The organism is Lysobacter sp. Root983, from assembly GCF_001429345.1.
Classification (GTDB): Bacteria; Pseudomonadota; Gammaproteobacteria; order Xanthomonadales; family Xanthomonadaceae; genus Lysobacter.
The window spans coordinates 1-57,671 of the sequence record NZ_LMJO01000016.1 but is presented as its reverse complement, the minus strand read 5'-3'; the positions used below and the strand labels follow the sequence as shown (position 1 = coordinate 57,671).

The window sequence follows — 57,671 nt, the reverse complement described above, 5'->3', positions numbered from 1 at the left end:
CTCGTAGGCCGAGTCGAAGCTGTTGGCGAAGGCCTGCGCCGAGAACGGCGGATTCTTGTCGAAGACGTTGTTCACGCCGATGGTGACCTTGGAATTCCAGGGCGTGTTCCAGTACACGCTGGCGTCGTGGTAGGTGGTGGCGCCGATCTTGTTCTCGGCCTCGGCTACCGCCTGCAGGGCGTCGCCGCCGGCCGGGCCGTCCCAGACGCCGTTGTTGTTGAGGTCCACCGGCACCGAGATCATGCGGTCCGGGTCGCTGCACAGGTCGTTGAAGCCGTTGTCGACCAGCACCTGGCAGCGTTCGTCCTGATGCGAGAAGTAGCGCAGGTTCCAGGTCGCGCCGAAATCGCCCTTCTCCCAGCGCACCATCAGATTGGAACGGATGCGCCAGCTGTTGCTGCCGGTGATGTATTCGCCGGGTTCGTTGGCGGCCTCGTCGATCGGCCAGTCCTCGATGCGCTGGCCGATCCGCGGCACGCCTTCCAGGCGTTCGCCGAACACGCCGTCGTCGTCGAAATCCACCTCTGCCTTGGCCACGTAGCTGCTGTCCCAGTTGAAGCTGAAGCGGCCCCAGCGGGTCTCGGGCAACTTGTAGTTCACGGTCAGGTCGTAGCCCTGGGTGCGCAGGCCGCCGATGTTGGTCGGTTGCGAGAGCAGGTTGGAGATCGCGCCGCCGGGCGCGCGGGTGTAATTGCAGAAGCGCTGCACGTTGCCGACGATGCATTCGTCGAGGATGAACTGGCCGGTCGGCGCGACCAGGGCGTTGTCGATGTCGATCTTCCACCAGTCCAGGGTCACGTCGAAGCCTTCCAGCCAGGACGGGCTGTAGACGAAGCCCAGGGTGGTGGATTCGCTGCTCTCCGGCTCCAGCAACGGGTTGCCGCTGACGTTGATGCGGATCTGCGGATTGCCCTGGTCGTAGCCGCCGTTGGGCACGCCCTGGCCGATGCAGCGCGCCTGCGCGGCGGCCGAAAGGTTGGGGAAGCGCGACAGGTCGCAGGGGTCGCTGATGGTCGGGAAAGCGTCGGCGGTGCCGGCGAACAGTTCGACGATGGCCGGGGCGCGGAAGCCTTCGGACCAGTTGCCGCGGATCATCAGGTCGTCGAACGGCTTCCAGCGGAAACCGAACTTGCTGTTGAGGGTGTCGCCGACGTTGCTGTAGTCCGAATAGCGCGTGGCGATCGAGAAATCCAGCAGCTTGGCGAACGGCATGTCGGCCAGCACCGGCACCGCCAGTTCCAGGTAGGCCTCGTCCAGCGAATAGCCGCCGGAGATCGGCGCGGCCGCGTTGCCGGTGGTGTTGCCGGAGGCGATCAGCGCATCGGGCTGGAAGTAGCCGCTTTCGGCGCGGTGTTCCAGGCCGAACGAGAACGCCAGCGGGCCGGCCGGCAGATCGAACAGGTCGCCGCCGATGTTGGCGTAGTAGGTCTTCTGCTTGAAGCCGACCGAGTCGTGGGCGACGAAGCTGGAGTAGGCCAGCATCTCGGGCGTGATCGAGCCGGCCGCGCCGAGCAGGTTCAAGGGCACGCAGCCCAGGATGATCGAGGTCGGATCGCCGGGGTTGCTCACGCAGATCGGCCGGCCGGTGGTGGAGCGTCCGGCGACGGTGTCGATCATCGACGGGCCCAGCGCGTTGCGCAGCGCGAGCAGGTTGAACAGGCCGTCGGTGACGGTGTTCTGCTTGTTCTCGCCGTAGTAGTAGCCGGCTTCCCAGTCGTAGGGCTTGTCGGCGAAGTTCAGCGTGCCCTCGAAGCCGAGATTGGCCGCGAAGGTGTCGATGTCCTGACGGAACGAGCGACCGCCGGTCTCGACCGCGCGGCGCTGGATGCGCGAGACGGTGGTGCCGAACGGGTTGTACATGCTGTCCGGGCTGATGGTGACGGTCTTGGGCTGCAGACCCGCGCCCGGGCCGCTGCCCAGCACGATCGGCATGGCCGCCAGCAACTGCTCCGAGCGGCGGTTGTTGTAGGTCATGGTGGTGCGGAAACGCAGGTTCTCGCTGATGTCGAGCGAGCCGGAGGCGAACACCGAACGCCGTTCCTGCGGCGTGAGCAGGTAGTTGTCGGGGGCGAAGTTGTAGACGTCGTTGCCGGTGCGGTTGCGCCAGTTCGCGCCGGATTGGCCGTCGTTGTAGGTGAATTGGCCCACCGAACCGTCGGGACGGGTCTCGGCCACCGAGCAGGTGCCGAAGATCGGGTCGAAGGTGCCGTTGCACAGGGCGAAGCGGCCGTTGGGCACGGTCGAGCTGCCGAAGAAATTGCCGGTGCCGGCGACCGGCTCCTTGGAGATCTTGCGGTTGCCGGCCAGCACCGGCTCTTCCTTGACGTAGGCCAGGCCGAACATCGCGGTCCAGCGGTCGGACGCGGCGCCGATGGTGAAATCGACCGCTTCGCGGAATCCGTCGCCATCGGAGTAGGTGCCGACATAGGCGTTGGCTTCGGCGCCTTCGTAGTTCTGGCGCAGGATCACATTGACCACGCCGGCGATCGCGTCCGAACCGTAGATGGTCGAGGCGCCGTCCTTCAGCACTTCGATGCGTTCGACCGCGGCGGTCGGGATGGTGTTCAGATCGACCACGCCGCCCAGGCCGGCGCCGCCGACCCAGCGCCGCCCGTTGACCAGCACCAGGGTGCGGTTGGGGCCCAGGTTGCGCAGGTCGACCTGGGTCTGGCCGTCGCCGCCGTTGTTGACGGTGCTGTTGGGGGCGGAACCGTTGGCGGTGATGTTCTGGATCACGTCGCCGACCGAGGTCAGGCCCTGCGAGCTGATGTCGTCGCGGCTGAGGGTGAAGATCGGCTGCGAGGTTTCGATGTCGGTGCGCTTGATGCGCGAACCGGTCACTTCGATGCGATCCAGCGTGGTGGGCTGGGATTCTTCCGCCGCCTGGGCGTGCGCCACGATCGGCAGCGCCGCGGTGGACGCCGCGGCGGTGGCGAACAGCGCTCGTCGGATGGCATGACTGAGGGTGTGCGAGGGCATTGCGTAACTCCGCTGGGTTAGGGCCATGCGTTGGCCGGCTCAGTGAAATTACGAATCCTTAACGATCGGAGTTGCGCGGGCGGCGACTGAAAAGCTATGCCGGACTCGTGCGGTGACTGCGCGGAAGTGACGATTTGTGTTGACGCGCCCATTGGTCATGTTGTGCCGGCATCCTCCGGCCCGATAGATTGGCCGTCGGGCGGATCGCCTACGTCCGCGCACTGGAGCCTTTCGGAAACCCCCATGCATCTGGAGCTAGACGGCCGCGGCCCGCTGCAGACCCAGTTGGTGCGCGCGCTCAAGGACGCCGTGCTGTCGGGCCGGGTAGCGCAGGGTGTGCGCTTTCCGCCCACGCGCGCGTTGGCCCAGCAACTGGCGGTGTCGCGCAATACCGTGCTGGCCGCCTACGAACAACTGCGCGCCGAAGGCTTCATGCAGGGCCGGGTCGGTTCCGGCAGTTATGTCGCCACCCCGATCACGCCGGCCGCGCCGGTGCCGCGCCCCGCGCAGCGCGGGTTGCCGGAAACCGACTACGTGCGCCGCCTGCGCGCGTGCCACGATCACCCGCGCATGCCCGGGCGCCGCGTCGAGGGCGCGCGCTACAGCTTCCAGTACGGCGTGCCGTTCACCAATCCGCTGCTGACCTCGGCCTGGTCGCGCGCGCTCGCGCATGCGGCGCTGTACACGCCGCCGACCTATCCCACCGCGCACGGCTCGCCGGCGCTGCGCGCCGCCGCCAGCGAATACATCGCCCATCGCCGCGGCGTGATCTGCTCGCCCGAGGACATCATCATCGTCGCCGGCACCCAGCAGGCGATCAGCCTGACCGCGCGCGTGTTGTTGGATCCGGGCGACGCGGCGGTGATCGAGGAGCCGCAGTACTTCGCCTCGCGCGAGGCGCTGTACACGCATGGCGCGCGCCTGGTTCCGGTCGCGATCGATCGCGAAGGCCTGCGCACCGACGATCTGCCGACCGCGCCGCCGCGCCTGATCTGCGTGACGCCCTCGCACCAGTTCCCGACCGGCGCGCTGATGTCGCTGCCGCGCCGCCTGGCCTTGCTGGATTACGCCAACCGCCACGACTGCTGGATCTTCGAGGACGACTACGACGGCGAGTTCCGCTACGACGCCCAGCCGCACGCGGCGCTGCGTTCGCTGGACGAGTCCGGTCGCGTGGTCTACGTCGGCAGCTTCTCCAAGGTGCTATTCCCCTCGTTGCGTCTGGGCTACGTGGTGGTGCCGCCGTGCCTGCGCGACGATTTCATCTCGGCCAAATGGGTCGACGATTTCGGATCGCCGGGCATCGAGCAGGCCGCGCTGGCCCAGTTCATGGCCGACGGCAGTTTCGAGCGCCACCTGCGCCGCACCGGCAAGACGCTCAAGCAGCGCCGCGAAGCCCTGCTCGAAGGCTTGCGCACGCATGGCGGCGAATTCCTCGAGATCGACGACTCGCACGCGGGCATGCACTTGCTGGTGTGGCTGCGCGGCCGCGATGCGGCCCAGGGCGAGGCCTTGATCGCGCATGCGGCGACGCGCGCGCTGGGCCTGTATTCGATCGCGCCGTATTACTTGAACGCGCCGGACCGCGCCGGCCTGCTGATGGGCTTCGGCGCGATGTCGGTGGCGGAGATCGGCGAGGCCACCAAGCTGTTCGGCGAGTGCCTGCGCGAGACCGCGCCCTGAGCCAGCGGGCAGGGCGCGGGACGGGTGCGGTTCAATCCAGGCCGGTGCGCGCGTCGCCGAGATGCTGCAGGCACAGTAGCGCGTAGTCCGCGCGCCACTGCGTCGGCGAGAACGCGTGGCGTGCCTGGAAAGCGGTGGTTTCCGCATGCATCGCGTAGGCGTAGTTGTGCGACAGCCGCAGCGCGTGCAGGGCCTGGCCGCGTTCGAAGTAGGCGTCGATGCACGCGCGCAGCACGGCGTAGTCCGGGTTGTGCTTGCTGCCGCCGAACGCGAACGTGAGTTCGGCGCTGGCGCGCACCAGCGGGTCGTCGCGCAAGGCGCTGCCCGCGCCCAGGGTTTGCAGCATGCGCAATGCGCCGTCGGCCACCCGACCGAACGACCAGTTGGCCAATACGGCGTTCAAGGCCGCCTCGACCGCGGCATCGGTCTGGCCGAGTCTGCGCCGCTGCCCGGCCAGGGCGAACCAATAGACGCTGACGTCGGGCACCGACGTGCAGGCGGCTTCGAGCTCCAGGATCGCGGCGTCCACGCGGCCCGCCGCCATCGCCACGCGAGCACGCGCGTAGCATTGCGGGCCGAAGCCCGGGTCTTCGACCTCGTGGTCGCCGCGTTCGCCGTTATTGAGGGCCAGCCATTCGACGAACCGGGCGGTGGAGGAGTAGGACGGCTGCAAGGTCCCTTCGTCGTGGTACATCTCGCAGACGATGGGTTCGGCCTGTTCGCGTCCCAGCGGCCAGTAGCAACCGAAGTAGTCGCCGTTGCCCAGCGCCGCGTCCCAGACCGCCATGAAGCCCTGCGCGGGATAGGGGCCGGGCGCGATGTCCCGGTCGGCGGCGACGTGTTCGAACGCGGTCGGTGTTCTCATCGATGGCCCAGGCTCCGGCGGCGGATGCGCTGCGCCGGCGTCGCGGACGAGTCTAATCTGCTCAGCGCGAGGCGAAGAACGCCACCACCAGCCCCAGTGCCAGCCAGGCCCAGTCGGCCGGGCCGTTGGCCAGTTGGGTCAGCAGCCAGGCGTGGTGCACGCCCAGCTTGGGCAGCGAGTCCAGCAGGCCGACGCCCAGCGACAGGCCGATCTGGGTGGAGGCGATGCTCCAGCTGTAGATCAGCACGATCGCGGCCGTGCCCAGCATGCCCATCGCGGCCCGTCCCCATCCGCGCGGCCAGCCGCCCAGGCGCAGCATCCAGGCCAGGTCGATCGCACCGATCACCGCCATCCAGCTGTTCTGGCGCCCGCTGTACAGGCTCAGCAGCAGCCACACGGTGGCGAAGCCCAGCGTGCCCAACAGCAGCAACGACCACGACAAGGTCCACGACAGCGCCGTTCGGGGCGGTGGGGACGCGGCGGCGGGCGGCGCAGGGGTCATCGAGGGCTCGGCGGGCGGGGGAATCCAGCCGCACAGCATAGCCGGCCGCGTGCCCGCAGGCAGTGCCTGAAGTCCGCCTGCCGCCCGGGACGGGCGCGCGGGCGCCGGTTTGGCCACGTCCCGGCGACGCTGCGATCCATCCCGGGGGCCAGGTGCCGCACGAGGCCCTGTTAGACTGCGCGCCTTGTGCCGGAGCGCGGCACCCCAATCTTTCCGGCATGTACTCCCGTAGCAGCGAACCCGTCCGTTTCGAGCGCGATTGCGCCGTCGTCCTTGTGCCGCAGGGCGAGCAGGTGACCCTGCCCGCCGGCAGCGTCGGCTACATCACCCAGGCCCTGGGCGGCAGCTACACCGTCTTCGTCGAAGGCAACCTGTTCCGGATCTCGGGCAAGGACGCCGACGCGATCGGCAAGGAAGCGCCCGAACCGCTGGAACTGCCGGAAGGCGCCGACGACGAGGCGGTCGAACAATTGGTGTGGAAGCAGCTGCGCACCTGTTTCGACCCCGAAATCCCGATCAACGTGGTCGACCTGGGCCTGGTCTACGAAGCCCTGGTCAAGCCGCGCGACGACGGCCAGCGCACCGTCGAGGTGCGCATGACCCTGACCGCGCCGGGCTGCGGCATGGGCGACATCCTGATCGACGACGTGCGCAGCAAGCTGGAAATGATCCCGACCGTGGCCGAGGCCGACGTCGAGCTGGTGTTCGACCCGCCGTGGGGGCGTCACATGATGTCCGAGGCCGCGCGGCTGGAAACCGGCATGTTCTGAGCAGCGGCATGCCCCGCAGCGGGTATGCCCCCTTATGGCCACACTTTCTGTGTACGCCAAAATATCCGATTAAGAAAATGCAGCGGGGTTCACGGTTTGCGCCGGTTGGAACCGTTTTTAGCGCATGGACTCGGCTGGTCCGCCTACCTAGGTTGTTGATCGCGGCCACGCAAACGCAGCGGTCGTGAATCCCGTTCTGCCTACGCGTCCAGCACGCTGTGCGACGCGCAGGCATGACGGTTACCTGCCGCGAAACGCGGCCTTCGAAACAACCGGGTGTAAAGAACGTAGCTGCCGTGAAGGCGCTGCCGGCATCCGCCTTGGAGGCGGATCCGTAGCGTGCTGCTGTCCGGTGCAAGGCCAATGCCCGCTGCGATGCGGCGCATCGGCGCGCGTGGAGCGGGACGCCGCTCGTCGCACACGCACCGTCGGCGCAATTCGCCGCTGCGGATCGGGCCCGCTCACTACAAGGACATGTGAATGAATCGTCGTATCTTGTCGGTAACCATCGGTGCCTCGCTCGTATGCGCCGCGCTTCCGGGGTTGGCCGCGGAATTGTTGACGGTCGACAGGCCGGTCGAAGGCCGTTACATCGTCGTGCTGAAGGAGCCGGTCGCCGGCTCGTCGGCGCGCAGCGCCACCGGCGTGACCATGGCGCAGGTGCCTTCGGTCGCGCGCAGCATGGCCACCCAGCATCGCGCCAAGCTGCTGCGCAGCTACCAGCACGTGCTGCGCGGCTTCGTGGTCGATGCCGACGACGCGGCGCTGGCGCAGCTGTTGAAGGATCCGCGCGTGGCCTATGTCGAAGAGGATGGCGTGGGCTCGATCTATGCCACCCAGAACAACGCGACCTGGGGCATCGATCGCGTCGATCAGCGCAACCTGCCGCTCAGCACCACCTACACCTACGACACCGACGCCACCGGCGTTCACGCCTACATCCTCGACACCGGCGTGCGCGCGGACCACACCGAATTCAGCGGGCGCATGGGCAACGGCTTCTCGGTCAGACCGGGCGATCCCAGCACCAACGACTGCCATGGTCATGGCACGCATGTGGCCGGTACCGTCGCCGGCACCACCCGGGGCGTGGCCAAGAAGGCCACCGTGCATCCGGTTCGCGTCTTCGACTGCACCGGCAATGCGCTAGTCTCGGAGACTATTGCGGCCATCGACTGGGTGGCGGCCAATCACGTGAAACCCGCGGTGGCCAACATGAGCTTCGGCTACCCCGGTTCCACCGCTATCGATAACTCGATCACCAACCTGATCGACGCCGGTGTGGTGGTCGTGGCTGCGTCGGGCAACAGCAACGACGATGCCTGTACCGGATCGCCGCGACGGGTGCCGCGGGCGCTGACCGTCGCCGCCACCGACCTCAACGACGCGCGTTCGCTTTGGCCTAACGGCCAGGCGCCCGGCTGGGGTAGTTGCGTGGATCTGTTCGCACCCGGCAGCGACATCGTCTCGGCCGGCATCAGCAGCTCGACCTCCACCGCCACCATGAGCGGCACATCGATGGCCACCCCGCACGTGGCCGGCGTCGTCGCGCTGTACCTGTCCACGCACCCCGCGGCCACGCCGGACGAAGTGCACGCGGCGATCATGAACAACGCCACGCCCGGCAAGGTCACGGGCAACCTGCGTGGATCGCCGAACTTCCTGCTGCACAGCCTGTTCTCCGCCGGCCCCGGCAACCAGGCGCCGGTGGCCAACTTCACCTCCTCGGCCAGCGGTCTGACGGTGAGCTTCACCGACACCTCCACCGACAGCGACGGCAGCATCGCTTCGCGCAGCTGGAACTTCGGCGACGGCGGCACCTCCACCGCGACCAACCCCAGCCGCACCTACGCCGCGGCCGGTACCTACACGGTCACGCTGACGGTCACGGATAACAGCGGCGCCACCAACACCAAGACCTCCACGGTCACGGTCGGCGGCACCGGTGGCACCCAGACCTACAGCAACACCGCCGACGTCAACATTCCCGACAACAACGCCACCGGCGCTAGCAGCACCATCACGGTGTCGGGCCGCAGCGGCAACGCCCCCAGCACCGCCAAGGTGTCGGTCAATGTGCAGCACACGTTCCGTGGCGACCTGATCGTCGATCTGATCGCGCCGGACGGCAGCGTCTACAACCTGTTCAACCGTCCCAACACCAACGACGGCACCGACCACGTCATCATCACCGACCGCGTGGTCAACCTGAGCAGCGAGCCGCTCAATGGCGCCTGGAAGCTGCGTGTGGCCGACCGCGCTCAGTTCGACACGGGTTACATCAACAGCTGGAGCGTCACGTTCTGATCGGCGCCTAGATCCGAGCGGTGCGCTTCGTTTCGAGACCCCGGCTCAGGCCGGGGTTTCGTTTTTTTGGCTTTCGCCACCCGCGTGCCGGCGATGCCGCGAGCCTTGCTGAGGCGATGCGCCCGTCTTGCGGGTCAGCCGGCGCGCGGCCCCGGTTAGGGGCTGGCCGCGTCTGGCCCCTCGCGAGTAAGGGAGGGCGCAGCGCCCGCGCTGCAGCGGAAGATTTTGCGTAATAGAAAATAGCGCTGGGCCATCTGGGGCGCGTCCAATGGCATCCATGGCCGCGTTCGACGGTGCGGCCGCCAGTACCGAAAAATCGCTTCTAGTAGGGTGTTTCAGGGCAAATCGTTGTCCGGCAGCGATCCGTCGATCCATCGCTCACCCCCGGTTTTCGCCTTGTGACGCATCCCTGCATACAAAGTGTGACTTCTTTGAGTGATGGAAATTTTCAATTTCCGAAAATGTGATGAAGGTCGCCTTTACGGCTGCAATCCGCCCTGGTCATCGGGCTTTTCCCTCAGATCGGACTCGTAGTTTGGCCCACGGTCCAGGCATCTCGATGCCTCCGCCCTCGTCCGGCCCGCGAGCGATGCAAGCCTTCAACCCTCGGTCCGGACAGCCATCGCCGCCTCGCGGCCCATTGCGTTTCACATCCGGGGATATGAACACGATGTCGAACTCCAACCGTAATCTGCGCGTACACGTACTGGCCGCGGCGACCGCCTTGGCATTGACCGCGGTCGCCGCGCCGGCCTTCGCCGGCAAGGCCTACATGGGCAGCCTCAAGAGCGACGGCCAGTACCATCGCTTCATCGTCAAATACAAGAACGGCAGCGCGCCGACCACCAGCAGCGCTTCGATGACGAGCTCGCTCAGCGCGGCCGCCGCGCGCACCGTCCTGCCTGCCAGCGCCAAGGGCAAGAAGCTGGGCCTGAAGCATCTGCGTCGCATGTCGCTGGGCGCGGAAGTGGTCAGCAGCGAAGCCGCGCTCACCCGCGTGGAAGCCGAGGCGCTGATGCGCCAGATCGCCGCGGACCCGAATGTCGAGTACGTCGAACCGGATATGGTCGTGAAGGCCTTGGTCGTGCCCAACGACGCCCGCTTCGGGGAGCAGTACGACCTCGCCAACAGCGCCGTGGGCATCAACATGCCGACCGCTTGGAACACCAGCAACGGCACTGGCATCGTGGTGGCGGTGGTCGACTCGGGGATCGTGACGCACACCGATCTCAGCGCGAACATTCTTCCCGGCTACGACATGATCAGCACGACCTCGGGCTTGGGTTTCGGCAGCTGCGGATCCAACAGTACCTGCGGCGCGTCCCAGGACGGCAACGGCCGCGATACGGATCCCACCGATAGCTCGGCAGCGACCACGGGCGTGCATGGCACCCATGTGGCCGGTACGATCGCCGCGCTCACCAACAACGCCACCGGTGTGGCGGGCATCGCTTACGGCGCTAAGGTCGTACCGGTGCGTGTGCTTGGCAAGGACGGCAACGGCTCGCTGGCGGACATCGCCGACGGCATCGTCTGGGCTTCCGGCGGCAGCGTCGCCGGCGCGCCGGCCAACGCCAATCCGGCCGACGTGATCAATCTCTCGCTGGGTGGCGACTTGCCTTGCTCCGAGACGCCGACCTGGCAGGCTGCGGTCAATACGGCCGTCGCCAACGGCTCCATCGTGGTCGCCGCGGCAGGCAACAGCAATATCGACGTGAGCGGTGCCTCGCCGGCCGGCTGCAACAACGTGATCAGCGTGGCCGCGAGCGATCACAACGGCAACCGCTCCTACTTTTCCAGCTACGGCGCGACCATCGACATCACGGCGCCGGGCGGCGAATTGTGTTCGCCGCCGACCGAGTTCCTGCCGCTGGGCACCAACCCGGTAGACAAGTGCACCACCTTCTACGAAACCAACGGAATCTTGTCGACCGTCGGTGGCAATGGCTACGATTTCTACCATGGCACGTCGATGGCGGCGCCGCATGTGTCTGGCGTGATCGCGTTAATGCAGGCCGCTTCGGCTACGCCGAAGACCACCAGCCAGGTCCTCAGCATCCTGGCCAGCACCGCGCGTCCGATCACCGCCGCCAAGTGCCCCGGCGGTTGCGGCCCGGGCCTGATCGATGCGGCGGCGGCCGTGGCCGCGGTCGGCGGCGGCACGCCGGGCAACGTCGCACCGGTCGCGAACTTCACCTCCTCGGCCAGCGGCCTGACGGTGAGCTTCACCGACACCTCCACCGACAGCGACGGCAGCATCGCCTCGCGCAGTTGGAGCTTCGGCGATGGCACCAACTCGACCTCGGCCAATCCCAGCAAGACCTACTCGGCGGCCGGTACCTACACGGTCAGCCTGACGGTCACGGACAACAGCGGCGCCACCCATACCAAGACCAGCTCGGTCACGGTGTCGTCCTCGTCCAGCAACGTGCGCCAGACCTACACCAACAGCGGCGACTACACCATCGTCGATAACAGTACGGCGGTGGAAAGCCCGATCACGGTGTCCGGCCGCACCGGCAACGCACCGTCGGATACCTCGCTGGCGGTGAACATCGTGCACACCTACCGCGGCGATCTGGTCATCGATCTGATCGCACCGGACGGTTCGGCCTACAACCTCGCCAATCGCGCCGGCAGTTCCGGTGGCATCAACAAGACCATCACCGTTAGCAACCTGACCAGCGAAGCGCTCAACGGCACCTGGAAGCTGCGGGTGCGCGATGCCGCCGCGAACGACGTGGGTTACATCAACAGCTGGAGCATCACGTTCTGATCGATGTTGGATTGGAACATCGCGCTTCGTTTCGAGACCCCGGCTACGGCCGGGGTTTCGTTTTCGATACTCCCGGAAACGGTGTCCAGGATGCTGCGAGCCGTGCGTTAGCGCGGCCTCGGCGTAGGTGTGATTCGCTGGTCTATCGCCAGGAAGGACGGGCGCAGCGTCGTCCGTGCGACAGCGAATCTCGAAACGATCATGGGCCATCGCGAAGGCTTCAAGACGCGTTCGGGGGCGCGTTGGGCGATCCGATGGTCGGTTCGAGAAATCGGATCGGGTAGGGTATTTGCAGGGCTAAACGTTGCGTGACGGCGTCTCATCGATGCGTCGCTCAGCCCGGATTTTTGCTTCTCTGCACATCGCTACGCATGAAGTGTGACTTCTTTGAGTAGCCGAATATTTCGACTTTCGAAAACGTGACGCGCAACGCGCTTATCGGCGCAATCCGCTCTAGCCATCGGGCTTTTTCCTCAAATCCGCCTCGTAGTTTGGCCCACGGTCCAGGCATCTCGATGCCTCTGCCATCGTCCGGCCCGCGAGCGACGCAATGCTTCCTCGCTCGGTTCGGATAGCCATAGCCGCTTAGCGGCCCATTGCGTTTCACATCCAGGGATACGAAAACGATGTCGAATTCCAATAGCAGTCTGCGCGTACATGTACTGGCGGCGGCGACCGCGCTGGCTCTGGCCGCGATAGCCTCGCCGGCCGCTGCCGGCCAGGCCCACTTCGCCGGACTCAAGGCCGGCGGCAGCTACAGCCGCTTCATCGTGAAATACAAGGACGGCTCGTCCCCGGCCGCCAGCAGCGCCGCGTTGAGCACGTCGCTCAGCAACATGGCGGCGCGCACCATCCTGCCGGCCGCTTCCAAGGGCAAGCGCGTCGGCCTGAAGCAAGTGCGTCGCATGCTGATGCCAGGCGCCAGCGTGATCGCCTCCGATCAGGAGCTGAACCACGAAGAGGCCGCGGCGCTGATGCGCCAGATCGCAGCCGATCCGAACGTCCAGTTCGTGCAGGTGGACGGCAAGAAGCGCGCTTTGGCGATCCCCAACGATCCGAACTTCGGCCAGCAGTGGCATTACGCCGATAGCGCCGTCGGTATTCGTGCGCCGACGGCTTGGAACACCAGCACCGGCAGTGGCGTCGTGGTGGCGGTAATCGACAGCGGCATCATGCTGCACAACGATCTCAATGCCAATATCCTGCCCGGCTACGACATGGTCACCTCGACCACCGGTGGTACCCGGCAGCAGTGCGCGGATGTCGGCGCGCTGACAGGTTGCGGCAAGTCGGACGATGGCAACGGTCGCGATGCGGATCCCACCGACAGTTCGGTGGCGGGTACGGGCGCCCACGGCACCCACGTGGCCGGTACCATCGCCGCGGTGACCAACAACGGTATCGGCGTCGCAGGTGTGGCGTACGGCGCCAAGGTCGTCCCGATTCGCGTGCTTGGCAATCAGGGCTTCGGCGACGATTCCGACATCGTCGACGCGATCACCTGGGCTTCGGGCGATACCGTCCCCGGTGTTCCTGCAAATGCGAATCCGGCCAAGATCATCAACATGTCGCTGGGTGGGTCGGTGCAAGGTTCCTGCGCCAACGCGGCCCCGGCCTACAAGGCGGCGATCGACAGGGCCATTGCCAAAGGCTCGGTGGTCATCGCAGCCGCGGGCAACGACAACATCGACATCGTCAACGGCAATTTCAAGGGCGTCATCGTCGACAGCGTACCGGCGAGCTGCGGCGGCGTGATCTCGGTCGCCGCCAGTAACAAGAGCGGCTCGCGTTCCAGCTTCTCCAGTTGGGGCGCCACCATCGATATCACCGCGCCCGGTGGCGAGAACGTGAGCGGCGGCGGTGTGCTCTCGACCGTACCGACCAATGCCTACGAAGGCTACGCGGGCACGTCGATGGCGGCTCCGCACGCCTCCGGCGTCGCGGCGCTGATCGTCGCCGCGTCGCCGACGTCCATGACGCCGGTTCAGATCGAGCAGGTACTGGAAGGCACCGCTCGCCCGATCGTTCCCAGCAAGTGCAGCGGCGGTTGCGGTGCGGGCATCATCGACGCGGCGGCGGCCGTGGCCGCGGTCAGCGGCGGCACGCCGGGCAATCAGGCGCCGGTGGCCAACTTCACGTCCTCGGCCAGCGGCCTGACGGTAAGCTTCACCGACACCTCCACCGACAGCGACGGCAGCATCGCTTCGCGCAGCTGGAGCTTCGGCGACGGCACCAACTCGACCTCGGCCAATCCCAGCAAGACCTATTCGGCGGCGGGCACCTATACGGTCTCGCTGACGGTCACGGATAGCGGCGGCGCCAGCAACACCAAGACCTCCACGGTCACGGTGGCCAGCACCGGCGGCACCCAGACCTACAGCAACACCGCCGACGTCAACATTCCCGACAACAACGCCACCGGCGCCAGCAGCACCATCACGGTGTCGGGCCGTACCGGCAACGCCCCCAGCACCGCCAAGGTGTCGGTCAATGTGCAGCACGCGTTCCGTGGCGACCTGATCGTCGATCTGATCGCGCCGGACGGCAGCGTCTACAACCTGTTCAACCGTCCCAATACCACCGACAGCACCGACCACGTGATCATCACCGACCGCGTAGTCAACCTGAGCAGCGAGCCGCTCAACGGTGCCTGGAAGCTGCGCGTGGCCGACCGTGCCCCGCAGGACGTGGGTTACATCAACAGCTGGAGCGTCACGTTCTGATCGGTGCCTAGACCCGAGCAGTGCGCTTGGTTTCGAAACCCCGGCTCAGGCCGGGGTTTCGTTTTTTGAGGCTGCGGGCGTCGGTTGTCCAGGGCCTAGGCGTCGTGGCGGACATCCCGGCCTGGGCGATCCCGGTCTGAGCCTGGAGTCGGCTTGGGCGTTCGCCGCGCCATCTCACAGCAGTACATTTTGTCGTATCTGAAAATATCGATAGGCCATAACGACGGCCCCGAAGCGCGTTTCGGAGCCGCTTTCGGCGATCCGCAGGTCAGCCCTCAAAACGCGCCTAAGGTAGGGTATTTACAAGAGAAATCGTTGCGTGACGGCGATCCATCGATGCGCGATCGGCCTCGTTTTTCTCTTGCTGGCGCATCGCTACGCACGAAGTGTGACTTCTTTGAGTAGCAAAAAATTTCAATTTACGAAAATGTGACGTGCGCCGCATTTAAGGCCGCAATTCGGCCTGGTCATCAGGCGTTTCCCTCAGATCCGGCTCGTAGTTTGGCCCACGGCCCTGGCATCTCGATGCCCTCCGCCATGGTCCAGCCCGCGAGCGATGCAGGTTCCCGCTCCTGGTTCGGACCGCCATAGCCGCCTAGCGGCCCATTGCGTTTCACATCTGGGGATATGAAAACGATGTCGAATACCAACAGCAAACTGCGCGTACACGTACTGGCGGCCGCGACGGCCGTGGCGCTGGCCGCATTGGCCGCGCCCGCCTTCGCAGGCCAAGCCTATGTCGCCGACCTCAAGGCCGACGGCCAGTACGGTCGTTTCATGATCAAGTACAAGAACAGCAGCGCGCCGACCACCAGCACCGCCGCGCTCGCCTCCTCTTTGAACACTGCGGCGTCGCGCACCCTGATGCCGGCCGGCTCCAAGGGCAAGCGCGTGGGCCTGAAGCATCTGCGCCGCATGGCGCTTGGCGCTGATGTCATCACCAGCGACACCGCTTTGAACGGCGATGAAGCCGCTGCGCTGATCCGCCAGCTCGCCGCCGACCCGAACGTGGAGTGGGTGCAGTCCGACTTCGTCGTACACGCGTTGGCGGTGCCGAACGATCCGCTGTACTCCAGCCAATGGCACTACGCCGACAATGCCGTCGGTATCCGCGCTCCGGTGGCCTGGAACACCAGCACCGGTACGGGCGTGGTGGTGGCCGTGATCGACAGCGGCATCCTGCCGCATGAAGATCTGGACGCCAATATCCTGCCGGGCTACGACATGATCAGCTCGACCAGGGGGCTGGGATTCGCCAGCTGCGGAAGCACCAGCACCTGCGGCGCATCCGAGGACGGCAACGGTCGCGATTCAGACCCTAACGATGCCTCCAATATCGTGCACGGCACGCATGTGGCCGGCACTGTCGCCGCCGTGGCCAACAATAACCGTGGCTTGGTCGGCGTGGCTTACAACGCCGAGGTGGTTCCGATTCGGGTGTTGGGCAAGGATGGCAGTGGCGGTGGTTCGGACATCATCGATGCCATCACCTGGGCCTCCGGCGGCACCGTGTCGGGTGTGCCGGCCAATGCCAACCCCGCTGAAGTGATCAATCTGTCCCTGGGCGGCACGCGCGCCTGCGGCCCGGCCGAGCAAGCCGCCATCAACGCCGCGGTGGCCCGAGGCTCGGTGGTAATCGCCGCCGCGGGCAACTTCAACAACGACGTCGCCAACAACGCGCCGGCCAGCTGCAACAACGTGATCAGCGTTGCGGCCAGCGATCCCGGCGGTCGCCGCAGCTATTACTCGAGTTACGGCGCCAGCATCGACGTGACCGCGCCGGGCGGCGAAGTTTGCTCGCCGTCGACGGAACATTTGCCGCTTGGGCAGAACCCTAGGGGCGCATGCGTCCAGCCGGTCGTCGTCAACTCCGCCAATGCCGTGTGGTCGACGATCGAGGGCAACGGCTATGCCGGCGACGATTGGCAGGGCACGTCCATGGCGGCACCGCATGTGGCCGGTGTGGCTGCGCTGATTCAGGCGGCCTCCGCAACGCCGAAGACGCCGGCGCAGATCGAGCAGATCCTGGAAAGCACGGCGCGTCCGATCGCGGCGGCGAACTGCCCGGGCGGTTGCGGCGCGGGCCTGATCGACGCGGCGGCGGCCGTGGCCGCGGTCGGCGGCGGCACGCCGAGCAATCAAGCGCCGGTGGCCAACTTCACCTCCTCGGCCAGCGGCCTGACGGTGAGCTTCACCGATACCTCCACCGACAGCGACGGCAGCATCGCCTCGCGCAGCTGGAGCTTCGGCGACGGCACCAACTCGACCTCGGCCAATCCCAGCAAGACCTACTCGACGGCCGGTACCTACACGGTCAGCCTGACGGTCACGGACAACAGCGGCGCCACCCACACCAAGACCAGCTCGGTCACGGTGTCGTCCTCGTCCAGCAACGTGCGCCAGACCTACACCAACAGCGGCGACTACACCATCGTCGATAACGGTGCGGCGGTGGAAAGCCCGATCACGGTGTCCGGCCGCACCGGCAACGCGCCGTCGGATACCTCGCTGGCGGTGAACATCGTGCACACCTACCGCGGCGATCTGGTCATCGATCTGATCGCACCGGACGGTTCGGCCTACAACCTCGCCAATCGCGCCCCAGCAGTATCTGGCGCGCATGCACNACCTCGCTGGCGGTGAACATCGTGCACACCTACCGCGGCGATCTGGTCATCGATCTGATCGCACCGGACGGTTCGGCCTACAACCTCGCCAATCGCGCCGGCAGTTCCGGTGGCATCAACAAGACCATCACCGTTAGCAACCTGACCAGCGAAGCGCTCAACGGCACATGGAAGCTGCGGGTGCGCGATGCGGCCGCGAACGACGTGGGTTACATCAACAGCTGGAGCATCACGTTCTGATCCTTGCCGCATGAGTCCGGCAGCGCACGTCCCGGCCTCGGCCGGGCGTGCGTTCGCCGACATGGTTGCCGCGCGGCACCGAGTTCGACTTGTCCATCGCATCGCGGCAGCTCCGATACGGGTTGCGCCGTCGATCGCGCACGCTGGCGTCGGCCGTTGCCGCTCGTTCCGAATCGAATACATCTAGGGGTAGGGAATGGAAGTTCGTAAAGTATCCAAGCACCGCGCGCGCCTGGTCGCGTTGATCGCCGTCATGGCGCTCGGCGTGGCCGGTGCGGTCGGCGCCGCACCGCCGACGGAACTGCTGCCGACCGGCGCGCAGTCGTCCGGCGATCCGAACCGGGTCTGGATCCGGTTCCCGCGCGGCCAGAAGGCGCAGTTCAAGGCCCAGCTGCAGCAGTCGGTGAAGGCGCTGCGCGCCACGGCTTCGGCCAAGGGCTTGAGTGCCGCCGCGCTGACCGAAGGCAAGACCCACCACGAATTCGACCAGCTCGATTCGGTGGTCATGACCTTGTCGCCGCAGGTGCTGAGCAGCCTGCGCAACAACAAGAACCTGGTCATCGAGCGCGATATGCCGCGTTATCCGCTGGCCGAGTACGTACCCTTCGGCATCCCCCGCGTGCAAGCGCCCGACACCGTCGCCACCGGCGCCAACGGCAACGGGGTGAAGGTCTGCGTGATCGACTCCGGCCTGCGCAGCAACCACGAGGACTTCGCCGGCATCAGCATCACCGGCTATGCGGACAGCGGCCGCACCTGGAACACCGACGACTGCGGCCACGGCACCCACGTGGCCGGCACCATCGCCGCGGTGGGCGGCAACGGCAAGGGCGTGACCGGCGTCAGCCCGGGCAAGGTCTCGCTGCATATCGTCAAGTACTTCGACGGCCCCAGCTGCAGCTTCTCTTTCAGCTCCGACCTGATCGCGGCCGCCGACAAGTGCGCGCAGGCTGGCGCCAAGGTCATCAACATGAGCCTGGGCGGTGCCGGTCAGAGCAGCGCCGAAAGTGCCGCTTTCAGCAATCTGTATAACCAGGGCATCGTGTTGGTGGCCGCGGCCGGCAACGACGGTACCAGCACCAAGAGCTATCCGGCGTCCTATCCCAGCGTGATCTCCGTGGCCGCGCTGGACTCGAACAACGCCAAGGCTGCGTTCTCGCAGTTCAACGACGGCGTGGATATCGCCGCACCGGGTCAGGACGTTTCCAGCACCTATCCCAAGCGCGGCACGCCGGTCAGCGTGGTCGGCGGTGGCAGTTACGACACGTTGCCGATGGCCAACAGCGCATCGGCGACCGTGGCCGCAGCCCTGATCGATGGCGGTCGTTGCGCCAGCGCAGGCAGCTGGAGCGGTAAGGTGGTGCTGTGCGAGCGCGGCGATAACACCACGCTGGAGAAGGTCACCAACGTCAAGAGCGGCGGCGGACGCGCCATCATTCTGTACAACAACGTGTCCGATCCGTTCGCTTACAGCACCGGTCTCAAGGATCCGTCCACGCTTACCGGCGTCGCCGTCAGCCAAGCTTCCGGGCAGGCGCTGCGCGGCCTGGTCGGGCAGACCGTCACCGTCAATCCCACCTACGTCTATGGTGTCGACAACTATGCCGTTCTGAGCGGCACCTCGATGGCCAGCCCGCACGTGGCGGGCGTGGCGGCGCTGATGCTCAGCGCCAAGCCCAGTGCGACCCCGGCGGAAGTGCGTGAAGCCTTGTTGTCGACCGCATTGGATCTCGGCCCGGCCGGCCGCGACAACGAGTTCGGTTACGGCCTGGTGCAGGCTTTCGAGGCCGTCGATGCGCTGCTCGCGGGCAGCAATCCGAATCCGCCCGGCGCGCAGACCTACAGCAACGCCACCGACGTCAACATTCCCGACAACAACGCCACCGGTGCCAGCAGCACCATCACCGTGTCGGGCCGTACCGGCAACGCCCCCAGCACGGCCAAGGTGTCGGTCAATGTGCAGCACCCGTTCCGCGGCGATCTGATCGTCGATCTGATCGCGCCGGATGGCACGGTCTACAACCTGTTCAACCGTCCCAACGTCAACGATGGCACCGACCACGTGATCATCACCGACCGCGTGATCGACCTGAGCAGCGAAACGCTCAACGGCGCCTGGAAGCTGCGCGCGGCCGACCGCGCCCCGCAGGACGTGGGCTACATCAACAGCTGGAGCGTCACGTTCTGATCGCCCGCTTCTGAATCGATCGGTTTTCGACGGTCGTCGCGGCATACCTCGCCCCCGAGTGCGCCGCGGCGGCTCGTCGACTTTTCGATCCTGCACCCACCCCGGCCTTGGCCGGGGTTTTTTGTTGCCCATCGCCAGGGCGGGCAGGCCTGGCCCGCGGCCGCGGCGCCGCCGCGATGACGGCTGCAAATAGTGTGCCGTTAAGGACCCTTTTGCTCACTACGGGTCAGTATCTTTGCAGTGCAGCAAATGATGCTCGTCAAGAAATATGTGATTGATGTCACATATTTCCGTGTGACCTAGGTGGCTTACCTCATTGTCCCGGCCTTCGCGGGCTCCTTAGCGTGGTCCCCGTGCAGCGCAGTGCTGCACGTCGAGCTTCCGCCCCGAGCCGATCGCGACGACCGCATGCGCGGCCGCGCCCGGACCGGGGCGGTCCCTGCCGCGGACTTGCGGCGCTTGTTTTCCATCGGGGGTTCCAAGGATGTCGATTTCCACTCAAGGCCAGTTCCGCGTACGCGCGCTCGTGGTCGCCACGACCGTCGCGCTGACGGCCTTCGCCGCGCCGGCGTTCGCCGGCCGCATGAACGCGTCGGGCCTGAAGGCCGAAGGCAACTACGACCAGTTCATCGTCAAGTACAAGGACCAGTCGGCCGAGCGCAGCAGCGCAGCCGCGCTGCAGTCCTCGCTCAGCGGCGCCGCGCGCGCGCTGCCGGCGGTGGCCGGCAAGCACTTGGGTCTGAAGCAGCTGCGTCGGATGGCGCTGGGCGCCGACGTGGTGCGCAGCGATCGCAAGCTCAGCCGCGCCGAGGCCGAATCGCTGATGCGGCAGATCGCCGCCGATCCCAACGTCGATTACGTCGAGCCCGACCTGGTCATGCAGGCGCTGGCGACGCCGAACGACCCGCGCTACAACGAGCAGTGGCACTACGCCACCAACGCCGTCGGCGCCAATGTCTCCAGCGCCTGGGATACCGCCACCGGCACCGGCGTGGTGGTGGCGGTGATCGACAGCGGCCGCCTCGCGCATAACGATCTCGACGCCAACACCCTGCCTGGCTACGACTTCGTCACCTCGACCACGACGGGCAACGGCGGCTCCGGCGACGGCAACGGCCGCGACGCGGATCCGACCGACGCCTCCAACGTGAAGCACGGCACCCACGTCGCCGGCACCATCGCCGCGGTCACCAACAACAGCCTCGGCGTCGCCGGCGTGGCCTACAACGCCAAGGTCGTGCATGCGCGCGTGCTCGGCAACGGCGGTTACGGCAACACCTCCGACATCGTCGACGCGATCACCTGGACCTCCGGCGGCACCGTCAGCGGCGTGCCGGCCAACGCCAACGTGGCCGAAGTCATCAACCTCTCGCTGGGCGGCACCGGTTCCTGCGGCCTGACCTACCAGAACGCGATCACCGCCGCGATCAACCGCGGCACCACCGTGGTCATCGCCTCGGGCAACAGCAACAGCGACGTGTCGGGCTTCTCGCCGGCCAACTGCCCGGGCGCGATCTCGGTCGCTTCCAGCGACATCAACGGCAATCGCGCCTGGTACTCCAACTACGGCGCCACCATCGACATCACCGCGCCGGGCGGCGAAACCTGCTCGCCGCTGGTCGAGTTCCTGGCCCTGGGCGAGTCCACCGCCGGCAAGTGCCAGCAGAATCACGAGACCCGCGGCGTGCTCTCGACCTACAACGCCAACGGCTATTTCTTCAACCAGGGCACCTCGATGGCCGCGCCGCACGTGGCCGGCATCGTCGCGCTGATGCAGTCGGTGGCGCCGACGCCGAAGACGCCCGCGCAGATCCAGACCATCCTGGCCAACACCGCGCGTCCGATCACGGCCGCCAAGTGCCCGGGCGGTTGCGGTCCGGGTCTGGTCGACGCGGCCGCGGCCGTGCTGGCCGCGCAGGGCGGTACCGGCAACGCCGCACCGGTGGCGAACTTCACGTCCTCGGCCAGCGGCCTGACGGTGACCTTCACCGATACCTCCACCGACAGCGACGGCTCCATCGCCTCGCGCAGCTGGAACTTCGGCGACGGCACCACCTCCACCCTCGCCAACCCCAGCAAGACCTACTCGGCGGCCGGTACTTACACCGTCACGTTGACGGTCACGGATAACGGCGGTGCCAGCAACACCAAGACCGCCACGGTCACAGACCTACAGCAACGGCACCGACGTCAACATTCCCGACAACAACGCCACCGGCGTGAGCAGCTCGATCGTGGTCTCCGGCCGCACCGGCAACGCCCCGACCAATGCCTCGATCACGGTCAACATCGTCCATCCCTACAAGAGCGATCTGATCGTGGACCTGCTGGCGCCGGACGGCTCGGTCTACAACATCCACAACCGCACCGGCGGCGACGCCGACAACGTCTCGGGCACCTTCACCAAGAACCTGTCGACGGAAGCGCTCAACGGCACCTGGCGTCTGCGCGCGGCCGACCGGGCCGGTCAGGACGTGGGCTACATCGACAGCTGGAGCATCACCTTCTGATCGCAGGCCGGCGATCGCGGCGCCCTCCGCGTCGCGAGCGTCGTCGTGTTGCGCATCTCAGCCCCGGCTTCGGCCGGGGCTTTTCTTTGCGTGCCCGCCGGGCGGGCGGTGGCGTGCGGTGGTGTGCCGCCAGGCATATTTTCTGTTTTGGCGAGGCAGTGGTCGGCGTGTTCGCGGTTTTCGGTGGCGCGGCGCGTGGGTGCGAGGTTTTTGTCTAATTCATTGATATTAAAAGGGTGGGGAGGGCGGCCTAGTTCTGCGTTGGGCGCGTGCGAGTCCTTTTTGTGCCTAAAAACACGATGATTGTGGCTTTATGGTGGAGCATTAATTTCAATTAGTGAAATTGCGATGTTGGTCACGTTTAAGGCCGTGGAACGCGCGGGTTTCCTGTGCCTTCTGCGTGCGCCGAAACGTAGCTTCGATCTGCATCGCGGCACGCGTCGCGATTCACGGTCCGGTGGGCGCCCGTGCCCGCCCAGCCTCCATCGCCGCAATCCGCGGCCTACCCATGGGCTTCATTCGAGGATCTTTCTACGATGTCGAACTCGAACACCACGCTGCGCGTACGCGCGCTCGCCGCCGCCACCGCGCTGGCGCTGACCTCCATCGCCGCGCCCGCCTTCGCCGGGCATGCGGTCGTTTCCGGCCTGAAGTCCGGCGAGCACTACAGCCGCTTCATCGTCAAATACAAGAACGGCAGCGCACCGACGGCCAGCACCGCCTCGGTCGCGTCGTCCCTGGGCGCGGCCTCCGCGCGCACCGTGCTGCCGGCCGCCTCCAAGGGCAAGCGCCTGGGCCTCAAGCATCTGCGCCGGATGGCGATGGGCGCCGACGTGGTGGTCAACGACACCGCCCTCAACAGCGACGAAGCGCGCGCGGTGATCCAGCAGCTGGCCGCCGATCCGAACGTGGAATGGGTGCAGCCCGACTACATCATGCACGCGCTTGCCGTACCCAACGACACCCGCTTCAACGAACAGTGGCATTACGCCAACAGCGCGGTGGGCATCAATGCGCCGACCGCCTGGAACAGCACCAGCGGCAATGGGGTGGTGGTGGCGGTGATCGATAGCGGCATCGTCTCGCACCCCGATCTGAACGCCAATGTCCTGACCGGCTACGACTTCGTCACCTCCACCACGGGCTTCTCGGCGACCGATTGCGGCGGCGTCGCCGGCTGCGGCGCGTCCGACGACGGCAACGGCCGCGACGCCAACCCGAACGACTCCTCGGGGGTCTATCACGGCACCCATGTCGCCGGCACCATCGGCGCGGTCACCAACAACGCCTCCGGCGTGGCCGGCGTGGCCTACGGTGCGCGCATCGTGCCGATCCGCGTGCTCGGTCGTGAGGGTTCCGGCGCCACCTCGGACATCGCCGACGCCATCGTCTGGGCTTCCGGCGGCGCCGTCGCCGGCGCGCCCGCCAACGCCAATCCGGCCGAGGTCATCAACATGTCGCTGGGCGGCGACGCGCCGTGTTCGGCCACACCGGCCTACCAGACCGCCATCAACACCGCGACCGCCAACGGCTCGATCGTGGTCGCCGCCGCCGGCAACAGCAACATCGACGTCGCCGGTTCCACGCCCGCCAGCTGCAACAACGTGATCAGCGTCGCCGCCAGCGACCAGGGCGGCAAGCGCGCCTGGTATTCGACCTACGGTGCGACCATCGACATCACCGCGCCGGGCGGCGAGACCTGCTCGCCGACCAACGAGTTCCTGCCCTTGAATCGCGTGCCCCGCGCCGGCGACTGCACGCGCAGCCACGATGCGCAGGGCGTCCTGTCCACGTACTCGAATGATGGTTATGCCTTCGAGCAAGGCACCTCGATGGCGTCGCCGCACGTGGCCGGCGTGGTCGCGCTGATCCAGGCGGTCTCGGCCACCCCCAAGACCTTCGAGCAGGTGCGCCAGATCCTGGCTAATACCGCGCGTCCGATCTCCGCGGCCAACTGCCCCGGCGGCTGTGGCCCGGGCCTGATCGACGCGGCGGCGGCGGTGGCGGCCGCAGGCGGTGGCGGTCCGGTCAACGCGGCGCCGGTGGCGAACTTCGCTTCCTCTGCCAGCGGCTTGACCGTGAGCTTCACCGATACCTCCAGCGATAGCGACGGCACGATCGCCTCGCGCAGCTGGAGCTTCGGCGACGGCACCACTTCTACCCTCGCCAATCCCAGCAAGACCTACGCGGCCGCGGGCACCTATACCGTCACGCTGACGGTCACGGACAACGGCGGCGCCACCAACACCAAGACCGGCTCGGTCACGGTGTCCGCGTCCGGTAACGTGCGCCAGACCTACACCAACAGCGCCGACTATGCGATCGGCGATTTCGCCACGGCGGAAAGCGCGATCACGGTGTCCGGTCGTAGCGGCAACGCGCCGGCCGATACTTCGTTGTCGGTGGACATCGTGCACACCTACCGCGGCGACCTGGTCGTCGACCTGATCGCGCCCGATGGTTCGGTCTACAACCTGGCCAACCGCAGCGGATCCAGTGGTGGCATCAACAGGACCATCACGGTGAGCAACCTGACCAGCGAGACGCTCAACGGCACCTGGAAGCTGCGCGTGCGCGACGCCGCCGCCGGGGATACCGGTCGCATCAACAGCTGGAGCCTCACGTTCTGAGCCAACGGGCAAGCGGGTCGGGTCCGCCGCGCGAACGGCGGACCCGGCACGCGGGTGCGTCCGGACCCGACCCCGAGTCCGGGCGCACCATTGTCCGGCGGTCCGGCGGCGCGTACCCCCGCGTCGCCGGCCGCACCTGCGAGCGCGCCGGTTCCGCGGCGTTCAGCGCGGGCCGACTAGCGTACGAACGCTAGCCTCAACCCTATTCGCACTGCCGGTGCGTTTCGGAATCAGGAACGCCATGACCCAGGAGCCGATGCCATGTCCAGCCCTTTCCGCCGATCCGTGCTCGCCGTCAGCGCAGCCGCGCTGGCCTTGGCGATGAGCGCCTGCATGGCGTCCGCACCCTCCAACGGCGACGGCGGTGCCCCGAAGGCGCATGTGGGCGAGCTGCAGGGCAACGGCCCATACCAGCAATTCATCGTCAAGTACCGCGACGGCAGCGTGCCCGCGCGCGAGCAAGACAGCGTCAAGGCTAGGTTTGCCAGCACCGCCGGCAACAGCGGCCTGAAGAGCGGCGGCGGCGCGATCAAGCTGGAACACAAGCTGCGCCTGTCGGTGGCCGCCGACGTGTTTCGCGCCGACCGTCCCTTGAGCAAGGCCGAGGCGCAGAAACTGATGCAGACCTTCGCGGCCGATCCGGACGTGGAGTACATCGAGATCGACGGCGTCGTCTCGATCATGCCGATCGGCGGCAGCCTGGACCGCTGAGGCGACCGCTGGGCGCCATCGCGAAAGCGGTGGTGCGGGGTCGAATTTACGGTGCGGCCGCTCGCCGCACCTTGTGCCACACGCCTCAAGGCCTGGGGCGTTGGCGGGGTAGGGCCTAGGCCAATCTTGTAGGCGCCGTTTGCGGCGGCGCGCGGCCCCGCCATCGGTGGTGCCGCCTGCCTTGTGCCTGACGGCACCTCGAAACGGCCAAGCCATGGCCGGTTTGAGCCCAAGATTCCCTGCTAAAACCGCGACTTAACCTGGGTTTCCCGTCTCAGGCGCGCAACCGCATGTTGCGATGCGACATATTCTCGTGTCGATTTCACGTGAAAGCGGTTACCGCAATAAATTGTGACGATAGTCACAAATACCTGTGCACATTGAGTGGATATCCCCGTTGCGATGGGTACGAAAGGTCGACTAGCGTCACTTTGCGGACACATTTTGTCACCTGTCCGTATCCACCGTTCGAGCCTAAGGCCGCGGTAATCCCGCCGGTCGGAGAGAGGTTCTTGCGGTTTTTTGCCGCGCTTCGCGGCTTATTCCAGCTTCGGGGGTTACATAGATGTCTCAGCTGTCCTCGCGTCGCATTCGCGTGCACGCCCTGGCCGCCGCCACGGCAGCCGTACTGGCTTCGAGCATGATCGCCGCCCCGGCGTTCGCCGCTGGCCGCGTCAATCTCGCCGGCCTGCAGTCTTCCGAAAAAGTTCAGCGCTTCATCGTCAAGTTCAAGGACGGTAGCGCTCCGACCACCAACGCCAGCACGCTGCAGCGCTCGCTGAGCACGGCCGCTTCCACCGCCGGCGCCGGCAAGGCCCTGGGCATCCGCTCGCTGCGCCGCACCGCCCTGGGCGCCGAAGTCGTGCGCAGCGATCGCGCGCTCGACCGTGTCGAAGCCGAGACGCTGATGCGTCAAATCGCCGCCGACGCCAACGTCGAATACGTCGAAGTCGACAAGCTCAACCACGCCTTCCTGACCCCGAACGACACCCGCTACAGCGAGCAGTGGGGCTATTCGGGCACCTACGGCATCAAGGCCAACCAGGCGTGGGACGTGACCAACGGCAGCGGCTCGGTCGTGGCGGTGCTGGACACCGGCATCACCAGCCATAGCGACCTCAGCGCCAACATCCTGCCCGGCTACGACTTCATCATCGACACCACCGTGTCCAACGACGGCAACGGCCGCGACAGCGATCCCAGCGATCCGGGCGACTGGGTCAGCGCCAACCAGTGCGGCGGCACCCATGCCGCGCAGGGTTCGAGCTGGCACGGCACCCACGTCGCCGGCACCATCGCTGCGGTGACCAACAACGCCAAGGGCGTGGCCGGCGTCGCCTACGGCGCCAAGATCGTGCCGGTGCGCGTGCTCGGCACCTGCGGCGGCTACGACTCCGATATCGCCGACGCGATCATCTGGGCGTCGGGCGGCACCGTCAGCGGCGTGCCCGCCAACGCCAACCCGGCCGAGGTCATCAACCTCTCGCTGGGCGGCTCGGGCGCTTGCGGCACCACCACCCAGAACGCGATCAACAGCGCGGTCAGCCGTGGCACCACCCTGGTGATCGCCGCCGGCAACGACAACGTCAACGTGTCCAACGCCTCGCCGGCGAACTGCAACAACGTGATCGCGGTGGCTTCGATCACCAGCACCGGCGCGCGTTCGAGCTTCTCCAACTACGGCGCGCTGATCGACATCGCCGCACCGGGCTCGAACATCCTGTCGACCCTCAACTCCGGTTCGACCACGCCGGGTTCGGAAACCTACGCCTCCTACAACGGCACCTCGATGGCGACCCCGCACGTCGCCGGCGTGGTGGCGCTGATGCAGGCCGTGGCGACCACGCCCAAGACGCCGGCCGAGATCGAGTCGATCATCAAGGCCAACGTCACCGCGTTCCCGTCGACCCCGTCGCAGAGCATCGGCCCGGGCATCCTCAACGCCAAGGCCGCGGTCGACGCCGTCAACGGCACCACCCCGCCGCAGACCGGCACGCTGACCAACGGCACCCCGGTCACCGGTCTGGCCGGCAGCGCCGGCACCGAGCTGCGCTACACCATGGTGGTTCCGGCCGGCGCCAGCGCGCTGAAGTTCGTCACCGCCGGCGGCAGCGGCGATGCCGATCTGTTCGTGAAGTTCGGCAGCGCGCCGACCACGGCCAGCTACGACTGCAAGTCCGAAGGCAGCACCAACGCCGAGACCTGCAACATCGCCACGGCCCAGGCCGGCACCTACCACGTGCTGGTGCGCGGTTACTCGACGTTCTCGGGCGCCAGCCTGACCGGTAGCTACACCACCGGCGGTGGCGGCAGCACCCAGACCTACAGCAACACCACCGACTACACCATCAGCGACAACGCCACGGTCGACAGCCCGATCACGGTCTCCGGCCGCAGCGGCAACGCCCCCAGCAATGCCTCGGTGACGGTGGCGATCGTGCACACCTACCAGGGCGACCTGAAGGTGGACCTGGTGGCTCCGGACGGTTCGCTCTACAACATCCACAACCGCACCGGCAGCAGCACCGACAACATCAACAAGACGGTCACGCTGAACCTGTCGACCGAAGCGCTGAACGGTACCTGGAAGCTGCGCGTCAACGACAACGCCGGCGGCGACACCGGCTACATCAACAGCTGGAGCGTCACGTTCTAAGCGCGAATTCGCCGGCAAGGACGCCGCGAACGCTCTCTCCGACCCCGGCTACGGCCGGGGTCTTTTTTTGCGCGATCGATATCGCCGCGCATGCCGGAGCGGGGCGCCTATACATCAGGTAGTCGTATACAAAAATGACTGGAAGCGGTTACTGGTCATATGCATGACGTGCATCACGAATGCGTTGTCGAATCGCAACGGATCACGCTTGTTCCACAGTTAATGCACGCTTAGCGTCGTGACGGGCGAAAAGGGGTTCGCCCGGTTTCATCGTTCGAGCGCATCGCCGGTTCATCGCGATGCGGCATTGCCCGTGTCAAACACGTATCAACTCGCCGGATGCACGCCGACACCGTCGGTCGCATGCCAAACGATTGATCCGCGCTCGCCATCGAAGGCCATGACGGCCGGCGATTCTGAGCGGCGAGCCGGTCATGCCCTCTACTACGGATGGAGAGAGACTCATGAAACGAATGTACGGTTCCCTGGTCCTGCTGGGACTTTCGTCGCTCGGCGTCGCCATGGCGGCGCCTGGTGCGCGTCCCGCCGCGTTCGACCATAGCCTGACCGCGCTCGACCGCGTCGAGATGCGCACGATGCAGGCGGTGGACGTGCCGGCGCTGCAGGCCGAGGATCGCCAGCGCGAAGCGCACGATCTGCCGCCGCGCTACGCGCAATCGCTGTCCGTCGATCTGACCCCGCTGAATTCCGGCGTGTGGGAAGAGGTCGGCAACGACATGGTCTGGCGCTTGCGCGTGCAGTCGCGCGGCGCGCTGTCGCTGAACTTCGGTTTCAGCGAATACAAGATGCCCGCCGGCGGCCGCCTGCTGGTGTATCCGGCCAACCTCAGCCGCGCCGCTGCCTCCGACCCGTCGGTGGTGCGCGTGTACACCGCCGCCGACAACGAATCGCACGGCCAGTTGTGGACGCCCATCGTCAACGGCGCCGAAGCGGTGATCGAAGTGGTGGTGCCGCGCGATCAAGTCGGCCAGCTCAAGCTGCGCCTGGCCAAGGTCGGTCACGACTACCGCGGCTTCACCCGCATGGCCCAGCAGCTGCAGTCCGACATGGTGACCGCGCAGGGCACCTCGGGCAGTTGCAACGTCGACGTGGTCTGCCCGGAAGGCGACGCCTGGCGCGCGCAGATCCGTTCGGTCGCGGCGATCTCCACCGGCGGCAGCCTGTTCTGTTCGGGCAGCCTGCTCAACAACGCCGCCAATGATCGCAAGATGTACTTCCTGACCGCCAACCACTGCGGCATCAGCGCCTCCAACGCCGCTTCGCTGGTCACGTACTGGAACTACCAGAACTCGACCTGCCGCGCGCCCGGCAGCACCCAGAGCGGTCAGAACGGTAACGGCTCGCTGGCCCAGACCCTGACCGGCGCCTTCCACCGCGCCTCCAACGCCGCGTCCGACTTCACCCTGGTCGAACTGGACGACGCCGCGCCCGCCGCCTACAACCTGTTCTGGAACGGCTGGGATGCGCGCAGCGGCGATTTCAGCGGCGCCACCGGCATCCACCATCCCAACGTCGCCGAGAAGCGCATCAGCCACGGCACCAGCGCCACCCGCACCACCAGCTACGGCGGCGCGCAGACCAACCCGACCTCGCCGGGCGACGGCTCGCACATCTTCGTGCGTTGGATCCCGGGCATCGGCGTCACCGAGGGCGGTTCCTCGGGCTCGCCCTTGTTCAGCCCCGAAAAGCGCGTGATCGGCCAGCTGCACGGCGGCCCGTCCTCGTGCTCGGCCGCCGATAACGCCAAGGCCGACTACTACGGCCGCATCTCGGTGTCCTGGGCCGGCGGCGGCACCAACGCCACCCGTCTGAGCAACTGGCTGGATGCGGGCGGCACCGGCGTGCAGTTCATCGACGGCCTGGATTCGTCCGGCGGCGGCAACGTCGCGCCGACGGCGAACTTCAGCGTCGCCACCAGCGCGCTGACCGCCAACTTCACCGACAGCTCCACCGACAGCGACGGCACCATCGTCTCGCGTAGCTGGAACTTCGGCGACGGCGGCACCTCCACCGCGACCAACCCCAGCCGCACCTATGCGACCGCGGGCACCTACACGGTCACGCTGACGGTCACCGACGACGATGGCGCCAGCAACACCAAGACCGCCTCGGTCACGGTCGGCGGCACCGGCGTGCAGACCTACACCAACGGCACCGACTTCGCGATCAACGACAACAGCACCATCAACAGTCCGATCTCGGTCTCCGGCCGCACCGGCAACGGTCCCAGCAACGCTTCGATCTCGGTCACGATCAACCACAGCTACAAGGGCGATCTCAAGGTCGATCTGGTCGCGCCGGACGGCACGCTCTACAACATCCACAACCGCACCGGCGGCAGCGCCGACAACGTGATCGGCACGTTCACCAAGGACCTCACCAGCGAACCGCTGAACGGTACCTGGCAGCTGCGCGTGAACGACAACGCCAACGCGGATACCGGCGTGCTCGACACCTGGAGCATCACGTTCTGATCCGACACGTCCTCTCCGGCTTCGGCCGGAGAGGACACGCTACGGGAGCGTAAACCCGGCCGTGCACGTCCTCCCGCTCCCGCGCCGTCTGCGCGGGGGCGGGAGTCCGCGTGCGCGCGCGTTGGTCCCCTTCCACGGGTCGGCTCGCGCCGATCGTTCCGGCACGTTCGCAGCGGGCCCGGGCCCGCACGTCACGGAGTCACGTCATGCGCCTCGTCCACGCCGCTGTGTTGCTGTTCGCTTTCGCCTCCGCGGCGCCCGCCGCCGAGGATGACGCCACGGTGTTCGTCACCGCCCATTACCGCGACCGCGCGCAACTGCAGCGCGTCGCTTCCCGCTTCCAGCATCTGATCGTCGATCGGGTAGCGCGCACCGTGCGCGTGGAGGCCTTGCCCGAAGACATCGAGGCGCTGCGCCGCGCCGGCTTCCGGGTCGAGGTCGACGCCGACGCGACCCGGCGCTTGCAGGCGATGCAGTCGGCGATGGCGAACGCGCCCCTGCTGGGGCCGGCCGCGATTCCCGGCTACGCCTGCTACCGCACGGTCGAAGAGACCTACACGACCATGGACGACCTGGCCGCGGCCAAGCCGAACCTGGCGCGCATCGCCAACATCGGACCGAGCTGGCAGAAGAGCCGCAACGCCGCCACCGGTTACGAGATGAAGGTGCTGCGGCTGACCAACACCGCCACCGACGCGGCGTTGCCGAACAAGCCGACCATGGTGGTGTTCGGCTCCATTCACGCACGCGAATACACCCCGGCCGAGCTGCTCACGCGCTTCGCCGAGTGGCTGGTCAACGGCTACGGCAGCGATGCCGAAGCTACCTGGCTGATGGACAACTTCGCCTTCCAGCTGGTGCTACAGGCCAACCCCGACGGTCGCAAGAAGGCCGAGGCCGGCGCGTCGTGGCGCAAGAACACCGACAACCTCAACGGCAGCTGCAGCGCCTCGTCCTACGGCGTCGATCTCAACCGCAACTTCCCCTTCCACTGGAACAGCGCCGCCGGCGGTTCCAGCGGCAACGCCTGCGCCGAAACCTACCGTGGCCCAGCCAGCTCGTCCGAGCCGGAAACCCAGAACCTGGTGCGCCTGGTCGCCGGCACCCGCAACGCCAGCGGTGTCTACACCGGCGGCATCTTCCCCGACCGCCGTGGCGACGCCATCGGCAGCGCCGCGCCCGACGATTACCAGGGCCTGTTCTTCGACATCCACAGCTATTCGCAACTGGTGCTGTGGTCCTGGGGCGACACCACCACGCCGGCGCCGAACAGCGTGCCGCTGCAGACCCTGGGCCGGCGCCTGGCCTACTTCAACAACTACCGCCCGCAACAGTCCAACGAGCTCTACGCCACCGACGGCACCACCGACGACACCATGTACGGTCTGCTCGGCGTGCCCAGCTACACGATCGAGCTGGGCGTGGCGTTCTTCGAGAGCTGCTCGACATTCCAGAGCGCGACCCTGCCCAACAACCTGCGCGCGCTGCGTTACGCCGCGCGCAATCTGTATGCGCCGTATCAATATCCGTCCGGGCCCGACACCCAGTCGGTCAGCGCCTCGGCGGTGAGCGTGCCGGTCGGTACGCCGGTGACGATCACCGCCAGCGTCAGCGACGCCGCCTACAACCAGAGCAACGGCAGCGAGGCGGTGCACACCATCGCCTCGGCGCGCGCCTATCTGGATGCGCCGCCCTGGGCGGCGGGCGCGGTGGCGGTGGCGATGAACGCCAGCGACGGCAGCTACAACGCCAGCACCGAGACGGTGACGGTGGCGCTGCCGACCGCGGGGCTCAGCCCGGGCGTGCACACGGTCTATGTGCAGGCCACCGACGCGTCGGGCAAGCCCGGCACGCCCAATGCGGTGCGCTTCACCGTGTCCGGTAGCGGCGGCAACGCCCCGCCGGTGGCGAACTTCAGCGCCGCGGTCAGCGGCCTGAGCGTGGCCTTCACCGACAGCTCCAGCGACGGCGACGGCTCCATCGTCTCGCGCAGCTGGAATTTCGGCGACGGCACGACGTCCACCGCCACGAATCCCAGCAAGACCTACAGCGCCGCAGGCACCTACACGGTCACGCTGACGGTGACCGACGACGATGGCGCCGGCAATACCAAGACCGCGTCGGTCATCGTCGGCACTACCGGCAGCCAGACCTACAGCAACGGCACCGACTATCCGATCAACGACAACGCCACCGTCGACAGCCCGATAGCCGTGTCCGGTCGCAGCGGCAACGCGCCCAGCAACGCCTCGATCGCCGTCAACATCCTGCACACCTACAAGGGCGATCTGAAGGTCGATCTGGTCGCGCCCGACGGCACCCTCTACAACCTGCACAACCGCAGCGGCGGCAGCGCCGACAACGTGACCGGCACCTTCATCAAGGACCTGAGCAGCGAGCCGCTCAACGGCACCTGGAAGTTGCGCGTCAACGACAACGCCAGCGCCGACACCGGCACGATCGACAGTTGGAGCATCACCTTCTGACCGTGCGCGCGTCCGTCGCTCCGGCCGGCGCCGGAGCGGCAGCGCCGCATCGTCGCCCGCGCGGCCGGGGCGACCCCCAGGTTCCGGCCGTCTTTCCGTCGCGCCCCACACCCAAACACATCGGGCGCAGCCACCAGGAGTCGCACCATGAACCCCGTTCACGCCCCGCTGCCGACGCTGCTTGCGTTGGCCTTAGCTCTGACCGCTGTCCCCGCGCTCGCGCAGACCACGCATGAGCACGATCACATGCGTCCCGCCGACGCCAGCGACGACCCGTTCGCGCCGGTCTACGTGGTCACCTCGCGCGAAACCTACGACGCCGGCGTCAAGACCCTGGCCCGCCAATCCAGCGCCCGCGTCGGCGCCACCGGCGCGCCGCTGGTGATCTCGGAAGTGAAGACCCATCAGCTCGCCGATATCACCCGTCACGTGCACGAAAAGGAACGCCGCTGCGGCGGCTACTTCGCCTTCGCCACCCGCGCCGAGGCCGAAGCCTTCGTGCGCAACGACCGCAGCGCGCAGGCGATGGCCGGGAAGTTCCTGGCCGCCTACACCATCGACAACCAGGCCACGGTGACGCCCTGGCTGGGCCAGGTCGGCGAGGCCAACATCCGCTCCACCATCAGCCACCTGTCCACCCAGTACCCGAACCGCTATTACGCCTCGACCACCGGCCGGACCTCGGCCGAGTGGATCCGCAACACCTGGCTGGGCCTGGCCAACGGCCGCAGCGATGTCAGCGCCGAGCTCTACACCGGCTGCACCACCTGCTCGACCCAGCCCTCGGTGATCCTGACCATCCAGGGCACCGATCTGCCCAACGAGGTCGTGGTGCTGGGCGCGCATCTGGACTCGATCTCCAACTCCGGCAGCGGCAACACCATGAACGCACCCGGCGCCGACGACGACGCGTCCGGCATCGCCACCCTGACCGAAGTGCTGCGCATCGCCATGGCCAGCGGCTACAAGCCCAAGCGCACGGTCAAGTTCATGGGCTACGCGGCCGAGGAAGTCGGCCTGCGCGGTTCCAAGGCGATCGCCACCGCGTACCAGAGCCAGGGCGTGAACGTGGTCGCGGCGCTGCAGCTGGACATGACCAACTACCGCACCGGCTCCGATCCGCACGTCAAAGTGATCACCGATTATTCCAACGCCGGCATGGTCCAGTTTCTGCAGGACCTGTTCACCGCCTACATGGGCGGTAGCGGGCTCAACCTGGCCACCGAGGCCTGCGGCTACGGTTGCTCCGACCACGCCTCCTGGACCGCGGCCGGCTTTCCGTCGGCGATGTACCACGAGGGCCGGCTGTTCCCGAACCTGCACACCTCCGGCGACACCCTGGCCAACATGGGCAACTCGGCGACCAACAGCGTGCCGTTCGCGAAGCTGGGCCTGGCCTTCCTGGGCGAGGCCGCCAAGACGGCCAGCGGCGGCCCCGGCAACACCGCGCCGGTGGCGAACTTCAGCGCTACGGTGTCGGGCCTGACCGCGAGCTTCAGCGACAGCTCCAGCGACAGCGACGGCAGCATCGTCTCGCGCAGTTGGAACTTCGGCGACGGCGCCACCTCCACCGCGACCAACCCCAGCCGCACCTACGCGAGCGCGGGCACCTACACGGTCACGCTGACGGTCACCGACGACGACGGCGCCAGCAATACCAAGACCGCTTCGGTCACGGTCGGCGGCACCGGTGCGCAGACCTACAGCAACGGCACCGATTACCCGATCGCCGACAACGCCACCGTCAACAGCCCGATCGCGGTGTCGGGGCGTAGCGGCAACGCGCCCAGCAACGCTTCGATCACCGTCAACATCCTGCACACCTACAAGGGCGATTTGAAGGTCGATCTGGTCGCGCCGGACGGCACGCTCTACAACATCCACAACCGCACCGGCGGCAGCGCCGACAACGTGACCGGCACCTTCATCAAGAACCTGAGCAGCGAGGCCTTGAACGGCACCTGGAACCTGCGCGTGAACGACAACGCCACCCAGGACACGGGCCGTATCGACAGCTGGAGCATCACCTTCTGATCGCGCATGCCGGCGCTGCGCGTCGGCACCGTGGTTCCCCGAGCCCCGGCCTCGCGCCGGGGCTTTCTTTATGCCCGGCGCATAAACGAAAACCCCCGGCAAGCCGGGGGTCATGGGTGCGAGGTCGAGGCGCTCAGATCGCTTCGAAGCGATTGGCCGCGACGTTCTTGCGCACCTTGTTCGGGTCCCAGATCAGGCCGTTCATGGCGATGTACACGCCCGGCGGCAGCGACTGCACTGCGCCGACCGCGCAGCCGACGTTGAACTCGGCGTCGGAACCGCGGAAGCGCGCCGGGCTCAGCGCGCCGGTCAGCACGATGGTCTTGTCGGTCAGCGTGGCCAGCACCTTGGCGGTCTCGACCATGGTGTCGGTGCCGTGGGTGATCAGCACGTGCCGGGCCGGCTGCGCGGCGATCGCGGCGCGGATCAGCTCGCGGTCTTCCTGGGTGATGTGCAGCGAATCCTTGCGGATGATCGGGATCACGTTGAACTGGAACGTCACCCCCAGCTCGCGCAGGATGCCGCCGATCTGCGGCTCGCCGATCTGGTAGTCGGACTTGTCGTCGAAATAGATCTTGTCGATCGTGCCGCCGGTGGTGACGATGCAGAGCTGGTCCATCGAAAGTGGGTCGCATTGCTGGGGACGGCGCAATTATAGGCCCGCGCACCGCGCTTCTGTGGGAGCGGCGTAAGCCGCGATCGATGGCCGACGCGATGCCGAAGCTGCGCAGGTACTCGATCGCGGCTTACGCCGCTCCCACAGAAAACGAGGTCGGCGCCGCTCAGGCCGCGGGTTTGGCGCCAAAGCGCGACTTCAGCCCGGGCAGGCTGGCCGCGAACACCACCACCACCGCCAGCACCAGTTCGATCCAGGCCAGCGTACGCTCGGGCGGGCGCGAGTAGGCGACCATCACCCCGTGACTGAACCAGGCCAGCGCCAGCACCGCCGACCAGAAGCCGGCACGCGCGCTGCCGCGCAGCACGCCCAGCGCGAGCCAGGCCGGCGGCAGCGCGAACACCGCCAGCGCGCCCCAGGACGGCGGCGTACGGCCGCCGAACCAGACCGCGTACACGGCCACCAGCGCGATCAGCGCCAGGGCCAGGATCTTGCGCGCCAGGCTCATCGGCTCACCTTGACCACCAGTTCGGCGACCCGGCGCCCGAGCACGCGTGCGAGCTTGGCTTCGTCCTCGCTGGGCTGCGGATCGTCCTGGCTGCCGGCGACATGGCTGGCGCCGTAGGGCGTGCCGCCGCCGCGGGTGCTGCTCAGCGTGGGCTCGGTGTAGGGAATGCCGAGGATCACGCAGCCGTGATGCAGCAGGGGGACCATCATCGTCAGCAGGGTCGATTCCTGGCCGCCGTGCTGGGTCGCGGTGGAGGTGAACACCGCCGCCGGCTTGCCGACCAGGGTGCCGCTGGCCCATTCCGCGCCCAGCCCGTCCAGCCAATGCTTGACCGGCGCGGCCATGTTGCCGAAGCGGGTGGGACTGCCCAGGATCAGGCCCGCGCATTCGACCAGATCGCGCGATTCGACATAGGGCGCGCCGTCCTCGGGCACCGGTGGCGCCGCGGTCTGGGTCACCGCCGCGACCGGCGGCACCGTGCGCAGCCGCGCCTGCACGCCGTCGACCTCGCCGATGCCGCGCGCGATCTGGCGCGCCAGTCGTGCCACCGATCCGCCGCGGCTGTAGTAGAGCACCAGAACTTCGGTCATCGCATTCTCCTGTGGCGACAAGGATAGATGATGCGGTGGGCAGGGGCGGGCGCGGCCCTGCATCCCCTCCGCACGCCCCATCGGTTACCCTCCGGTCGATGGAGCCGCTGAACACGATCAATCGCTGGGGCGACCGCATGCGCGACCGCGCGCGCGTCGGCACCTTCTTCCGTTTCCTGGCCCGGCGCTTCCTCGACGACAACCTGTTCCAGGCCGCCGGCGCGCTGTCGTATACCACCGTGTTCGCCCTGGTTCCGCTGTCGATGGTGGTGTTCGGGGTGCTGTCGGCGTTCCCGGTGTTCGGCGAGTGGAGCGACCGCCTCAGCGACTACATCTTCTCCAACTTCGTGCCCTCGGCCGCGCGCTCGGTCGAGGCCAGCCTGAAGCAGTTCTCGGCCAATATCGGCCAGCTCACCGCGGCCGGCGTGATCGCGCTGGTGGTGTCGCTGCTGATCACCCTCAATGGGGTGGAGTCGACCTTCAACCGGATCTGGCGGGTCAAGGCGGCACGGCCCCAGGTCGGGCGCTTCCTGGTGTACTGGACGGTGCTGACCCTGGGCGCGCTGATGGCCGCGGCCAGCCTGGCGGTGTCGGCCAAGTTCTTCTCGATGGAAGTATTCGCGACCCAACCCGGACGGCTGCTGGAGCGCGTGATGCTGCAGCTGGCGCCGGTGGCGATCGAATGGCTGGCGTTCGCGGCGATCTACCGCGTGGTCCCGCATCGCACGATCCACTGGCGCCACGCCTTCGCCGGCGCGCTGCTGGCGGCCACGCTGTTCGAGCTGGTCAAGTGGGGCATCGGCCTGTACCTGGGCAGCTTCGGTTCCTATTCCAAGATCTACGGCGCGTTCGCGGCCGTGCCGATCTTCCTGCTGTGGATCTACCTGAGCTGGATCGCGGTGCTGCTGGGCGCCTCGCTGGCGTCCTCGATTTCCGCCTTCCGTTACCAGCCGATCGGCATGCGCCTGCCGCTGGGCTTCGAGATGTACGGGCTGCTGCGTCTGCTGGCGCGTTTCAACGAGGCCCGCGCCGACGGCCGCGGCCTGCACAGCGACGAGATCCAACAGCTCGAGCCCATGCTGACCGACACCCTGGTCCAGCAGATGCTCTCGCAGCTCAACTCGATCAACGTGGTCGCGCGCGCCGAGGGCGGCGAATGGCTGCTGTCGCGCGACCTCGACGATCTGTCGCTGGCCGAACTCTACGAAGCCTGCGGGCTGCGCATTCCGATCGCCGAGGCCATGCTGCCTTGCCGCGACGACTCGCTGGGCCGCTCCGCGGTCGCGGCGATGGACGAACTGCGCGTGCCCCTGCGCGATTTGCTCAAACGCCCCGTGTCCACCATCCACGCCGACCAGGAATGAACCCGATGACGCTACGCCGCCTCGCCCCGATCCTCGCGCTGTCGCTGCTGGCCGTCGCGCTCGCGGGCTGCAATAAGCCGGCGCCGGCGCCCCAGTCCGCCGCCGCGCCCGAGGCGCCCAAGGCCGCCGCCGCGCCCGGGGCGCCTGAGGTGCCCGAGGCGCCCAAGCCCGCCGCGGCGCCGGCCGCGCCCTCGCAGGTGCCGGACTTGAAGCTGGCGACCCTGGACAACGGCCCGTTCGACCTGGCCGCGCATCGCGGCAAGTGGGTGGTGGTGAATTTCTGGGCCACCTGGTGCGCGCCCTGTCTGAAGGAAATGCCCGAGCTGTCGGCGATGGACGCGATGCGCGAGCACATCGAGGTGATCGGCCTGGCCTACGAGGAAATCGAGCCGGCCGACATGCGCGCGTTCCTGAAGACGCATCCGGTGGTCTACCCGATCGCGATCGTCGACACCTACGACCCGCCCAAGGCCTTCGACACGCCGCGCGGCCTGCCGATGACCTATCTGATCGGGCCGGACGGCAAGATCGCCGACAAATTCCTCGGCCCGGTGACCGCGGCCATGATCGAGGGCGCGATCGCCAAGGCCGGCGGTCCCGCCGCGCCGGTGGAGGCCAAGCCGGGCCAGTCGTGAGCGCGGCGCGCTACTACGTCAGCGGCAAGGTTCAGGGCGTGTGGTTCCGCGCCAGCGCGCGCGAGCAGGCGCTGGCGCTGGACCTGCGCGGCTACGCGCGCAACCTCGCCGACGGCCGCGTCGAAGTACTTGCGGCCGGCGATGCGGCGGCGCTGGCGCGCTTAGAAATCTGGTTGCGACGCGGGCCGGTCAATGCGCGCGTGGATGCGTTGGCGCGCGAGGATGCGGATGGGGCCGAGGCGGGCGAGGGCTTCGTTTGCAGCTGAGCGTCTTGCTCGTTTGCGTGTCTCTTCGATCCCCCGATTCCCTCCGGCCGTCATTCCTACGAAAACCGGCTCCGCCTTCGCGGGAATGACGGCGAAAGCATGCGACTGACGCGGTTCCAGCTGTGCTGTTCGCCTGCGTGCCGACTCAAGCCGGCCCAGGCGCGAGCATCAACCGCCCATTGCGCCACTCGCGCTGCTCGCTCGCATATCCGCGCCGCTGCAGATAATCGAAGATCGAGCGCACCGTCACCACCGGATACTCGCCCGACAATCGCGTGCCGACCGGGTGGTCGGTGAAGGCGGCGTTGGCCGAGAACAGACCGCCGAGCACGCGTTTGGAATAGGGGATGTGGATGCGGTCGGGGCGGAAGCCGTCGCGTTGCGCCCAGGCGTAGGCCGCGCGGCGATCGTCGACGGCGATGCCGTCCGGCGCGTTCGCGGCCAGCAGTTCCAGCACCCAGGCGGTGGAATTCTGATAATCGCCGCTGCCGGGACGCGCGATCAGGCTGTAATGCGGCTGATGCAGGCTGCGCCGCGGCAGCGCGCGCAGGTGCGCGGCCAGGCGCTGCGCCTGCGCGGCTTGCAGCCAGACGATGCGCGCGTCCTGGTTGACCAGATCGTCGCTGAAGAAATTGACCAAGCCTTGGGCGTAGAGGTGCGAGCGGTCGCTGCCGCATTCGTTGAGCAGATGGACCGCGGTCCAGCGCCCGTTCGGGTGATCGCGCACGACGAAGCCGACGTGGCTGTAGACCAGCCCTTGCGCCGACAGATCGGTGCCGACGCGCGCGATCAGGGCCACCGGCGCGTCGCGTTCGTCCAAAGCCTCGGCCACGCGCAGGGCGGTGGCTGCAGCCGCGGCGACCTTGTCCGCCGACACCGTCTGCGCATCGCAGCGTGTGCCGGCCTCGGCGCGCGGCGCGGCGGCGATTGCCAGCGTCAGCGCGATGGCCAGGACGTAGGCGCTCCAGCCCGACAGTAATCCGGTGCGCACGCGCGAGACCTCGTTCAGCCGATGCGGCGGCTGTGCAGCAGGGGGCGCGTGCGTTCGTTCGGCACGAAGCACAAGGCCCGGCCGGCCGCGCTGATCAGCCAGCCGGTGGCGAGCGCGCTGACCTGTACGGCCTGACCGACGTGCAGGCCCAGTTCCTTGGCCGCCTCGGCCGACACATAGACCACGAAGGAGGCGCCGACGCCCACGGCCGAAACCGTGATCGCCACGCCCTGGGCGCTGGCGCCGATGCCGGCGACCGCGAACTTGGCGCCTTCCGACAAGGCCAGCGAAACCGCGGCCGGCACCTCCACCGACGCGGCCAGGCTGGCCTCGGACTGCCGGCTGGCGCCGTCGGACTGCGCGGCCGCAAACGCCGGCATCCCTGCCAGCAGACCGATCGCGGCCGAAACGGCCAAGACGAGGGGGAAACACCTGCGGGCTGCGAACCGGTGTGGAGCGGACCTGCGCATCGTGTTTGCTCGTCTGGGCCTGGGGCCACGCTGGAACGCGCTCACGCCGATTTCAACGGGTATCGGCGAGGTGGCTCCCGTAGTGCCGTCGGGTAGCGTATTTTTATACCCATGGCCCTGTCCCTAGAACTCGTTGACGCCCTCAAGCGCTTCCTGCGCGCGCAGGACCTCACCTACCGCGATCTCGCGACCCGCCTCAAGCTCAGCGAGGCGGCGGTCAAACGCATGTTCTCCAAGCGCGCGATGAGCCTGGAGCGGCTGGAGCAGATCTGCGACGTGCTCGACGTCGGCCTAGCCGATCTCAGCGCCGAGGCCGCGCGCGGGCGCAAGGTCATGGCCGAGCTCAGCGAGGCGCAGGAGCAGGCCCTGGTCGACGAGCCGGCGCTGTTGCTGGCGCTGTTTCTGACCTTGAACCGCTGGAAGCAATCGGACGTGCAGGAACACTTCCTGTTCGACGACGCGCAGTGGACCCGGCTGCTGGTGCGTCTGGACCGGCTGGGCATCATCGAGCTGATGCCGGGCAATCGCGGCCGTCCGCTGACCTCGCGCAATTTCCGCTGGCGCGCCGACGGCCCGATGGAGCGCTATTTCCGCTTGAACCTGCTCGGCGACTTTTTCGCCGACCCCTTCGACGGCGAGCAGGACGTGCTGCTGCTGCTCAGCGGCAGCCTCAGCATCGCCGGCATCCGTCAGCTCAAGCAGCGCCTGGGCGAGGTCGCGCGCGAGTTCGACGCGCTGCTGGCGCGCGACGCCGCCCTGAGCGCCCAGGAGCGCGTCGGCGTAAGCCTGGTGCTGGCGCAGAAGCCGTGGCTGCTGCAGCTGTTCCAGCCGTATCGGCGTTCTCAGGCGGGGTAGGCGCTGCGGTGAACGCCAGGGCGGGTTCTTCGGTAAAGCGATCGCGGCTTACGCCGCTCCCACAGACGCCGCCTCGAGCTTTCTGTGGGAGCGGCGTAAGCCGCGATCGTCATTCCGAACGACCGCGCACCCTTATTTCTTCTTGTTCGCGATCGGCTTGAGCGCCCCGTAGCGCTCCTTCTTCGGCTTGCCCGGCAGCGGCGGGAATTCCAGCGTGCTTTCGGGCAGCTTGTGCTCCGGCGCGCGCGACAGCAGATCGCGGATCAGGGTCAGCCGGCCCTGGCGCTGATCGTTGAAGTCGACCAGGGTCCAGGGCGCGTGCTTGCTGTGGGTGGCGGCCAGCATGGCTTCGCGTGCGCGGGTGTAGTCGTCGTAATGCTTGCGCGCCTCGACGTCGATAGGCGACAGCTTCCAGCGTTTGAGCGGGTCGGCCAGGCGTTCGGCGAAGCGCTCTTCCTGCTCGGCCTGGTCGCAGCACAGCCAGTATTTGAACAGCACGATGCCGTCGTCGGTGAGCAGCTTCTCGAACGCCGGCGCCTGCTTGAGGAAGGCGGCGACCTGCTCGGGCTTGGCGAAGCCCATGACCTGCTCGACACCGGCGCGGTTGTACCAGCTGCGGTCGAACAGCACGATCTCGCCGGCCGCGGGCAGGTGCGGCACGTAGCGCTGGAAATACCACTGGGTGCTTTCGCGGTCGTTGGGCTTGGGCAGGGCGACCACGTGGCACTGGCGCGGATTGAGGTATTCGGTGATGGCGTTGATCGCGCCGCCCTTGCCGGCGGTGTCGCGGCCTTCGAACAGAATCACCACGCGGCGGCCGCTGTGCTGGACCCAGCGGGCGACGTCGGCCAGGTCCAGTTGCAGCGCTTCGAGCTGGGCCTCGTAGTCCTTGCGCTTGAGCTTGCTCATCGCTTGGCCTTCTTCTTGGCCGGCGCGCGCGGGGCGCGGTTGCGCTTGGTGCCGGCCATCGCGGTCGCCACTTCCAGTAAGGCGCCCTGCTGGGTGGTGTTGAGCGCGCGGTAGGCGGCCAGCAGATCGTGTTCGCCCTGGGTGCGGGCCGGGTCGAAGGTGCTAGCCAGCTCCGACAGCAGCGCGCCGGCGGGAACGCCGAAGGTACGCGCGAGCGCGTCGAGCTGGTCCTTGCCGGGCAGCTTCTCGCCCTGCAGCCAGGCGCTGACGGTGGCCACGCCGGCGCGCGGAATGGCGGTGGCGATGTCGGCGGCGTTCATGCCGCGGGCCTTGGCGAGCAGTCGCAAGGTGGTACCTAGCGGCATGGCGATCACTCCTTGTGAGCGGGTTCGAGCAAACGGGGGCGCAGCGTGGCCAGGTTGCAGGGCCGGGTGCGGGCGTCGAGCTGGGCGCGGATGATCTTGTCCCAGGCGGTGCGGCAGGCCGAGGTCGAGCCGGGCAGGCAGAACACGAAGGTGCCGTTGGCCAAGCCGGCGAACGCGCGTGACTGCAGGGTCGAGGTGCCGATCTCCTCGAAGCTCAGCGCGCGGAACAGTTCGCCGAAACCGGGCATTTCCTTGTCCAGCAGGGGCAGCAGCGCCTCGGGCGTGGAGTCGCGGCCGGTGAAGCCGGTGCCGCCGGTGACCAGCACGCCGTCGACGTCGCGGTCGGCGATCCACTGCGACACCGCGGCGCGCAATCGGTAGCGGTCATCGGGCAGCAGCTGGCGTTCGCTGAGGCGGTGCCCGGCCTCGCTCAGCGCTTGCACCAGGTAGTCGCCGGAGCTGTCTTCGGCCAGGGTGCGCGAGTCCGACACGGTCAGCACGCACAGTCGCAAGGGGATGAAATCGCGTTCTGCGGTCATGGCGCGCAGCCTGGGCTGGGGGCTGAAAAAAAGCAAATCCCGATGGGCCATTTGTGGGGGGCGTGACGTTGCAAAAGCAAATCCCCCTCAATCCCCCTTTTTCAAAGGGGGAAGGCCAGCGGGGTGCACGGGAGAGGGCCAGCGGGGGCAAGGGCGCGGGCCAGCATGGTGCAGATGCCGATCGATGCCAGTTGTTCCCCCCTTTGAAAAAGGGGGGCTAGGGGGGATTTGCTTTACGCCTTACCCGTGCACCGAAAACGCCGCCGGCGCCAAGCCCTGCCGATGCCGCTGCGCCATCGCCACCACCGCGGCGGCGAAGTCGGCGGCGTAGGCGTTCATGTCGAACAGCCCGCTGTCGGCGCGCCGCTGCGCAAGCTCGGCACGCAGCGCGGCCAGCGCCGCCGGGTCGCGGCCCAGCGCGACCGCGCGCGCGACGAAGGCCTCGTCGCTGTCGACGTTCAGCGACGCCAGGCCGAGGTGATGGTTGAGGCTGCCGGCCACGCGCGCGGCGAAGGTCACGCCGGGCCGGGTCAGCACCGGGCAACCCGCCCACAGCGCGTCGGAGGCGGTGGTGTGGGCGTTGTAGGGCTCGGTGTCAAGGAACAGGTCGGCATGGCGCAGGCGCGCCAGATACTCCGCGTGCGGCTGCTTGGGCATGAACACCAGCCGCTGCGGCGCGACGTCCTGCGTCTGTGCGTACGCGCGCAGGCGCGCGTCGGCCTCGCCCGGGCCCGACAGCAGCCACAGCACGCTACCCGGCAGCGCGCGCAGCACCGCCAGCGCGCGCGCCATGCTGCGCGGGTTGAGCTTGTAACTGTTGTTGAAGCAGGCGAACACCGTGCCGGTCTCGGGCAGGCCGCAGTCGGCGCGCGACGGCGGCGCCAGGAGCGCGCGCGCGGTGTCGGAGGGCTGGAAACAGCGCGGCAGCCAGGCCACGGCTTCGCTGTAATGCGGCGCCATCCAGTCGGGCAGGGCGTAGCGGTCGGCCAGCACGTAGTCGATCCACGGCGCGCCCGAGCTGCCGGGGTAGGCCAGCCAGTTCACCTGCACTGGCGCCGGCCGCAGCGCCAAGGCTTCGGGCACGCCGCCGCCGCCCCAGCCGCGCAGGTCGAACAGCACTTCGATGCCGGCGCCGCGGATCGTCGCGGCGACCTGCGCGTGCGGACGTTGCGAAACATCGTGCAGCGCGTGCGCGGCGGCGTGCAGGCGCTGCCGCACTGGGCCGCCGTCGTCCGCGGTGAGCGCGAACAGATGGGTCTGTAGCGCGGTCTGCGCGCGCAGGGCCTCGAACAGGGCGACCGTGAGCAGGCCGGTCGGGTGCGCGCCGAAACCGTTGGACAGGAAGCCCACCCGCACCGGCGCGCCGTCGTCGGCGCGCGCGGCCACCGCGGGCAAGGGCCGCACGGCGCGAGCGATCTCGCTCGCGCGCAAACGCGCGCAGCGCAGTTGCTCGGCGGCGTCGGCGTCCTCGCTGAGGAAGGCAAAGGGTTCCACCGCCGCGCGCCCGGCCGCGACCGCGTCGCGCACCTGGCGGGACAGCGCATCGAGATCGCGCCAATCGCAGAGCCGGCGCCGCCAGGCCAGCAGATAGGCCGCCAGCTGCGGTTCGTCGGGGGCGAGCGCATGCGCGCGCGCATAGGCTTGCGAAGCGGCTTCGGCTTCGCCGGTGTCTTCCAGCGCATGCCCCAGCCAGACCGCGATGCCGGGGTGGTCGGGCGCGTTGCGCGCGGCCTCGCGCAGGTAGGCCACCGCGTCCTCGCGCCGGCCCAGCATCCATTGCGCGCGACCCAGACGCGCCAGCGCTTCGGGGTGGCCCGGGCGCAAGTCGAGTGCGCGCTGCGCGGCGTTCGCGCCCGCGTTGGCGTCGCCGGCGTCGAGCTCGTGTTCGGCCAGCACGATCCAGGCGATCGCGTCGCTTGGATTGCGCTGCAGGGCCAGGCGCAGCTCGACGCGCGGATCGTTCAAGGCAATGGCCGGGTCAGGCCGCGCTCAGCGGCAGGTGGTAGCGCAAGGTGCCGTCGTAGCGGTGCCAACCGCTGGCGTCGTACAGGGCCTGCGCGGTCGCGTTGTCGGGATCGGTCTCCAGCTCCAGCCGGACCGCGCCATCGGTGCGCGCGAACTCGGCGGCGGCGTTCAGCAGCGCCTGGGCGACGCCGCGGCGGCGCGCATCGGCTTCCACGAACAGATCGTTGAGCACCCAGACGCGCGCGGCGCGCACCGAGGAAAAGCTGGGATAGAGCTGGGTGAAACCGGCCGGCGCGCCGTCGAGTTCGGCCAGGAACACCACCGACTCCTCGCGCTGCAGGCGCTGGGCGATGAAGGCGCGCGAGACCGCTGCGTCGTAGCGCTGGGTGTAGAAGTGCCGATAGCGGTCGAACAGCGGCGCCAGGGCGTCGAGGTCGTCGAGGTAGGCGCGGCGGACGGTGACGGGCATGGGCGGCACTCTTGGTAGAGGGGGCGTGGCCCGATTATGGCGCCGGCCCACGTGTGCGGCGATAGCCCACCCACGTGCATTCTGTGGGAGCGGCGTGAGCCGCGATCGAAATACTGCGCAGCCTGCGCCGCCAATGGCCGCCCCGCGATCGCGGCTCACGCCGCTGCCACAGGCAGCCGGCAGCGATCAGCCGTCGGTCAACCGCGCCAATTCGTCGGCCTGATGCTCCTGCATCAAGCGCGCGACCAGCGCGTCCAGCTCGCCGGCGACCACGTTGGGCAGGTCGTACAGGGTCAGGCCTTCGACGCGGTGATCGGTGATGCGGCCCTGCGGGAAGTTGTAGGTGCGGATGCGCTGGCTGCGGTCGCCGCTGCCGACCTGGAGCTTGCGGGTCTCGGCCTGCGCGGCCGCGGCCTTGGCGATCTGCGCTTCGGCCAGCATCGCCTTCAAGCGCTTCATCGCCTTGTCGCGGTTGGCGTGCTGACTGCGCTCGGTCTGGCTTTCCACCACGATCCCGCTGGGCGCGTGGGTGATGCGGATCGCCGAATCGGTTTTGTTGACGTGCTGGCCGCCGGCGCCGGAAGAGCGGAAGGTGTCGATGCGCAGATCGGCGGGATTGATCTCGATCGGCTCGCCCTCGGGCTCGACCGGAATGATCGCCACCGTCGCCGCCGAGGTGTGGATGCGGCCCTGCGATTCGGTTTCGGGCACGCGCTGCACGCGGTGGGTGCCGGATTCGAACTTCAGCCGCGAGTAGGCGCCGCGGCCTTCGACGCGGGCGATGATTTCCTTGTAGCCGCCGTGCTCGCCCGCGCTGGAGGATTCGATCTCGACTTTCCAGCCCTGGCGCTCGGCGTAGCGCGCGTACATGCGGAACAGATCGCCGGCGAAAATCGCGGCCTCGTCGCCGCCGGTGCCGGCGCGCACTTCCAGATACAGGTCGCCCTCGTCGCGCGGATCCTTGGGGATCAGGTGCGCGAGCAGTTCCGCGTCCAGGCTCAGCAGACGTTCGCGCGCGGCGGCGATCTCTTCTTCCGCCAGTTCGCGCAGTTCCGGGTCGGCGCGCATGGCCTCGGCCGCGGCCAGGTCGGCCTTGGCGCGGCTTTCCGCGGCCAGCGCGGTCGCCACCGGCTCCAACTGCGAGAACTCGCGCGACAGCTTGCGGAAGCGGTCGGTATCGCCGATCACGGATGGATCGGCGAGCAGGCGCTCCAGCTCCTCGCGACGTTCGGCGAGGGCTTCCAGCTTGCGGCGCAGGGTAGGGGTCATAAGAGCCGGGATTCGGGAGACGGGATTCGGGATTGGCAAAAGCGGGCGACGCGTAGGGGCGTCGCTAGGCTTCGCGGTCCGAATCCGCATCCGATGCGGCATCGCCCGGCTGCTCGGGGAACAGCTTGTCGGCGGCGCGCGCGAGTTCGGCGTTGCCGCTCAGCGCCGCTTCGCGCAGGGCGATGGTGGGCGCGTGCAGCAAGCGATTGGTCAGGGTGTGGGCGAGGAAGTTCAGCACCTCGGCCGGGTCCTGTCCGGCCTCGAGCTGTTGGCGCGCCTTGGCCAGCACTTCCGCGCGCGCGGCCTCGCCGTGCGCGCGCAGGCGCTTGAGCGGGGCGGTGCGGGTGCTCGCGGCCATAGTCTCGACGAAGCGCGCGACCTGCAGGTCGACGATGGCCTCGGCCTCGGTCGCGGCTTCGCGGCGGCTGCGCCGGTTGTCTTCGATCGCGCGTTCCAGATCGTCGACGGTGTACAGGAAGGTGTCCTTGAGCTCGGCCACGTCGGGCGCGATGTCGCGCGGCACCGCCAGGTCCAGCAGCAGCATCGGCCGATGCTTGCGCGTGGCCAGCGCGGCGGCGACCTGCGGCCGGCGCAGGATCGGTTCGCGGCTGGCGGTGGCCGACAGCACGATGTCGGCTTCGCCGAGGTGGCGGTCGAGTTCCGACAAGGGCAGGGCCACGCCGCCGTGGCGCGTGGCCAGGTCCTGGGCGTGGCTGAGGGTGCGGTTGGCGATCAGCAGGCGCTTGGCCTTGGCCTGGACCAGATGGCGCGCGGCCAGTTCGATGGTCTCGCCGGCGCCGATCAGCAGCACGGTCGAGTCCTCTAGACGGGCGAAGGACTCCTGCGCCAGCCGCACCGCGGCCGAGGCCACCGAGACCGGGTTGGCGCCGATGCGGGTGTCGGTGCGCGCGCGCTTGGCGGTCGAGAACGCCTGCTGGAACAGACGATCGAGTTGGCTGCCGAGGCTGCCGGCGCTGCGCGCGGTGGCCCAGGCGTCCTTGACCTGGCCGAGGATCTGCGGCTCGCCCAGCACCAGCGAGTCCAGGCCGGTCGCGACCCGGAACAGATGGCGCACGGCTTCGGCGTCGCGATGGCGATACAGGTAGGCGTGCAGATCGCCCATGTCGTCCGGATGGGTGGCCAGCCAGTCGGCCAGCGCGCGGCCGTCGTCGTCGGCGACCGCGTACAGCTCGGTGCGGTTGCAGGTCGACAGCAGCGCCACCTCGCTCACCTGCGGCAGCGCGCGCAGCGCGTCCAGCGCAGCCGGCACGTCCTGCGCCGAGAACGCGACGCGCTCACGCAGGCTGACCGGCGCGGTCTGGTGGTTGATGCCTAGGACGAACAAGCTCATCGGAACGCGAGGCGTCCAGGGACAGGGGCCGACGGCGGTCGACGGGGCGAAGTGGGAGACATCCGTTCAGGTGCTTGCGATAAGCTGCGGGCTGCTGAAGGCCGCCATTCTACCGGCCCTGTGGGTTTCGACGGATTCTGATGAGTTCGATGTCGATGGATTCGATGGGTTCGATTCACTCCGTCTCAAGCCGCCGCGCCCCGGCGCGCGCGCTGAGCCTGCTCGCCGGCACCGTCCTGACGGTCCTGCTGGCCCCCGCGTTCGCGGCGCCCACGGCCAAATCGGCCGCGGCCGTGTCCGCCGACGCCTCGGCCGCCACCAGCGCGGCCCTGGAGCCGCTGCTGACCGGCGAGTTCGCGCTCCAGGCCGGCAAGCTCAAGGAGGCCGCGACCGCCTACGCCGCCGCCGCCCGCGCCGCCAAGGACAAGGAACTGGCCGCGCGCGCGACCGACATCGCGATCGTGGCCAAGGAAGACAAGCTGGCCGGCGAATCGCTGGCGCTGTGGCGCGAGCTGGGCGGCGAGGGCGCGCCCCTGCTGGCCTCGCAGGCGATCCTGGCCCTGCGCGGCGGCGACGAACGCGCCGCCCTGCGCGACCTGGACCGCCTGATGCTGGCCGACGACACCGGCTGGCGACGCGTGCTGGGCGTGCTCTCGACCGGCTCCAAGGACCCGCAGCAGGCCGCGCGCCTGCTGGAAAAGCTGATCGACGGCAGCCAGATGCCCAAGGACCTGATGGCCTGGGTCGCGTTCGGCCTGTACGCCCAGCGCCTGGACCAGCCCAAGCTGACCGAGCGCATCGTGGCCGAGGTGGTGGAGCGTTTCCCCGGCAATCCGCGGGTGAGCCTGCTGCGCGCCAGCCAGCTGCGCGAGGACGGCAAGCAGGACGAGGCCCGCAAGGTGCTGGAGTCGATCGCCGCTCAGGCCGACACCGACCCGCAGATGCGCGGCCTGATCGCCCAGGAATACGACTCCCTCGGCGACCTGCCGGCGGCCGCCGCGATCCTGGGCCGCGGCCCGCAGGACGACCAGACCTACGCTCTGCGCGCCTCGCTGATGGCGCGCGCCGAGGACAAGCCCACCCTCACCAAGCTCTACGACGAACTGCGCCGCAACGCCGCCAAACCCGAACCGGGCCGGCGCCTGCTGCTGGGCCAGATCGCCGAATTCCTGGAGCGCAACGACGAGGCCCTGGATTGGTACCGCGGCGTGCCCGGCGGCCCGCAGCGCTGGGTCGCCAAGCTGCGCGCGGCCAACGTGCTGCACGAACTCAAGCGCGCCGACGAGGCCTACGCGGCCCTGCGCGCGCTGCAGTCCGACGCCTCGGCCGAGGACGACACTCGCCGCGACGCCTACCTGCTGGAGGCCGCGCTGCGCGCCGAGGACAAGAACGAGGCCGGCGAGCTGGACGCCTTCGCGCGCGGCCTGGCCGCGTTCCCGGACGAGCCGGAAGTGCTGTACGCGCGCGCCCTGAGCTATGAGCGCCGCGACGACATCCCGCGCGCCGAGGCCGATTTCCGCCGCATCCTGGTCGCCGAGCCGGACAGCGTGGCCGCGCTCAACGCGCTGGGCTACACCCTGGCCGACCGCACCACGCGCTTTCAGGAAGCGTTGGAGCTGATCCAGCGCGCGCGCACCGCCGAGCCCGACAACGCCGCCATCATCGACAGCTACGGCTGGGTGCTCTATCGCCTGGGCCGGAATCAGGAAGCCCTGGTGGAACTGCGCCGTGCCCTGACCCTGCAGAAGGATCCGGAGATCGCCTCGCACCTGGGCGAAGTGCTGTGGGCGGTGGGCAAGAAGGACGAGGCGCGCAAGTATTTCGAGCAGGCGCGCAAGCTGGATCCCGAGAACCGCGCTCTTAAGCGCGCGCTGGAAAAGACCGGCGCATGAAGGCGCGCGCGCTGACCGTGGCGGCCCTGGCCGCAGTGCTGAGCGCGTGCGCGGGGCAGGCCGTGCGCGGTCCTGCCCCGCCGCCTGTGGCGCCCGCCGCCGCCGAGGCCGCCCAATCCGCGCGCGAGAGCGAATTGCGCGCTCAGACCGGGTGGTCCCTGAGCGGCCGCATCGCGCTCAGCAACGGCCGCAACGGCGGCTTCGGGCGGATCGAATGGCGGCAGGACGGCGATCGCTACGAAGTCGCGCTCAGTGCCCCGGTGACCCGGCAGAGCTGGCGTTTGAGCGGCGATATCGCCGGCGCGCGCCTGGAAGGTTTGGAAGGCGGTACCCGCAGCGGCCCCGACGCCGCCGCGCTGCTGCGCGAGGCCACGGGCTGGGAGATTCCGGTCGCGGCCCTGAGCGATTGGGTGCGCGGCCTGCGTGCCACAGGACAGGGGCCGGCGAGCGTGCGTTACGGCGCAGATGGCCGCCCGGCTCGAATCGAGCAAGGCGGCTGGGGCATCGACTACCGTTGGCCCCCAGCCGATGGCGCGGGCGGCCCGGCGTTGCCGTCGCGGTTGGATGCGGTGCGCGGCGAGGCCAAGGTCAAAGTCATCGTGGATGAGTGGCAGACGGCCACGCCTGCGCCAGTGCCCATGGCCGCGGTGCAGACACCTTGGGTGCCGATCGACAATTCGATGGCGGCGCAACTGCGCAAGGAGTTGGCGGGACTCAATCTCGACGATCCCGCTGCGGACATGTTGGCCAATGTCGAACGCGGCGATCTGGGCGCGATCGGTATCTGCGGTTTTAGCTGCGACACGCCAGGGCTTGCGCATGACGCGCCTGGGGTGCGTGGCGGGCGCAATCTCGCCGGCACCAGCGACATGATCCAGGGTGCCGAGCATATGAAGCTGATGAACCAGGCCAGCGCTTATGCGCTCGCCTACAACCGCGCGTTGGGCGATTGGCTGCGGCGTCACCCGACCGGTTCACGCGCCCCGAAAGGCCAATAAGCGGCCGCGCCGCGCGATCCGCCGACCATGTCCGCCGCCCCCCCCGAACACCCCTGGTCCCTCTGGCCCGCCCCGGCCAAGCTGAACCTGTTCCTGCGCATCACGGGCCGCCGCGCCGACGGCTACCACCTGCTGCAGACCGTGTTCCGTCTCCTGGATTGGGGAGATTCGATTCGCCTGCGCGTGCGCGACGACGGCCGCATCGTGCGCCACGGTGCCTCGGTCGCGGGCGTATCGGAAGATCAGGACCTCACCGTCCGTGCGGCGAAGTTGCTGCAAGAAGCTGCTAACGTCGCTAAAGGTGTGGATATCGTCATCGAAAAGCGCATCCCGGCCGGCGGCGGTTTCGGCGGCGGTTCGTCCGATGCGGCGACCGTGCTGGTCGCCCTGGACGCGCTTTGGGGCACCGCTGTGGGCGTGGATCGCCTGGCCGAGCTGGGTCTGAGGCTGGGCGCGGACGTGCCGGTGTTCGTGCGTGGCGACAACGCCTGGGCCGAAGGGGTTGGCGAGGCGCTGTCGCCGATCGCCCTGGCGCCGGCCTGGTACCTGCTGGTCGACCCTGGTGTGCACGCGCCGACCGCGGCCTTATTCCAATCGGCTGAATTGACGCGGGATGCCGCGCCCGCGACAATATCGGACTTCGTTTCGGGTATGCCGCTCGGGAATGCGTTCGAGCCGGTTCTGCGCCTGCGCGAGCCGGCTGTGGACGCCGCGTTCGTCGCCTTGTCGCGAGTCGGTTCGCCGCGTCTGACCGGCTCCGGCAGCGGCTGTTTCGTCGAATTCGCCACGCGCGAATCCGCCGAATCGGCGCTGGCGGCGCTGCCTTCCGGCCTTCGGGCCTGGACGGCGGCCGGCGTCGCACGGTCTCCGTTGCACGCCGTACTCGAAACACACCTTATGCAGGGGCGTCGCCAAGAGGCCCAAGGCACCAGGTTTTGATCCTGGCATCCGTAGGTTCGAATCCTACCGCCCCTGCCAGTAACAACGGTTTTTGAATAGGCCCGATCCGGCCCAGACCTCCGGATCGGACATGGACGTCGCCCGCCACGGTCAGAGCGAAGCGGAGAAGACAAAGTGCAGAACGATCGCAGCCTGCTGGTATTCAGCGGCAACGCCAACCGCCCGCTCGCCTTGGCTGTATGCAAGGAACTCGGCATCCGTCTCGGCAAGGCGCTGGTCGGTCGGTTCTCCGACGGCGAAGTCCAGGTCGAGATCGAAGAGAACGTGCGCCGCCAGGAGGTGTTCGTCATTCAGCCGACGAACGCGCCTACGGCCGAGAATTTCATGGAACTGCTGGTGCTGATCGACGCGCTCAAGCGCGCATCGGTGACCAGCGTGACCGCGGTGGTGCCGTACTTCGGTTACGCCCGCCAGGATCGCCGCATGCGTTCCTCGCGCGTGCCGATCACGGCCAAGGTCGCGGCCAAGATGTTCGGCGCGGTCGGCGCCGACCGGGTGCTCACGGTCGATCTGCATGCGGATCAGATCCAGGGCTTCTTCGACATCCCGGTCGACAACGTCTACGCCTCGCCGCTGCTGCTGGCCGATATCTGGCGCGCGCACGGCACCGACAACATGGTGGTGGTGTCTCCCGACGTGGGCGGCGTGGTCCGCGCCCGCGCGATCGCCAAGCGCCTCGACGACGCCGACCTGGCGATCATCGACAAGCGCCGTCCGCGCGCCAACGTCTCCACGGTGATGAACATCATCGGCGACGTGGCGGGCAAGACCTGCGTGCTGGTCGACGATATCGTCGACACCGCCGGCACCCTGTGCGCGGCCGCGGCCGCGCTCAAGGCGCAGGGCGCGACCAAGGTGGTCGCGTACTGCACCCATCCGGTGCTGTCGGGCGCGGCGATCGACAATGTGACCCGTTCGCAGCTGGACGAGCTGGTGGTGACCGACACCATCCCGCTCACCGACGCGGCCCGGGCCTGCGGCCGCATCCGCCAGCTCAGCGTGGCCGAGCTGCTGGCCGAGACCATCCGCCGCATCGCCTTCGGCGAGTCGGTGAGTTCGCTGTACGTGGATTGACGAAAGCGGACCGACGAAATCCGCGTTTCCGGCCCGGCTGGGAACGCAACACCGCTCACCTGGTCGCGGGTGAGCGTTCTTTACCGCCGCGAGGCGGTTCAACGCAGTAAATGTGAGTAAACGAAAATGTCCGAACACATCATCAAGGCCACTGGCCGCAACGTCGAGGGTAAGGGTGCGAGCCGCCGCCTGCGTCGTGCCGCCAGCATCCCGGCCATCATCTACGGCGGCAAGGCCGCTCCGCAGCCGGTCCAGCTGGACCACGAGAAGGTCTGGCTGGCCAGCCAGAACGAGTGGTTCTACTCCTCGATCCTGACCCTGGACGTCGACGGCAAGTCCGAGAGCGTGCTGCTGCGCGATATGCAGCGCCACCCGTTCAAGCAGATCATCATGCACCTGGACTTCCAGCGCGTGGATGAGAACCAGGCGATCCGCGTCGCCGTGCCGCTGCACTTCCTCAACGAGGACAAGTCGCCGGCCGGCAAGTCGGCCGACGTCGTGGTCACCCACGAGCTCAACGAAGTCGAAGTCAGCTGCTTGCCGAAGGACCTGCCGGAGTTCCTGGAAATCGACCTGTCCGCGCTGTCGGTCGGCGATATCGTCCACCTGTCCGAGATCAAGCTGCCCAAGGGCGTCGAGATCCCCGAGCTGAAGCTGGGCAAGGAACACGATGTCGCCATCGTGATCGCCAAGCACGGCAAGGAAGAAGTCGAGGAGCCGACCGAGGCTCCGGCCGAAGTCCCGGCGGCCAAGGTCGCCAAGAAGGACGACGACAAGAAGTGATCGCCTGCCGGCGCGCCCTGACCGGCGCGCCGGTTCGCGTTCGCGGACTGTACTGATCCATGGCGGGACTGCGCCTGATCGTCGGCCTGGGCAATCCCGGCGCCGAATACACCCGGACCCGGCACAATGCCGGGTTCTGGTTTGTGGACGCCGTGAACGAGAAGTTCGGCGGCCGCTTCGGTCTGGAGTCCAAGCTGTTCGGCGAGACCTCCAAGGTCGAGATCGGCGGGCGTCCGGTCTGGCTGCTCAAGCCGGCCACGTTCATGAATCTGTCCGGCAAGTCCGTGACCGCGGCGCTGCGCTACTGGAAGATCGAGCCCGAAGAGGCGCTGCTGGCGCACGACGAGCTGGACCTGGCGGCGGGCACCGCGCGGCTCAAGTTCGACGGCGGCCACGGCGGCCAGAACGGCCTGCGCGACACCATCAAGCTGCTCGGGCACGGCAAGTTCCACCGCCTGCGCGTGGGCATCGGCCATCCCGGCCACAAGGACAAGGTCACCCCGTGGGTGCTGGGGCGTCCCGGCCGCGACGACGAGGCCTCGATCCTGCGCTCCATCGACGACGCCATCGACGTGCTGCCGCTGGCGGTGCAGGGCGACGTCAACGAGGCGATGAAGCGGCTGCATACGAGCCGAGATTAGGGATTGGGGATTAGGGATTCGTAAGGCCTTGGCCTTTGCGAATCCCTAATCCCGAATCACGAATCCCGGATTGAACGCCATGGGCATCAAATGCGGCATCGTCGGCCTGCCTAACGTCGGCAAGTCGACCCTATTCAACGCCCTGACCAAGGCCGGTATCGCCGCGGCCAACTTCCCGTTCTGCACCATCGAGCCCAATGTGGGCGCGGTGCCGGTGCCGGATCCGCGCCTGAACGCGCTGGCCGAGATCGTCAAGCCGCAGAAGCTGATCCCGACCGCGGTCGAGTTCGTCGACATCGCCGGCCTGGTCGCCGGCGCGGCCAGCGGCCAGGGCCTGGGCAACAAGTTCCTGGCCCACATCCGCGAGGTCGACGCGATCACCCACGTGGTGCGCTGCTTCGAGAATCCGGACGTGATCCACGTCAACAACAAGGTCGATCCGATCGCCGATATCGAGACCATCGATACCGAGCTGGCCCTGGCCGACCTGGAATCGGTGGAAAAGGCCCTGCAGCGCGCCGAGCGCAGCGCCAAAACCGGCGACAAGGAAGCCAAGCTCCGCGCCGAAGTCCTGGGCCGGGTCCGCGCTGGCCTCGACGCCGGCCAGCCCGCGCGCGCGCTGGGCCTGTCCGAGGACGACGTGGCCCAGGTCCGCGATCTGTTCCTGCTGACCCTGAAGCCGGTCATGTACGTGGCCAACGTGCTCGAGGACGGCTTCGAGAACAACCCGCATCTGGACGCCGTGCGTGCCCGCGCGGCCGGCGAGGGCGCCCAGGTGGTGCCGATCTCGGCCGCGATCGAGGAGGAACTCAGCCAGCTCGAGGACGCCGACCGCGACGCCTTCCTGGCCGACCTGGGCCTGGCCGAGCCGGGCCTGAACCGCCTGATCCGCGCCGGCTACGCCCTGCTGGGCCTGCAGACCTATTTCACCGCCGGCGTGAAGGAAGTCCGGGCCTGGACCGTCAAGGCCGGCTCGACTGCCCCGCAAGCCGCGGCGGTGATCCATACCGACTTCGAGAAGGGCTTCATCCGCGCCGAGACCATCGGCTACGACGATTTCATCAAGTACAAGGGCGAAGCCGGCGCCCGCGACGCCGGCCGCCTGCGCCTGGAAGGCAAGGAATACCGGGTCCAGGAAGGCGACGTGCTGCACTTCCGTTTCAACGTTTGAGGCTCGGAACGGGCCGAGCCGCGCGCTCCGGAAAAAAATCTGCGAAACTTGTGTCCGGACACGTTGACTTCCTCCGTTTCGAGCGCCAGAATTGCGGGCTCTTTTGGAGGGATACCCAAGCGGCCAACGGGGGCAGACTGTAAATCTGCTGGCTTACGCCTTCGGTGGTTCGAATCCACCTCCCTCCACCAGTTAGTTCCAACGCTGTAGCGGTTTTCGGCGCGGGAGTAGTTCAATGGTAGAACCTCAGCCTTCCAAGCTGATGGTGCGGGTTCGATCCCCGTCTCCCGCTCCATTGATTCTGCTCCAGGCGACACCATTACAGCGGTAGAAAAGTTTCACGCTCACGTAGCTCAGTCGGTAGAGCACCTCCTTGGTAAGGAGGAGGTCGAAGGTTCGATTCCTTTCGTGAGCACCATCCAAGCAGTACGTCAAACGCAGCAAGCCACCTAAAGAAACCAAGCGAGAAGCGAGTCATGGCCAAGGGTAAATTCGAGCGCACCAAGCCGCACGTGAACGTGGGCACCATCGGCCACGTGGACCACGGCAAGACCACGCTGACCGCAGCGCTGACCAAGGTGNGCAACTTCCCGCGCAACATCTGGTACTTCTCGCCATCATGGCTAAGGGTAAATTCGAGCGCACCAAGCCGCACGTGAACGTGGGCACCATCGGCCACGTGGACCACGGCAAGACCACGCTGACCGCAGCGCTGACCAAGGTGGGCGCGGAGCGTTTCGGCGGCGAGTTCAAGGCGTACGACGCGATCGACGCGGCGCCGGAAGAGAAGGCGCGCGGCATCACGATTTCGACGGCGCACGTCGAGTACGAATCGGCGAACCGCCACTACGCGCACGTGGATTGCCCGGGCCACGCCGACTACGTGAAGAACATGATCACGGGTGCGGCGCAGATGGACGGCGCGATTCTGGTGTGCTCGGCCGCTGACGGCCCGATGCCGCAGACCCGCGAGCACATCCTGCTGTCGCGTCAGGTCGGCGTGCCGTACATCGTCGTGTTCCTGAACAAGGCCGACATGGTGGACGACGCCGAGCTGCTCGAGCTGGTCGAGATGGAAGTTCGCGAGCTGCTGACCAAGTACGAGTTCCCGGGCGACGACACCCCGATCATCCACGGTTCGGCCCGTCTGGCGCTGGAAGGCGACCAGTCGGAGATCGGCGTGCCGTCGATCCTGCGTCTGGTGGAYGCGCTGGAYACGTTCATYCCGCAGCCGGAGCGCGCGATCGACAAGCCGTTCCTGATGCCGGTGGAAGACGTGTTCTCGATCTCGGGCCGCGGCACCGTGGTGACCGGTCGTATCGAGCGCGGCATCATCAAGGTGGGCGACGAAATCGAAATCGTCGGTATCCGTCCGACCCAGAAGACCACGGTCACGGGCGTCGAGATGTTCCGCAAGCTGCTGGACCAGGGTCAGGCGGGCGACAACGCCGGTCTGCTGCTGCGCGGCACCAAGCGTGACGACGTCGAGCGCGGCCAGGTGCTGGCCAAGCCGGGTTCGATCACCCCGCACACCGAGTTCGAAGCCGAAGTCTACGTGCTGTCGAAGGACGAAGGCGGCCGTCACACCCCGTTCTTCAAGGGTTACCGTCCGCAGTTCTACTTCCGCACGACCGACATCACCGGCGCGGTGACGCTGCCGGACGGCGTGGAGATGGTCATGCCGGGCGACAACATCAAGATGGTCGTGTCGCTGATCAACCCGGTGGCGATGGACGACGGCCTGCGCTTCGCGATCCGCGAAGGCGGTCGTACGGTCGGCGCCGGCGTGGTGGCGAAGATCATCAAGT

Annotated in this window: 41 protein-coding genes, 4 tRNA genes and 2 pseudogenes (1 of these 47 running past the window's edge); 32 read left to right on the top strand and 15 right to left on the bottom strand. The window is 67.8% G+C overall.

Annotated elements, in window-relative coordinates:
- On the bottom strand, window positions 1-2,979 hold the 5' portion of the coding sequence (locus ASE43_RS12480; RefSeq protein WP_057160696.1) for a TonB-dependent receptor. Its footprint begins 45 nt before the window's first position; the window shows 2,979 of its 3,024 coding nt (coding positions 1-2,979); it begins with the start codon at window positions 2,977-2,979; its stop codon lies beyond the left edge, outside the window.
- Between the two features lie 243 nt (window positions 2,980-3,222).
- Here ASE43_RS12480 and ASE43_RS12475 point away from each other — a divergent pair, with 243 nt between their 5' ends.
- Window positions 3,223-4,662 (top strand): PLP-dependent aminotransferase family protein, encoded by a 1,440-nt coding sequence (locus ASE43_RS12475; RefSeq protein WP_056182009.1) that lies wholly within the window; start codon window positions 3,223-3,225, stop codon window positions 4,660-4,662.
- Window positions 4,663-4,693: 31 nt separating this feature from the next.
- Here the strand turns inward: ASE43_RS12475 and ASE43_RS12470 are convergent, their stop codons facing one another.
- Both ASE43_RS12470 and ASE43_RS12465 read right to left on the bottom strand, forming a co-directional pair.
- A complete protein-coding gene (locus ASE43_RS12470; protein WP_057160695.1) occupies window positions 4,694-5,527 on the bottom strand; it encodes a hypothetical protein in 834 nt (277 codons plus the stop codon).
- Window positions 5,528-5,588: 61 nt separating this feature from the next.
- Entirely contained in the window at window positions 5,589-6,029 is a 441-nt protein-coding gene (locus ASE43_RS12465; protein ID WP_157489578.1) for a hypothetical protein, read from the bottom strand.
- Between the two features lie 218 nt (window positions 6,030-6,247).
- On the opposite strand from ASE43_RS12465, the gene sufT reads away from it, so the two are divergent.
- The 15 genes and pseudogenes from sufT to ASE43_RS12395 all read left to right on the top strand — a co-directional run bounded on the left by sufT (window position 6,248) and on the right by ASE43_RS12395 (window position 35,182).
- Window positions 6,248-6,799, top strand: a complete 552-nt coding sequence (gene sufT, locus ASE43_RS12460) for a putative Fe-S cluster assembly protein SufT (RefSeq protein ID WP_056182003.1) — start codon at window positions 6,248-6,250, stop codon at window positions 6,797-6,799.
- Window positions 6,800-7,279: 480 nt separating this feature from the next.
- A complete protein-coding gene (locus ASE43_RS12455; protein ID WP_082607267.1) occupies window positions 7,280-9,106 on the top strand; it encodes a S8 family serine peptidase in 1,827 nt (608 codons plus the stop codon).
- A 670-nt stretch (window positions 9,107-9,776) separates the two neighbouring features.
- Window positions 9,777-11,882: a S8 family serine peptidase gene (locus tag ASE43_RS12450; RefSeq protein ID WP_082607320.1), complete on the top strand. Its 2,106-nt coding sequence runs from the start codon at window positions 9,777-9,779 to the stop codon at window positions 11,880-11,882.
- Between the two features lie 626 nt (window positions 11,883-12,508).
- Window positions 12,509-14,605, top strand: a complete 2,097-nt coding sequence (locus ASE43_RS12445; RefSeq protein ID WP_057160693.1) for a S8 family serine peptidase — start codon at window positions 12,509-12,511, stop codon at window positions 14,603-14,605.
- A 627-nt stretch (window positions 14,606-15,232) separates the two neighbouring features.
- Window positions 15,233-17,231 (top strand): annotated as a pseudogene (locus tag ASE43_RS12440) (S8 family serine peptidase); the annotation flags it as partial.
- A 1-nt stretch (window position 17,232) separates the two neighbouring features.
- Window positions 17,233-17,472: proprotein convertase P-domain-containing protein (locus tag ASE43_RS12435; protein ID WP_235568742.1), on the top strand; the 240-nt coding region annotated here is incomplete at its 5' end.
- A gap of 196 nt (window positions 17,473-17,668) precedes the next feature.
- Complete coding sequence (locus ASE43_RS22875; protein WP_056183316.1) at window positions 17,669-19,660, top strand: S8 family serine peptidase; 1,992 nt, start codon at window positions 17,669-17,671, stop codon at window positions 19,658-19,660.
- 484 nt (window positions 19,661-20,144) lie between these two features.
- Window positions 20,145-22,388 (top strand): S8 family serine peptidase, encoded by a 2,244-nt coding sequence (locus tag ASE43_RS22655; protein WP_082607265.1) that lies wholly within the window; start codon window positions 20,145-20,147, stop codon window positions 22,386-22,388.
- A 318-nt stretch (window positions 22,389-22,706) separates the two neighbouring features.
- Window positions 22,707-24,800 carry a S8 family serine peptidase gene (locus ASE43_RS12420; protein WP_082607264.1) on the top strand — a complete coding sequence of 698 codons (2,094 nt, stop codon included), beginning with the start codon at window positions 22,707-22,709 and terminating at the stop codon, window positions 24,798-24,800.
- A gap of 261 nt (window positions 24,801-25,061) precedes the next feature.
- On the top strand, window positions 25,062-25,511 hold the full coding sequence (locus tag ASE43_RS12415) for a hypothetical protein (protein WP_056183314.1): 450 nt from the start codon (window positions 25,062-25,064) through the stop codon (window positions 25,509-25,511).
- Between the two features lie 565 nt (window positions 25,512-26,076).
- Window positions 26,077-27,804, top strand: a pseudogene (locus tag ASE43_RS12410) (S8 family peptidase); the annotation flags it as partial.
- A gap of 129 nt (window positions 27,805-27,933) precedes the next feature.
- Complete coding sequence (locus ASE43_RS22650) at window positions 27,934-28,167, top strand: proprotein convertase P-domain-containing protein (protein ID WP_235567287.1); 234 nt, start codon at window positions 27,934-27,936, stop codon at window positions 28,165-28,167.
- Between the two features lie 464 nt (window positions 28,168-28,631).
- Window positions 28,632-30,662, top strand: a complete 2,031-nt coding sequence (locus ASE43_RS22165; protein WP_162258789.1) for a proprotein convertase P-domain-containing protein — start codon at window positions 28,632-28,634, stop codon at window positions 30,660-30,662.
- 206 nt (window positions 30,663-30,868) lie between these two features.
- On the top strand, window positions 30,869-33,148 hold the full coding sequence (locus ASE43_RS22870; RefSeq protein ID WP_057160690.1) for a M14 family zinc carboxypeptidase: 2,280 nt from the start codon (window positions 30,869-30,871) through the stop codon (window positions 33,146-33,148).
- Window positions 33,149-33,295: 147 nt separating this feature from the next.
- Entirely contained in the window at window positions 33,296-35,182 is a 1,887-nt protein-coding gene (locus ASE43_RS12395; RefSeq protein WP_082576683.1) for a M20/M25/M40 family metallo-hydrolase, read from the top strand.
- Window positions 35,183-35,315: 133 nt separating this feature from the next.
- On the opposite strand, the gene ASE43_RS12390 is transcribed toward ASE43_RS12395, so the two are convergent.
- The 3 genes from ASE43_RS12390 to wrbA all read right to left on the bottom strand — a co-directional run bounded on the left by ASE43_RS12390 (window position 35,316) and on the right by wrbA (window position 36,896).
- Window positions 35,316-35,801, bottom strand: a complete 486-nt coding sequence (locus ASE43_RS12390) for an asparaginase domain-containing protein (RefSeq protein ID WP_056183298.1) — start codon at window positions 35,799-35,801, stop codon at window positions 35,316-35,318.
- A gap of 163 nt (window positions 35,802-35,964) precedes the next feature.
- On the bottom strand, window positions 35,965-36,306 hold the full coding sequence (locus tag ASE43_RS12385) for a DUF2069 domain-containing protein (RefSeq protein ID WP_056183296.1): 342 nt from the start codon (window positions 36,304-36,306) through the stop codon (window positions 35,965-35,967).
- A complete protein-coding gene (wrbA, locus tag ASE43_RS12380; protein WP_056183293.1) occupies window positions 36,303-36,896 on the bottom strand; it encodes an NAD(P)H:quinone oxidoreductase in 594 nt (197 codons plus the stop codon). The genes ASE43_RS12385 and wrbA overlap by 4 nt, the downstream gene beginning before the upstream one ends.
- A 98-nt stretch (window positions 36,897-36,994) precedes the next feature.
- On the opposite strand from wrbA, the gene ASE43_RS12375 reads away from it, so the two are divergent.
- The 3 genes from ASE43_RS12375 to ASE43_RS12365 are packed head-to-tail and all read left to right on the top strand — an operon-like array spanning window position 36,995 to window position 39,161.
- Entirely contained in the window at window positions 36,995-38,260 is a 1,266-nt protein-coding gene (locus ASE43_RS12375) for a YihY family inner membrane protein (RefSeq protein ID WP_057160689.1), read from the top strand.
- A gap of 5 nt (window positions 38,261-38,265) precedes the next feature.
- The gene (locus tag ASE43_RS12370; RefSeq protein ID WP_057161116.1) at window positions 38,266-38,895 is read left to right on the top strand and encodes a TlpA disulfide reductase family protein; all 630 of its coding nucleotides are present in this window, start codon (window positions 38,266-38,268) and stop codon (window positions 38,893-38,895) included.
- Window positions 38,892-39,161, top strand: a complete 270-nt coding sequence (locus ASE43_RS12365; protein WP_057160688.1) for an acylphosphatase — start codon at window positions 38,892-38,894, stop codon at window positions 39,159-39,161. The genes ASE43_RS12370 and ASE43_RS12365 overlap by 4 nt, the downstream gene beginning before the upstream one ends.
- A 145-nt stretch (window positions 39,162-39,306) precedes the next feature.
- On the opposite strand, the gene ASE43_RS12360 is transcribed toward ASE43_RS12365, so the two are convergent.
- Together ASE43_RS12360 and ASE43_RS21855 are read right to left on the bottom strand one after the other, a co-directional pair.
- A complete protein-coding gene (locus ASE43_RS12360; RefSeq protein ID WP_057160687.1) occupies window positions 39,307-40,152 on the bottom strand; it encodes a DUF2145 domain-containing protein in 846 nt (281 codons plus the stop codon).
- A 14-nt stretch (window positions 40,153-40,166) separates the two neighbouring features.
- Window positions 40,167-40,568 carry a hypothetical protein gene (locus ASE43_RS21855; protein ID WP_157499906.1) on the bottom strand — a complete coding sequence of 134 codons (402 nt, stop codon included), beginning with the start codon at window positions 40,566-40,568 and terminating at the stop codon, window positions 40,167-40,169.
- Between the two features lie 165 nt (window positions 40,569-40,733).
- Here ASE43_RS21855 and ASE43_RS12350 point away from each other — a divergent pair, with 165 nt between their 5' ends.
- Window positions 40,734-41,477 carry a helix-turn-helix transcriptional regulator gene (locus ASE43_RS12350; protein WP_056183278.1) on the top strand — a complete coding sequence of 248 codons (744 nt, stop codon included), beginning with the start codon at window positions 40,734-40,736 and terminating at the stop codon, window positions 41,475-41,477.
- Between the two features lie 132 nt (window positions 41,478-41,609).
- Here the strand turns inward: ASE43_RS12350 and ppk2 are convergent, their stop codons facing one another.
- The 7 genes from ppk2 to hemA all read right to left on the bottom strand — a co-directional run bounded on the left by ppk2 (window position 41,610) and on the right by hemA (window position 48,344).
- Window positions 41,610-42,386 carry a polyphosphate kinase 2 gene (ppk2, locus tag ASE43_RS12345; RefSeq protein ID WP_056183275.1) on the bottom strand — a complete coding sequence of 259 codons (777 nt, stop codon included), beginning with the start codon at window positions 42,384-42,386 and terminating at the stop codon, window positions 41,610-41,612.
- Window positions 42,383-42,751 (bottom strand): helix-turn-helix domain-containing protein, encoded by a 369-nt coding sequence (locus ASE43_RS12340; protein WP_057160685.1) that lies wholly within the window; start codon window positions 42,749-42,751, stop codon window positions 42,383-42,385. The genes ppk2 and ASE43_RS12340 overlap by 4 nt, the downstream gene beginning before the upstream one ends.
- Window positions 42,752-42,756: 5 nt before the next feature.
- Entirely contained in the window at window positions 42,757-43,290 is a 534-nt protein-coding gene (gene moaB, locus ASE43_RS12335; protein WP_056183268.1) for a molybdenum cofactor biosynthesis protein B, read from the bottom strand.
- 240 nt (window positions 43,291-43,530) lie between these two features.
- Window positions 43,531-45,261 (bottom strand): tetratricopeptide repeat protein, encoded by a 1,731-nt coding sequence (locus ASE43_RS12330; protein ID WP_057160684.1) that lies wholly within the window; start codon window positions 45,259-45,261, stop codon window positions 43,531-43,533.
- 7 nt (window positions 45,262-45,268) lie between these two features.
- On the bottom strand, window positions 45,269-45,724 hold the full coding sequence (locus ASE43_RS12325; protein WP_057160683.1) for a GNAT family N-acetyltransferase: 456 nt from the start codon (window positions 45,722-45,724) through the stop codon (window positions 45,269-45,271).
- A 186-nt stretch (window positions 45,725-45,910) separates the two neighbouring features.
- Window positions 45,911-46,993, bottom strand: a complete 1,083-nt coding sequence (prfA, locus tag ASE43_RS12320) for a peptide chain release factor 1 (RefSeq protein WP_057160682.1) — start codon at window positions 46,991-46,993, stop codon at window positions 45,911-45,913.
- A gap of 64 nt (window positions 46,994-47,057) precedes the next feature.
- Window positions 47,058-48,344 (bottom strand): glutamyl-tRNA reductase, encoded by a 1,287-nt coding sequence (hemA, locus tag ASE43_RS12315; protein WP_057160681.1) that lies wholly within the window; start codon window positions 48,342-48,344, stop codon window positions 47,058-47,060.
- A 164-nt stretch (window positions 48,345-48,508) separates the two neighbouring features.
- Here hemA and ASE43_RS12310 point away from each other — a divergent pair, with 164 nt between their 5' ends.
- The 12 genes from ASE43_RS12310 to tuf all read left to right on the top strand — a co-directional run.
- On the top strand, window positions 48,509-50,236 hold the full coding sequence (locus ASE43_RS12310; protein WP_057161115.1) for a tetratricopeptide repeat protein: 1,728 nt from the start codon (window positions 48,509-48,511) through the stop codon (window positions 50,234-50,236).
- Entirely contained in the window at window positions 50,233-51,234 is a 1,002-nt protein-coding gene (lolB, locus tag ASE43_RS21305; RefSeq protein WP_082607261.1) for a lipoprotein insertase outer membrane protein LolB, read from the top strand. The genes ASE43_RS12310 and lolB overlap by 4 nt, the downstream gene beginning before the upstream one ends.
- A gap of 27 nt (window positions 51,235-51,261) precedes the next feature.
- Window positions 51,262-52,173, top strand: coding sequence for a 4-(cytidine 5'-diphospho)-2-C-methyl-D-erythritol kinase (gene ispE / locus ASE43_RS12300; protein WP_057161114.1), 912 nt, complete (start codon window positions 51,262-51,264; stop codon window positions 52,171-52,173).
- A tRNA-Gln gene (locus ASE43_RS12295) sits at window positions 52,136-52,212 on the top strand. Before ispE ends, ASE43_RS12295 begins: the two co-directional genes overlap by 38 nt.
- Before the next feature lie 96 nt (window positions 52,213-52,308).
- Entirely contained in the window at window positions 52,309-53,268 is a 960-nt protein-coding gene (locus tag ASE43_RS12290; protein ID WP_056183252.1) for a ribose-phosphate diphosphokinase, read from the top strand.
- Window positions 53,269-53,394: 126 nt separating this feature from the next.
- Window positions 53,395-54,051 carry a 50S ribosomal protein L25/general stress protein Ctc gene (locus tag ASE43_RS12285; RefSeq protein WP_056183248.1) on the top strand — a complete coding sequence of 219 codons (657 nt, stop codon included), beginning with the start codon at window positions 53,395-53,397 and terminating at the stop codon, window positions 54,049-54,051.
- Between the two features lie 59 nt (window positions 54,052-54,110).
- A complete protein-coding gene (gene pth / locus ASE43_RS12280) occupies window positions 54,111-54,692 on the top strand; it encodes an aminoacyl-tRNA hydrolase (RefSeq protein ID WP_056183245.1) in 582 nt (193 codons plus the stop codon).
- Between the two features lie 79 nt (window positions 54,693-54,771).
- The gene (gene ychF / locus ASE43_RS12275) at window positions 54,772-55,863 is read left to right on the top strand and encodes a redox-regulated ATPase YchF (protein ID WP_056183241.1); all 1,092 of its coding nucleotides are present in this window, start codon (window positions 54,772-54,774) and stop codon (window positions 55,861-55,863) included.
- Window positions 55,864-55,968: 105 nt separating this feature from the next.
- Window positions 55,969-56,054 (top strand) — tRNA-Tyr (locus tag ASE43_RS12270).
- 30 nt (window positions 56,055-56,084) lie between these two features.
- A tRNA-Gly gene (locus ASE43_RS12265) sits at window positions 56,085-56,158 on the top strand.
- Between the two features lie 47 nt (window positions 56,159-56,205).
- Window positions 56,206-56,281 (top strand) — tRNA-Thr (locus ASE43_RS12260).
- Window positions 56,282-56,482: 201 nt separating this feature from the next.
- The coding region (gene tuf / locus ASE43_RS12250) for an elongation factor Tu (protein ID WP_057161113.1) at window positions 56,483-57,671 on the top strand (1,189 nt) is incomplete at its 3' end.

Excerpts from the sequence above, each read along its gene's own strand:
- ASE43_RS12475 (WP_056182009.1), top strand. The coding sequence starts at position 3,223 with ATGCATCTGGAGCTAGACGGCCGCGGCCCGCTGCAGACCCAGTTGGTG.
- ASE43_RS12470 (WP_057160695.1), bottom strand. The coding sequence starts at position 5,527 with ATGAGAACACCGACCGCGTTCGAACACGTCGCCGCCGACCGGGACATC.
- ASE43_RS12465 (WP_157489578.1), bottom strand. The coding sequence starts at position 6,029 with ATGACCCCTGCGCCGCCCGCCGCCGCGTCCCCACCGCCCCGAACGGCG.
- sufT (WP_056182003.1), top strand. The coding sequence starts at position 6,248 with ATGTACTCCCGTAGCAGCGAACCCGTCCGTTTCGAGCGCGATTGCGCC.
- ASE43_RS12455 (WP_082607267.1), top strand. The coding sequence starts at position 7,280 with ATGAATCGTCGTATCTTGTCGGTAACCATCGGTGCCTCGCTCGTATGC.
- ASE43_RS12450 (WP_082607320.1), top strand. The coding sequence starts at position 9,777 with ATGTCGAACTCCAACCGTAATCTGCGCGTACACGTACTGGCCGCGGCG.
- ASE43_RS12445 (WP_057160693.1), top strand. The coding sequence starts at position 12,509 with ATGTCGAATTCCAATAGCAGTCTGCGCGTACATGTACTGGCGGCGGCG.
- ASE43_RS22875 (WP_056183316.1), top strand. The coding sequence starts at position 17,669 with ATGGAAGTTCGTAAAGTATCCAAGCACCGCGCGCGCCTGGTCGCGTTG.
- ASE43_RS22655 (WP_082607265.1), top strand. The coding sequence starts at position 20,145 with ATGTCGATTTCCACTCAAGGCCAGTTCCGCGTACGCGCGCTCGTGGTC.
- ASE43_RS12420 (WP_082607264.1), top strand. The coding sequence starts at position 22,707 with ATGTCGAACTCGAACACCACGCTGCGCGTACGCGCGCTCGCCGCCGCC.
- ASE43_RS12415 (WP_056183314.1), top strand. The coding sequence starts at position 25,062 with ATGTCCAGCCCTTTCCGCCGATCCGTGCTCGCCGTCAGCGCAGCCGCG.
- ASE43_RS22165 (WP_162258789.1), top strand. The coding sequence starts at position 28,632 with ATGAAACGAATGTACGGTTCCCTGGTCCTGCTGGGACTTTCGTCGCTC.
- ASE43_RS22870 (WP_057160690.1), top strand. The coding sequence starts at position 30,869 with ATGCGCCTCGTCCACGCCGCTGTGTTGCTGTTCGCTTTCGCCTCCGCG.
- ASE43_RS12395 (WP_082576683.1), top strand. The coding sequence starts at position 33,296 with ATGAACCCCGTTCACGCCCCGCTGCCGACGCTGCTTGCGTTGGCCTTA.
- ASE43_RS12390 (WP_056183298.1), bottom strand. The coding sequence starts at position 35,801 with ATGGACCAGCTCTGCATCGTCACCACCGGCGGCACGATCGACAAGATC.
- ASE43_RS12385 (WP_056183296.1), bottom strand. The coding sequence starts at position 36,306 with ATGAGCCTGGCGCGCAAGATCCTGGCCCTGGCGCTGATCGCGCTGGTG.
- wrbA (WP_056183293.1), bottom strand. The coding sequence starts at position 36,896 with ATGACCGAAGTTCTGGTGCTCTACTACAGCCGCGGCGGATCGGTGGCA.
- ASE43_RS12375 (WP_057160689.1), top strand. The coding sequence starts at position 36,995 with ATGGAGCCGCTGAACACGATCAATCGCTGGGGCGACCGCATGCGCGAC.
- ASE43_RS12370 (WP_057161116.1), top strand. The coding sequence starts at position 38,266 with ATGACGCTACGCCGCCTCGCCCCGATCCTCGCGCTGTCGCTGCTGGCC.
- ASE43_RS12350 (WP_056183278.1), top strand. The coding sequence starts at position 40,734 with ATGGCCCTGTCCCTAGAACTCGTTGACGCCCTCAAGCGCTTCCTGCGC.
- ppk2 (WP_056183275.1), bottom strand. The coding sequence starts at position 42,386 with ATGAGCAAGCTCAAGCGCAAGGACTACGAGGCCCAGCTCGAAGCGCTG.
- ASE43_RS12340 (WP_057160685.1), bottom strand. The coding sequence starts at position 42,751 with ATGCCGCTAGGTACCACCTTGCGACTGCTCGCCAAGGCCCGCGGCATG.
- moaB (WP_056183268.1), bottom strand. The coding sequence starts at position 43,290 with ATGACCGCAGAACGCGATTTCATCCCCTTGCGACTGTGCGTGCTGACC.
- ASE43_RS12325 (WP_057160683.1), bottom strand. The coding sequence starts at position 45,724 with ATGCCCGTCACCGTCCGCCGCGCCTACCTCGACGACCTCGACGCCCTG.
- prfA (WP_057160682.1), bottom strand. The coding sequence starts at position 46,993 with ATGACCCCTACCCTGCGCCGCAAGCTGGAAGCCCTCGCCGAACGTCGC.
- hemA (WP_057160681.1), bottom strand. The coding sequence starts at position 48,344 with ATGAGCTTGTTCGTCCTAGGCATCAACCACCAGACCGCGCCGGTCAGC.
- ASE43_RS12310 (WP_057161115.1), top strand. The coding sequence starts at position 48,509 with ATGGGTTCGATTCACTCCGTCTCAAGCCGCCGCGCCCCGGCGCGCGCG.
- lolB (WP_082607261.1), top strand. The coding sequence starts at position 50,233 with ATGAAGGCGCGCGCGCTGACCGTGGCGGCCCTGGCCGCAGTGCTGAGC.
- ispE (WP_057161114.1), top strand. The coding sequence starts at position 51,262 with ATGTCCGCCGCCCCCCCCGAACACCCCTGGTCCCTCTGGCCCGCCCCG.
- ASE43_RS12285 (WP_056183248.1), top strand. The coding sequence starts at position 53,395 with ATGTCCGAACACATCATCAAGGCCACTGGCCGCAACGTCGAGGGTAAG.
- pth (WP_056183245.1), top strand. The coding sequence starts at position 54,111 with ATGGCGGGACTGCGCCTGATCGTCGGCCTGGGCAATCCCGGCGCCGAA.
- ychF (WP_056183241.1), top strand. The coding sequence starts at position 54,772 with ATGGGCATCAAATGCGGCATCGTCGGCCTGCCTAACGTCGGCAAGTCG.